The sequence below is a fragment of the Enterococcus rivorum genome (genome assembly GCF_001742285.1).
Classification (GTDB): domain Bacteria; phylum Bacillota; class Bacilli; order Lactobacillales; family Enterococcaceae; genus Enterococcus_L; species Enterococcus_L rivorum.
Map to the genome: position 1 here is coordinate 1 of NZ_MIEK01000021.1, position 48,470 is coordinate 48,470.

The 48,470-nt window shown below is 36.0% G+C and carries 38 protein-coding genes and 2 pseudogenes; 12 read left to right on the top strand and 28 right to left on the bottom strand.

Annotated elements, in window-relative coordinates:
* From BCR26_RS08190 to BCR26_RS08210, 5 genes and pseudogenes are all read right to left on the bottom strand, one after another.
* Positions 1–1,398 (bottom strand): annotated as a pseudogene (locus tag BCR26_RS08190) (hypothetical protein); the annotation flags it as partial.
* Positions 1,399–2,429: 1,031 nt separating this feature from the next.
* The gene (locus tag BCR26_RS08195) at positions 2,430–3,125 is read right to left on the bottom strand and encodes a hypothetical protein (protein WP_069698499.1); all 696 of its coding nucleotides are present in this window, start codon (positions 3,123–3,125) and stop codon (positions 2,430–2,432) included.
* A gap of 43 nt (positions 3,126–3,168) precedes the next feature.
* Positions 3,169–3,852 carry a winged helix-turn-helix domain-containing protein gene (locus BCR26_RS08200; RefSeq protein WP_069698500.1) on the bottom strand — a complete coding sequence of 228 codons (684 nt, stop codon included), beginning with the start codon at positions 3,850–3,852 and terminating at the stop codon, positions 3,169–3,171.
* 56 nt (positions 3,853–3,908) lie between these two features.
* A complete protein-coding gene (locus BCR26_RS08205) occupies positions 3,909–4,160 on the bottom strand; it encodes a hypothetical protein (RefSeq protein ID WP_211272293.1) in 252 nt (83 codons plus the stop codon).
* Between the two features lie 49 nt (positions 4,161–4,209).
* On the bottom strand, positions 4,210–5,685 hold the full coding sequence (locus BCR26_RS08210; protein WP_069698502.1) for a helix-turn-helix domain-containing protein: 1,476 nt from the start codon (positions 5,683–5,685) through the stop codon (positions 4,210–4,212).
* A gap of 349 nt (positions 5,686–6,034) precedes the next feature.
* On the opposite strand from BCR26_RS08210, the gene BCR26_RS08215 reads away from it, so the two are divergent.
* Complete coding sequence (locus BCR26_RS08215) at positions 6,035–7,546, top strand: helix-turn-helix domain-containing protein (protein ID WP_069698503.1); 1,512 nt, start codon at positions 6,035–6,037, stop codon at positions 7,544–7,546.
* Between the two features lie 147 nt (positions 7,547–7,693).
* On the opposite strand, the gene BCR26_RS08220 is transcribed toward BCR26_RS08215, so the two are convergent.
* The 3 genes from BCR26_RS08220 to BCR26_RS08230 form a co-directional block, all read right to left on the bottom strand.
* Complete coding sequence (locus BCR26_RS08220; protein WP_069698504.1) at positions 7,694–8,182, bottom strand: Dps family protein; 489 nt, start codon at positions 8,180–8,182, stop codon at positions 7,694–7,696.
* A gap of 223 nt (positions 8,183–8,405) precedes the next feature.
* On the bottom strand, positions 8,406–9,146 hold the full coding sequence (locus BCR26_RS08225; RefSeq protein WP_069698505.1) for a DUF5105 domain-containing protein: 741 nt from the start codon (positions 9,144–9,146) through the stop codon (positions 8,406–8,408).
* Between the two features lie 35 nt (positions 9,147–9,181).
* Positions 9,182–10,714, bottom strand: a complete 1,533-nt coding sequence (locus BCR26_RS08230; RefSeq protein WP_069698506.1) for a gluconokinase — start codon at positions 10,712–10,714, stop codon at positions 9,182–9,184.
* Between the two features lie 121 nt (positions 10,715–10,835).
* Between BCR26_RS08230 and BCR26_RS08235 the strand changes: the two genes are divergently transcribed.
* Positions 10,836–11,525 carry a prepilin peptidase gene (locus BCR26_RS08235; RefSeq protein WP_069698507.1) on the top strand — a complete coding sequence of 230 codons (690 nt, stop codon included), beginning with the start codon at positions 10,836–10,838 and terminating at the stop codon, positions 11,523–11,525.
* A gap of 22 nt (positions 11,526–11,547) precedes the next feature.
* On the opposite strand, the gene msrA is transcribed toward BCR26_RS08235, so the two are convergent.
* On the bottom strand, positions 11,548–12,078 hold the full coding sequence (gene msrA / locus BCR26_RS08240; RefSeq protein ID WP_069698508.1) for a peptide-methionine (S)-S-oxide reductase MsrA: 531 nt from the start codon (positions 12,076–12,078) through the stop codon (positions 11,548–11,550).
* Positions 12,079–12,184: 106 nt separating this feature from the next.
* Complete coding sequence (locus BCR26_RS19100; RefSeq protein WP_275950771.1) at positions 12,185–12,307, bottom strand: hypothetical protein; 123 nt, start codon at positions 12,305–12,307, stop codon at positions 12,185–12,187.
* A gap of 316 nt (positions 12,308–12,623) precedes the next feature.
* On the opposite strand from BCR26_RS19100, the gene BCR26_RS08245 reads away from it, so the two are divergent.
* On the top strand, positions 12,624–13,943 hold the full coding sequence (locus BCR26_RS08245; protein ID WP_069698509.1) for an ISL3 family transposase: 1,320 nt from the start codon (positions 12,624–12,626) through the stop codon (positions 13,941–13,943).
* 123 nt (positions 13,944–14,066) lie between these two features.
* On the opposite strand, the gene rpoC is transcribed toward BCR26_RS08245, so the two are convergent.
* The 3 genes from rpoC to BCR26_RS08260 form a co-directional block, all read right to left on the bottom strand.
* Positions 14,067–17,720 carry a DNA-directed RNA polymerase subunit beta' gene (gene rpoC, locus BCR26_RS08250; protein ID WP_069698510.1) on the bottom strand — a complete coding sequence of 1,218 codons (3,654 nt, stop codon included), beginning with the start codon at positions 17,718–17,720 and terminating at the stop codon, positions 14,067–14,069.
* A 229-nt stretch (positions 17,721–17,949) separates the two neighbouring features.
* A complete protein-coding gene (gene rpoB / locus BCR26_RS08255; protein ID WP_084387073.1) occupies positions 17,950–21,567 on the bottom strand; it encodes a DNA-directed RNA polymerase subunit beta in 3,618 nt (1,205 codons plus the stop codon).
* A gap of 460 nt (positions 21,568–22,027) precedes the next feature.
* Positions 22,028–22,663: a hypothetical protein gene (locus BCR26_RS08260; RefSeq protein ID WP_069698512.1), complete on the bottom strand. Its 636-nt coding sequence runs from the start codon at positions 22,661–22,663 to the stop codon at positions 22,028–22,030.
* A 464-nt stretch (positions 22,664–23,127) separates the two neighbouring features.
* Here BCR26_RS08260 and BCR26_RS08265 point away from each other — a divergent pair, with 464 nt between their 5' ends.
* From BCR26_RS08265 to BCR26_RS08275, 3 genes are all read left to right on the top strand, one after another.
* The gene (locus BCR26_RS08265; protein ID WP_069698513.1) at positions 23,128–24,114 is read left to right on the top strand and encodes an ABC transporter substrate-binding protein; all 987 of its coding nucleotides are present in this window, start codon (positions 23,128–23,130) and stop codon (positions 24,112–24,114) included.
* Positions 24,115–24,269: 155 nt separating this feature from the next.
* Complete coding sequence (locus BCR26_RS08270; protein WP_069698534.1) at positions 24,270–25,223, top strand: ABC transporter permease; 954 nt, start codon at positions 24,270–24,272, stop codon at positions 25,221–25,223.
* Positions 25,220–26,023 (top strand): ABC transporter ATP-binding protein, encoded by an 804-nt coding sequence (locus tag BCR26_RS08275; protein ID WP_069698514.1) that lies wholly within the window; start codon positions 25,220–25,222, stop codon positions 26,021–26,023. The genes BCR26_RS08270 and BCR26_RS08275 overlap by 4 nt, the downstream gene beginning before the upstream one ends.
* 123 nt (positions 26,024–26,146) lie before the next feature.
* Here BCR26_RS08275 and BCR26_RS08280 read toward each other — a convergent pair whose 3' ends face one another.
* Both BCR26_RS08280 and BCR26_RS18935 read right to left on the bottom strand, forming a co-directional pair.
* Positions 26,147–26,824, bottom strand: coding sequence for a phage tail tip lysozyme (locus BCR26_RS08280; protein WP_069698515.1), 678 nt, complete (start codon positions 26,822–26,824; stop codon positions 26,147–26,149).
* Between the two features lie 394 nt (positions 26,825–27,218).
* Positions 27,219–27,668, bottom strand: a pseudogene (locus BCR26_RS18935) (M23 family metallopeptidase); the annotation flags it as partial.
* 432 nt (positions 27,669–28,100) lie between these two features.
* Between BCR26_RS18935 and BCR26_RS08290 the strand changes: the two are divergent.
* Positions 28,101–29,363: an L-lactate MFS transporter gene (locus BCR26_RS08290; protein ID WP_069698516.1), complete on the top strand. Its 1,263-nt coding sequence runs from the start codon at positions 28,101–28,103 to the stop codon at positions 29,361–29,363.
* A gap of 50 nt (positions 29,364–29,413) precedes the next feature.
* Here the strand turns inward: BCR26_RS08290 and BCR26_RS08295 are convergent, their stop codons facing one another.
* Positions 29,414–29,626, bottom strand: a complete 213-nt coding sequence (locus BCR26_RS08295; RefSeq protein ID WP_069698517.1) for a zinc ribbon domain-containing protein — start codon at positions 29,624–29,626, stop codon at positions 29,414–29,416.
* Between the two features lie 224 nt (positions 29,627–29,850).
* Between BCR26_RS08295 and BCR26_RS08300 the strand changes: the two genes are divergently transcribed.
* Entirely contained in the window at positions 29,851–30,849 is a 999-nt protein-coding gene (locus BCR26_RS08300; RefSeq protein ID WP_069698518.1) for a biotin--[acetyl-CoA-carboxylase] ligase, read from the top strand.
* Positions 30,850–30,851: 2 nt separating this feature from the next.
* Here the strand turns inward: BCR26_RS08300 and menA are convergent, their stop codons facing one another.
* The 3 genes from menA to pplA all read right to left on the bottom strand — a co-directional run bounded on the left by menA (position 30,852) and on the right by pplA (position 34,696).
* The gene (gene menA / locus BCR26_RS08305; protein WP_069698519.1) at positions 30,852–31,811 is read right to left on the bottom strand and encodes a 1,4-dihydroxy-2-naphthoate polyprenyltransferase; all 960 of its coding nucleotides are present in this window, start codon (positions 31,809–31,811) and stop codon (positions 30,852–30,854) included.
* Positions 31,812–31,823: 12 nt separating this feature from the next.
* Positions 31,824–32,903, bottom strand: a complete 1,080-nt coding sequence (locus tag BCR26_RS08310; protein ID WP_069698520.1) for an FAD:protein FMN transferase — start codon at positions 32,901–32,903, stop codon at positions 31,824–31,826.
* An 860-nt stretch (positions 32,904–33,763) separates the two neighbouring features.
* Positions 33,764–34,696, bottom strand: coding sequence for an extracellular electron transfer flavoprotein PplA (gene pplA, locus BCR26_RS08315; RefSeq protein ID WP_069698521.1), 933 nt, complete (start codon positions 34,694–34,696; stop codon positions 33,764–33,766).
* Between the two features lie 266 nt (positions 34,697–34,962).
* On the opposite strand from pplA, the gene BCR26_RS08320 reads away from it, so the two are divergent.
* From BCR26_RS08320 to BCR26_RS08335, 4 genes are all read left to right on the top strand, one after another.
* Positions 34,963–36,864, top strand: a complete 1,902-nt coding sequence (locus BCR26_RS08320) for an NAD(P)/FAD-dependent oxidoreductase (RefSeq protein WP_069698522.1) — start codon at positions 34,963–34,965, stop codon at positions 36,862–36,864.
* 207 nt (positions 36,865–37,071) lie between these two features.
* The gene (locus BCR26_RS08325; RefSeq protein ID WP_069698523.1) at positions 37,072–37,488 is read left to right on the top strand and encodes a NusG domain II-containing protein; all 417 of its coding nucleotides are present in this window, start codon (positions 37,072–37,074) and stop codon (positions 37,486–37,488) included.
* A 16-nt stretch (positions 37,489–37,504) separates the two neighbouring features.
* On the top strand, positions 37,505–38,065 hold the full coding sequence (locus BCR26_RS08330) for a Gx transporter family protein (RefSeq protein WP_069698535.1): 561 nt from the start codon (positions 37,505–37,507) through the stop codon (positions 38,063–38,065).
* A gap of 32 nt (positions 38,066–38,097) precedes the next feature.
* Positions 38,098–39,084 (top strand): polyprenyl synthetase family protein, encoded by a 987-nt coding sequence (locus BCR26_RS08335; RefSeq protein WP_069698524.1) that lies wholly within the window; start codon positions 38,098–38,100, stop codon positions 39,082–39,084.
* A gap of 278 nt (positions 39,085–39,362) precedes the next feature.
* Here BCR26_RS08335 and BCR26_RS08340 read toward each other — a convergent pair whose 3' ends face one another.
* The 9 genes from BCR26_RS08340 to BCR26_RS08380 all read right to left on the bottom strand — a co-directional run bounded on the left by BCR26_RS08340 (position 39,363) and on the right by BCR26_RS08380 (position 48,025).
* Entirely contained in the window at positions 39,363–39,842 is a 480-nt protein-coding gene (locus BCR26_RS08340; RefSeq protein ID WP_069698525.1) for a hypothetical protein, read from the bottom strand.
* A 661-nt stretch (positions 39,843–40,503) separates the two neighbouring features.
* On the bottom strand, positions 40,504–41,856 hold the full coding sequence (gene gor / locus BCR26_RS08345) for a glutathione-disulfide reductase (RefSeq protein ID WP_069698526.1): 1,353 nt from the start codon (positions 41,854–41,856) through the stop codon (positions 40,504–40,506).
* 172 nt (positions 41,857–42,028) lie between these two features.
* Positions 42,029–43,270, bottom strand: a complete 1,242-nt coding sequence (locus BCR26_RS08350) for a peptidase U32 family protein (RefSeq protein WP_069698527.1) — start codon at positions 43,268–43,270, stop codon at positions 42,029–42,031.
* 14 nt (positions 43,271–43,284) lie between these two features.
* Positions 43,285–44,205, bottom strand: a complete 921-nt coding sequence (locus tag BCR26_RS08355) for a peptidase U32 family protein (protein ID WP_069698528.1) — start codon at positions 44,203–44,205, stop codon at positions 43,285–43,287.
* Between the two features lie 1,216 nt (positions 44,206–45,421).
* Complete coding sequence (locus tag BCR26_RS08360) at positions 45,422–45,676, bottom strand: hypothetical protein (protein ID WP_069698529.1); 255 nt, start codon at positions 45,674–45,676, stop codon at positions 45,422–45,424.
* 15 nt (positions 45,677–45,691) lie between these two features.
* Positions 45,692–46,012, bottom strand: a complete 321-nt coding sequence (locus tag BCR26_RS08365) for a hypothetical protein (protein ID WP_069698530.1) — start codon at positions 46,010–46,012, stop codon at positions 45,692–45,694.
* The gene (locus BCR26_RS08370) at positions 46,002–47,258 is read right to left on the bottom strand and encodes an alpha/beta hydrolase family protein (protein ID WP_069698531.1); all 1,257 of its coding nucleotides are present in this window, start codon (positions 47,256–47,258) and stop codon (positions 46,002–46,004) included. The genes BCR26_RS08365 and BCR26_RS08370 overlap by 11 nt, the downstream gene beginning before the upstream one ends.
* Positions 47,251–47,649 carry a DUF1310 family protein gene (locus BCR26_RS08375; protein ID WP_069698532.1) on the bottom strand — a complete coding sequence of 133 codons (399 nt, stop codon included), beginning with the start codon at positions 47,647–47,649 and terminating at the stop codon, positions 47,251–47,253. The genes BCR26_RS08370 and BCR26_RS08375 overlap by 8 nt, the downstream gene beginning before the upstream one ends.
* Before the next feature lie 82 nt (positions 47,650–47,731).
* Entirely contained in the window at positions 47,732–48,025 is a 294-nt protein-coding gene (locus BCR26_RS08380) for a WXG100 family type VII secretion target (protein ID WP_069698533.1), read from the bottom strand.
* Positions 48,026–48,470 lie beyond the last annotated feature (445 nt).

The following is a 48,470-nucleotide window of genomic DNA, read 5'->3' on the forward strand; positions in this document are numbered from 1 at the left end:
GAATTTCCCTTTATTATCGATACTTGCCGCACTTGTATTGTCAACACTCCACTGGATAGCTGTTTCTACGTCTTCTACTTTATTTGTTACACCAGATCTTCGTGTCAGGTTTACTGAGAAATTCGTTATTCCTTTAGAATCTAGCTCTGTATCTTTTGTACCTTCAGTAAATAAAAGCTCATAGGTATACGGCTTAAGCGTTACTTGGAACGTATTAGTGATGGGTGCTTTTGTTCCTGGATGTTCCACTTGTGCTGTTACTGTTACTATTGTTTTCTCAGTGACTGCATTTGCTTTGAAAGTTCCCTCACTGTTGATGGTTGCCGCATTTTCATTGTCAACACTCCACTGGATTGTTGTTTCTACTTCCTCTTGCACCCCTGTTAAATCGGATGTCCGCATCAACTTTGCTGAGAATTCTTTTGATGCTTGGGAATTTAGCTCTGTGTCTTTTGTATCTCCAGTGAACACAAGATCATAGCTAAAGGTTTCTTTTGAAACTATATTGTTAATCAATTCTTTTGCTTTATCAGTTGGAGCACCATAGTCTGACTCAGGAAACTTATCTTTATCTTCTACTGTCGTAAATTCTCCGATAACATCAATTCCATAGTACCAAGAATCCATACCTGACAACGCGTCAGTGTTGTAGCTTAGTTCATCCAATAATAGACTAGTTGTTTGATTCGGTGCCAATAGTTTTGCCCAATAAGCCCAACCATCTGTGTCCACTACCCAGTAATCCCCTTGTTGCTCTGCCTTGGGTAAATCACTCCAAGCATCCATGCTTATTGGCTCTTTTTCTTGACTTAACGTTTCTTTTGCAGTATGAATCTTATTCGAGTCATCAGGATGGGTATATTTTTCTCCAGCAGTAAAGAAATCTTCAGATCCATCATTTTTTATTCCGTCTTTATTCAATACTAAGTTGGTTGCACCATTCACGATAAAGTCAATCGCATCCCCTGCTGCGTCTGTTTCTAAATTTCCTTCATCAGTATTAAAGGTCGGCAAGAAAACCTTCTTTCCTCCTAATTTCCACGTCACTAAAGCTCTGTAAGGATCATTTTCTTTTTCTGTTAACTCGTAAGGTATCCATGTATTGCGAACTTCTTTTGATGTTCCATTTACCAATGGCTGACCATTCTTTTCAAAATATTCTGACAACTTAATGCGTACCAATAAATTCTTTTTCCCATAGTTTTCGGCATAGACATCTTTATTGCCACTTCCTTTGTTGTAATCATCATGAACACGTCCACCAGCGATGTTTTCGCCTTCATTGTCATTTAATGCTCGTTGGCTAAAAGATATCCAAGCAAATGTTCCGGCAATCATTATGATTAGTGCTAAAATACTTGTAATGAGGACGTTTCGTTTCTTACTTGTTTTTTCCACTTTGTACACTCCATTTCTTTTTTACCTACTAAACACAGCTTCTACTTAAAAGTAGTAACTCTTCCTAATATGCCTACTAATGTAATAACAGGCACTATTCCTGTAACTTTTTCAATACTTTCATTCCTCACCTTTCCATGAATCATTTCACATATATTTTAGCAGCCGTCCTATTAAGACCATCATGGCAATGAATAGAACTGCTGTTAAACCCTCATGTTCTTTAACAAAATAGTTATTTTTACTACTTCAAAGATAATAGTTATAAACTATTTCATTGCCTACTATCTTGTAATTTCTATATGTAAACTAAACAGGGTACTTAGTATATTGTAAATTGCATCATGAGTAAATTTGATTTTTTTCTATCAACGAGAAAAATTATGTTTGTGCAAACTCATTAGAAGCTTCTTCTTTATCTCCTTCAATATTAAGGAAAAGAACTTTTTCCACAAATTGTAAAATTAAGCTCTATCTTTCATTTGAAGTTAAAGCTAGCTTGATGAACAGGGTGCCCAAAACCATGTATTCTTCAAACAAGAACTTATGTAAAATTAAACTTAGCAATTCTATTTTTTCATCCATTGAAAAAATCATTGTCTCCATCTTATTCAACAGAAATATCTAATTTTTATAATTTGTTACTATCTTATAAAATATCTATAGCGGCGCTCTTTTTTGTACTAGGTAAAGAGAACTAAGGTCATGTAAAAGACACCCTTAATGAAATTCTTAATCAAGGTAAGGTCCGGTGGGGTAGATTACCTATACTGATATAACGTCCGATCGCACATTTTTAGCCCTTCCGTGCACCAATTAAAATAAAAGAATTATTTAGAGGGGATTACCCTTTGACTAATTCTTTTTTCTTCAACTCCAAAAATAATAAGGTTGAACAGACCATCCTCATCACTTCAAAAAAATTCCTATTCAACAATAACTATTTTAGAATTACATAAAGTAGTCTATATTAAGTTCAATCAATATTATTTATTTTTAAAGGAACGCTGCTGTAATATATTTTTCTACTGTTATTTCATCTGTGTATCTTCAAAAGTAATTTCAGACAAAAAACTTTTCATCTCTTCAAAAATTTTGTCTGCCTCTGTCCTTAATTCTTCAACTAAACTAAAAGAACTCAAATAATCCATTTTCACTTTTTCTAGTTGTTCCAAGCGCTCTACTTGTTGTTTTTTTGTTTCTTCAATCTGCTGTTGAGCGCTATTTTCTGCAGTCAAAATAATCTCTCTTGCTTGCATTTTTGCCTCAATTAGTACTTCTCCAATGTCCTCTTGAGAAATATCTGTTTCAGTATTTTGCTGTAGTTGTTTTTTTACTAATTCTAATTCCTTAGACACTTTACAAAACTCGTTAAATAAACCTTCTTTTGTCCAACCAACCTCTGCTAACGAATGACATTCATACTCAGCAATTTCTTGTTCTAAATATTTCACTTTCTTTTTAAACAAATTAACTTCTTCTTGTTTAGAATTCATTTCTTCTAGATGAAGTGTTTGGTCTTTTTTTAAGCTTTCATATCTATCTTCTGTTCTAATTAGCTTTAATATAAGATTGCTAGCTTCTTCACTTAATTGTTTATTCTCTTCTTTCAAGCTAATCATTTCTTGATAAAATTTATCAATTTCTACTTTGTCATGGTTCAATTCTTTTTCTCCTGTTTTTAACAACTTTTTTCGAGTATTAATTTTATTATGAATATTAGACACAAGTTCCCTCCCATTAAATTATTTATCTTTATTAGTGGTAGTATCATTTTGAAAGCAGCTGATACCCTGTCGAACGAATTGTTTTGATTGTAATTTCTTCGATTCCTTCTTCTTTTAACTTACTTCTTATCCTAAAAATTAAGTTAGCTAGATTTAATAAACTAGTCTCGGATACTTCTTCCCATAAATGTTCTGCTAGTTCTTCATAAGAACAAACAGAAGCATTATTTTCCATAAGTTTGTGGACTAATTTAAATTCTGTTTTAGTTAACTCGACAGCTAACTGCTCCCTTAATGAAATTATTTTCCGGGAAAATGGATCCAGTTCATGATTTTCTATCGCATTAGAATGAAGGTTCGTATTTTCCACTTTATTTTTGCCTACTGTTTGATTCCTATATAATGTATTTCTTATATGCAATACAGTGGTTAACCATTGACTTTGATTAAAGACACCATCTGCTCCTAATTCTAAATATAATTGGCTTGTCGTTTCTGAAGGCTCTTTTAATAGCACCCAAATAAAAGCATCTGTATCATTTCTTAGTTGCAAGAACCGTAAACAAGAAAAGTTTATCGCTTTTTCTGCATTTTCTTCAAATACTATTCCATCATATAGCTCAACCTTGTCATTCCTCATTAACTCCAAACAACAACCAGCCTCTCGGAATGCTTCCACTACCTCACTACTTATCCCTTTATCTGTTTCTACACCTATATTAAACATCTGTTTCACAACCTTCTAATTTATTTATGTTTCTAAACTACATCCAGTGAGTCACTTTACTCTTTCAAAAAAAGTACATCGTCATTAAATAAATCTACGTATTCAATGGAGATCACATTGTGAAATTTGGTTTTAACAATTTCAATCACTTCTTCCTCAGTAATTCCCTCTCTAACAACAATCTGCTTAACTATCTTGTAAATTCCATCTTTACAAGAGGGGTTACATACTGAAAAACTTACAAAATAGAGAGAACAATCTAACCAATGTTTCTCGATTTCTCCTTGCATTAAAATAGCTCCTTTCATTCTCAAAATTATCTTTTCATAACTGCTTAATTTTTCACATGAATTATTTTTACACAACACTATTTTTTTCGTTTGAACTTTTTGTCTTTTTTATATCCAAAACAGTTTGTTTTAATAACTGCCACTGATTTTCTTTTGGTGGATTCTGAAAAACAATCTGTTTGCATAAAAGTTTATTGTTCGTATGATCCGATAAATAAATATCTGTTTTGTTATCGATTTTATGTTGAATTTGAATCCCATGACGCTTTAAATGATTTAGTTTTTCAAAGACGTATTCTGCATATATCTCTCCAGCAGAAAAATCAACACAAACATAGATTGGACTTTCTAAATAATTTTGAGGCATGCTAACAATAAGCGATACCATATAGTCATAATAAAGTGCTGATTTATCAATAAAAAAATTTTTACACTCCATAAAATTATCAAAAATAGACATAAAGCGAGTGGCTATTCTATGAAACTCAGGATACATTTCTTCAAAATCACCGTTTCTATACCAATAGTTAAAAGCATACTTAGGTAAAATAAAACACAATAATCGTCGATGAATCGTTTGAAAGTTCCTTTTTAATTTTTCTAGAATCACCTTTTTATCTGGCACAGAGCAACCTTTTAATACTGTGAGCTCAAAATCAACAATCTCGAGAAAAAGAGTCGTCAATTGCGTTTCTTTTTTTTCATGAAAACTCACTTGCCTTCTCATAGAACTCAAGAAAATATTCTCAACAGTCATAAAAGCCAATAGAAAATCAAGTTCAAAATCAACTGTGTTTGACCTGTTTTCTATTGGAAATGTTACTTGTTTTAAAATATGGTCCCTCATACTTTTATACTGAAAAGAGTCAAATAATTCTAAATTAAGAACAGACTCTGTTAAAAAATATTGCCACTTAATTCTTAAGAAACAAACACCAATAAATAGTTCCAACTGCTTCATTTTTGTCGGTCTATGATCACACTCAAAAATGCTGATTAGAGAATTTTTTGTTTTTTCAACATTTATTTTTACATTAGAAGGAAAAGGAAATTCCAAACCATTAAAATAATAGTAATAAACTTCAAAAATAAACTTTCTAATCGCCTTTTCCTCTCCAATTAATTTCTGCATCTCCAATGTTATACCTACTTCGTTAAGTAAACTTTCAAGCTTTTTTCTCAAATTAAAAACTTTTGTTCTACTAAAAAAATAGCGCTTCTCAAACTCCGACGATGAAATATCTGAAACTACTATCGCATCAAAAAGAAGAAACATTCCAGATTTTTTTGCATAAAATAACCTTAAGTTATCAATCAATGCCGCTGTAACGTGTAATGTATCAACTTTTTGAGCAGACGCTTCAATTAAGACTTTAAAATTTCCAAATTCTTTTAAATCTTCTTCAAGACAAAGGAATGTATATTTTAGTTTGGACTTAGACACTTTAAGATACTTTTCGATAGTCTCCCTTGAAATATATCTATCTGTTTGTTCTTCTAAAAAAGATAATAATTTTAATCTGAATTGATACTTCTCATCCAAAAATCGATTTAAATTAATTTATTCTCACCTCCTGTTTTGTTCCAACAAGAATTACTACTACTTTTTTAAATAACTCTAACCAGCATTTAGAGCCCTTCACTTCTTTAAAATTGAACAAGTAAATTGATGACCAAACACTTTTTTATTTAAAATTAGTAAATTAAATGAACAAAATTCAAATTCATTCTATATTTTTCTACCCTATAAAAATATATAATAAACAAATAATTCAACGTTTTTCATTATAGACGAGATATTTTTATAACAAAAATCATTTTTTTCTCCTCTATAAGAAAACAAATATATTTTTCTTATTTGAAATTAGTAGTTGAGAAGGTGATAGGATATAATGAATATACAAATATTGAATGGAACAGGTGGTTATTTTAAGATGAATGAATTAGGATATAAACTCATTGTAGATAAACAAGTAAAAAGACGAATTGATATCATTAATGCCTTACTATATAGTCAGAAGCCTATAAAAATCAGAAATTTAGCCAAGATTTGCAACGCTTCTTCAAAAACTATTTCTTCTGAGCTTGAAAAAATGAATGCTATTTTACCAAAAAGTAGTGAAATTTGCTATAAAGAACTTGAAGGGGTTCAATTAATATCGGAAAATCCTTTTCTTATTTCCGAATTTATTAATGAGCAGTTAGATGGAAATCCACTTTACTTTGTAGTTGAGAGCATTTTTAATAATGTAAAGCTCACCCTCGAAGATTATGCTTTTGAAATGTATATTTCTAATTCCACAATGAATAATTATTTAGCCATATTAAAAAAGATTTTAAAAGAAGACTTTGCGTTGAACTTACAGACCTCTCCGTACATTGACATCGTTGGCGGCGAGACGAATATCCGCTTTTTCTTCTTTCAATATTTTAGACATGCTCATGATAATGCAGCTATCAGCCCTAGGGACGACCAATATGCTGCTGTTTACAACGTCATTCTTCATGCCGATATGCAGTATGATTTACATCTGAATGTTGATTATTATCGTCTGTCTCAATGGGCAATAATTTTTGAACAACGAGTTCGTTTCGGACACTTTGTGACTATCGATGACTCTGTTTTAGAAAAACATATCGGAACTAATTCTTATAAGCGTCTCAGAGATTCCTTCAAAGAATCATTTAAAACAAATCCGATCTTAAACGACATTCCTGAAAAAGAATTTCTCTATGTGTACCTTACAAAATTAGATGGAGTTATTTATGAAAAAGGAGAGGCTATCTACTCAAAAGATTACCTTCCTTTATTATCTACTTTCGAAACAATTAGTAACTCTTTTTTCCAAGAGAAGCATCTTGATCTTTTTAAACATGGTGACCTAAAACTTATTACACAAGCTTTTTTGGCCAATAATATGTTGCTGAGCGATGCATCTATCTTATTTCAAAAAGCAAATTCACCTTTAAAAGACTATGCCAGAAAATATTATCCCCAGTTTCTAAATTCTTGGATAAGTATTTTAGATAACCAATTAAAAAAAGTCTTTCCTAAAGCTCATTTTATTGAAGACATCGCAACGAACTTGACGCTTATCTGTATTGGCTATTTAAGATTACATGAACTAGAACACAAAAATATCCTGTTTTCATTAACGGGAACCCCAGCATCTTTGATCTATTATAAAGCGATGTTGCTTAATATCATTCCAAATGGAATCACTCCGTACTTTATCTTTAATAAACCCTTAACCGATTCCTTACTGGACGCCTTAGACATAGATTTATGTATTTACAATTACAAATTAGATATAAAATTAAACAAAGCTGAGTGCATACGACTTTCAAATGTTCCTACAGAAGCTGAATGGATTCAATTACTACCGAAGCTATTATCACTATAAAACACAATTGAAAGTCTCCTAGAGACACACCATAAAATTGCTTTATCCGCTAATATTCATCGAAAGATATTTGGCATTAAAAAAGCAGATTGCTATGAAAATAAATACTTTCATAGCAATCTGCCTAAATTTTATTCTTATTTTAGATTAACGAACTTTCGCACGCGCTCCAGCATCAATGCCTGGTGCCTGACCTAATTTCGCTTGTAGCATCCAAATATTCTTTTCAATGTCACCCTTAAAGCCAATAAAGATATCTTCTGTTACATTCTCGCCTTCTGCTCCAGCAGCTTCAATTCCTTTTTCATAAATGCCTGCTAAATAGCGATAGCCTTCAACTAATTTTTCCATTCGTTCTGGAATCGTCCGGTCGTAAGTACCAATTTCATCTGCTATTCCTGTATGATCTGCAAATTCTTGTAAGGTTGAGTATGGCGCGCCATCTAATGTGATTAAACGTTCAGAAATAACATCTAGTTGGTCATTAATTTGATCCATAAACTCATCCATTTTAGGATGTAGCGTTAAAAATTCTGGTCCACGCATATACCAATGGGTTTGGTGAATCACTACTGAAAACTGACTTAAATCGGCTACCAATTGGTTCAATACTTCTTTTGTTTGTTCAAATTTCATTCTCTATCATCCTCCTAAAATTTTTAGAGTCATCTAGGAAACTCCACTCCGTTGACATCACTACTTTTCAATTCACCCAGTGGATTATGAAACAAGAAAAATAACTGATTGTAAAAAAACAGCGAAGCGGATAGAGTTTCCTAGTTCTCTTTTTTACTACAAAAAATGTAGGTAAACATAAATTAAAATAAATTCTATCTAATAATTATTATAAACTAAAGGATTAGTTTTTACCAGTATTTGGCTCATCATCTAAATTCCCTGAGACTTCTTCTATCACTCGATTCAAGCCATCAGCTAATTCTTTATTCATTTCTTTCATGTCCTTTGTTCCAGAAATGAAGGCCATATATAGATTTGAAACAGCCTCTTTTTGGTCAGCGGGAATCAGCCACTGCCCCTTTTCTTTTTCAAGTTTCAGTTTCAACTCAACTGGGTCACTACTAATCTTAATCGTTTTGACTTTATCTTCCAAAATGGATAACGTAGCATCCAACGTTTTTTGTTCACTCTGAGCAATTTCAGGATTATCTAGTGCATCCTTTATTAACTGTCGCGTCATATCCAGCATGGTATTGACTAAATCTAGACCCGTCACGTAATAAGTAATGGTCGCACCATTTTTCGTTTCATCAATTGTCACAACTTTATACTCTGCTTTTTCTTTGACTTGCTTTAATAGTTCATTCGTCAAAGCATTGGCTTGCTTTTTGGAGATTTCAACACCTGTAGACGAGAGACTGTTAACAAAGTTTGTTTCAAAATCTTCACCGATTTTATCAAGTTCACTGGCAACTTTTTCTCCATCACGGAAACTTTTAACAAACTTCTCGTTGTCCTTTTTATACACTAAGCGATTCACAAATAGTTCCGCTACTTCTTCAGCCGGAATTGCTTTGGCTCCGCAGCTAGATAAAAAGAAGGTCAAAAAGACAAGTAACATCAGTCCTAGCTTTTTTTTCATCTACTTCCCTCCATTCTTTTAAGCCTCTTTAAAATTTATCCTTCTACGTCTGCACGCAATTTAGCTAACTGATGATAGCTTGCTGATAATTGTTGTTGCGTAGATAAAAATACTGGATACAGTCGTTGGTAGGCTTGTTGCGCGGACTCTAGTGGCTTTGTTTGTTTATGAATGACTGCATAATCTTCCGCTTCTTCAAAAGAGTTGATTTTCCCGATACTTTGCCAACCAATCAATACCGCTCCTAAAGCAGAAGCTTCAACACTTTCTGTAAAAGATAGCGAGTGTCCTAAAACATCTGTCATAATTTGGCAAAACACTTCCGAATCTGCAAAACCACCTGTTGCACGAACTTCTTTGACGGGTCCCCCTAATTCCTCTAGTTCTGTCAAAATTCGTTTAAAGTTTAAAGAAATCCCTTCAATCACAGCTCTCATCATCATTTCATCTGTATGGTTTCGTTTCAAACCAATGAAACTTCCTGTCGCTTCCGCATCCCACAAGGGTGCACGTTCGCCTAATAAATAAGGGTGAAAAAGTAGTCCCTCTGACCCTGCCGGAACGTTCTTAACAATTTTCATTACTGCATCATAAGGATTTTCTCCTTGTTCTCGCGCTTGTTTTTGTACCTCTTTCAAGAAATTCCCACAAGCCCAATCAAAAATACCGGCACCGTTACTTGTTGCTCCACCTATCACCCAATGAGAATCATCCAACACACAGCAGAATGTTTCCCCTTGAGGATGAGTATACGGCTTATCAACAATATAACGCAAAGCTCCACTAGTTCCAACAGTCAATGTCGCTGTTCCTTGTTCTAACGCACCTAATCCTAAGTTAGATAATGGGCCATCTGCGCCACCTAGGATAAATACAGTTGAGTCACTTAGTCCTAACTTTTCGCGCCACCCATCCCGCATTTCTTTCATTTGATACGTTGGTAAAACTAATTTCGGCAACTGATCTTCTGTAATTGCTAATTTTTCTAACGCTGCTTGATCCCATTTCAATTCATGAATATTTAAAAATCCCGTCCCAGAAGCCGTACTGACATCTGTCACATACTCTCCAAAAAACTGGTAAAAAATGTATTCTTTTATGCCAATAAATTTTGCAGCTTGCTGATAAATCGCTGGTTTTTCTGCTTGCATCCAGCGTATTTTTTGAAACGGGGTCATCGGATGCATAGGTAGTCCTGCCGCTTGATATAAAGCTTGTCCTTCAGCCGTTCCTTTCAGTTCTTCTGCAAATTTTTCTGCTCGATTATCCGCCCAAGTAATAGATCTTGTCAGGGGGTAATTGTTCTTGTCCATCACAACCAAACTATGCATTGCCGTAGAGAAAGAAATCAAAGAAATCTCAGCTGGTTTAACCTCTTCTGCTACTTTTGAAATACAAGTCACAACTGCTTCAAAAATTTCGTGAATATCTTGTTCTGCCATTCCTTCTTCTTCTTGAATTAAAGGATATCTTACATAAAAAGAAGCCTGAACTGTCCCATCTTCTTTAAATGCTACCGCTTTCGTTTGTGTCGTTCCCATATCTACGCCAATTGCAAATTTTTCCATCTTTCTGCCCCATTTCCATTCACTTCTCTCTTCTATTATTCCCAAAAGAAAAACAAATGTCCAGTTGAAATAAAAAATATTTTTCATTCCTGCGTATTTTATTTACAAGGGGGTCTTAGCCATGTACTTTGTTTATTTTATTTCTGGTTGCATTTGGGGATCATTTCTGTGCTTAGCGGCAGAAAGAGTCCCTAAACGACAATCTATTATTCAGCCACGCTCTCATTGTATTTTTTGCAAGAAAAAATTAGGCTTTTTGGAATTAATTCCCTTGTTTTCAATTATATTATTGCGTTTTCGGTGTCTGCACTGTCAAACAAAGCTTCCTATTATTTATTTTGGAAGTGAATTGGTCAGTGGACTGCTATTTACAGCAGTCTTACCAAAAGAGCTATCTTTACAGACCTTCTATCAATTGGTACTTTTTCTTATGATGTTTCTTTTATCCTTAACAGACATCTACTATCTTCAAGTTGAACCAAAGTTTTTTTATCCACTTTTTTCAATTCTTTGCTTGATTCATTTTTATCTGGGCAAACCGTTTTACCTACTCCCTGCATTTCTTGTATTTATAACACTCATTTTGTTCAACAATATTTTACGGGATTCAATCGGTGGCGGCGATATTTTACTAATCAGTGCTTTGAGCCTACTTTTAGAAAGTGAACTAATTCTTCGCTTATTGCTTTTCGCTAGTAGTAGTGGTTTACTCTATTTACTATTCTCTACGTTTGTATTAAAGAAAAAAATTCTTCCACTTCCTTTTGTACCTTTTCTAGGTCTTGGCTTATTTTTTGTTCTTTTTTTCTGACCTCACAGCTGAAAGGGGATCACTAATTTTTCCAATGATGACGGATAAATCCAGCTCGTCCTGAACCTTCACGGTAAAGTTTATAGTGCATACGATTCTTTTTATAGTAGTTTTGATGATACTCTTCTGCTGGATAGAAAGGCTGGGCAGGTTTGATTTGTGTGACTATCGGCTTGTCAAAACGACCACTTTCTTGTAAGGCTGCCTTTGACTTTTCGGCAATATCCTTTTGATCCTCATTAAAATAGAAGATAACTGGCCTATATGAATCCCCTCGGTCTGCAAATTGTCCTAGCGCATCTGTCGGATCTGTTTGTTGCCAATAAATTTCTACTAATTTCTCATAGGGCATAATGGTTGGGTCATAAGTAATTTCTACAGCTTCCGTATGTCCTGTCATCCCTGTCGTTACTTGCTCATAAGTCGGATTTTTGACATGTCCACCTGTATAACCTGAGACAACTGAAATAATGCCTGGTTGTGTGTCAAAGGGCTTTACCATACACCAAAAACAGCCACCAGCGAAAATTGCTTTCTCAACTTGTTTCTCCATTGCTAAACTCTCCTCTCACTTCTTCTAGAGCCATCTAGGAAACTCCACTCCGTTGTCATCACTACTTTTTCAAGGCTCTTGGGAAATATTTTCCGCCACTTTTTAATCACTCATTTTCCACTTCATCAAATGGTTTATGAAGCAAGAAAAACAACTGATTGTATTCAAAAATAGCGGAACTACTAGCTGTTGGTGCCAATAACCGTGTCAGAAAGCCAATGTGAATCACTTGGGTTTACTACTTATTTTTAGCCCAAGTTTGAAGCTTGGAAACTCTGAGACCTAACCTTTTGGCCCAGAGCGGTTCCACGATTTTCCACTGAGCCAACTGCTAGCAATAAAGCGACTATCGTTTCCTAATTCTTCCTTTATAATAAAAGGTTTCCGCCATTATTAAAACTATTTACACTTATATGCTAAAACGGCTCTATAATATCTAGTGTTGGTGACAGATGTCGCCAGCACTTTTTTGTATAAAAAAAGACAGACACCTTCAAATCCTGTAGAATAAAGTCGACGAAAACCAATCTAAAGGAGTAATGAAGATGTCTCTCTCAAATCTTATCAAAGAAACCCTCGATATTCTAGACCTAAACCTTATTTTTACTGAAAATTGTTTGACCCATGAGAAAATAGGCAATCATATTTGTAAAGTGTATAGCGGTACTCTGACGTATTTTCCTGAAAAATGTCTCCATTGCCAACAAGAAAATGACCAAACAATTATTAAATACGGATGGAAAAAGGTCATGGTCTTGGTCAATGATGTCAGTGAATACAAGACCTATGTCCGCATCAAGAAACAAAAATTCCTATGTAAAAGCTGTAATAGAAGCTTCCTTGCGGAATCAACCTTGACCGAACGCCATTGTACGATTGCGCGTCGTGTCAAGCTCTCCATTGCAGAGAAACTGAAAGAAAATACTTCTATGACAGGGATTGCTCGTGCCAAACATGTCTCTACAACCACTATTTATCGGGTGTTAAAGAACTTCTATACCCCTCTTTCTCAGAAGAAAAAGACCTTACCGACCGTTCTTTGTTTTGATGAATTTAAGTCTGTGAAAGAAAGTTCTGGGGCGATGAGCTTTGTTTTTATGGATGGACAAACCAAAGAATTACTGGACATTGTAGAGAATCGAAAACTAAACTCTTTGAAAAAATACTTTTATTCCTATGCTTATAAAACAAGAGCCGCCGTTCAATATATTGTCATTGACATGTACAAGCCTTACGTCACTCTTGTAAAAAAGCTTTTTCCCAATGCAAAATTGATCATTGATCGTTTCCATATTGTTCAACATATCGGACGTACCTTTCTGACGCACCGAATCCAACAGATGAATCAGCTGAATCGAAAAAATTATCAAGAAGAGCAACAATACAAGCATTTAAAGAAGTATTGGAAATTGCTTCAGAAAAATGCTTGGCATTTAGAGCATAAAAAACAGGTTTGGCATCCTAGTTTTAGGGCGCATTTGACTGAATCAGAAGTCGTTGACCGCTTGCTTTCCTATAGCCCAGAACTCAAGCAAGGATATGGTGTCTACCAAGATTTTCTAGCAGCGGTTCGGATGAAAGATTCTCACTGGTTTCAAGAGCTTTTAAAACAAAACTATTCTCATCTACCAGAGAAATATGCGACAACCATTCAGACATTTAAACAGTATCAAGAAGGCATTTTAAACGCACTTGAACAGCCATATTCTAACGGTTCCTTAGAGTGTTTGAACAACCACATTAAAGTATTGAAACGAAATGCGTATGGCTTTAGAAGCTTCTATAACTTCAAACTGAGAATTCTATTAACCCTAGGAACCACCCTTTTCAATCCCATGAAAAAGAACAAGCCTGCAGAAAAATAATCTCTTCTGCATACTTGTTCTTCCTTGACACTATTCTATTGATTTTTCTTTACCAACACTAGTTGACAATGAGCCGCTAAAACCCACCTAAGCTTTATAGGCTCAGGTGGGTTTCTAAAAAATTTATTTATTCAATTCATTTAATGCATCTTCAGCGGCCATTTGAGCTTCAATGTCAGAAATACTATAAACATTTTCGCTTGCTACGCCAACTTCTTTTGGTTCCATGTTACGGTAACGAGCCATACCCGTTCCAGCAGGAATAATCTTACCGATGATAACATTTTCTTTCAATCCAAGTAATGGATCTTTCTTACCGCGAATCGCAGCATCTGTTAACACACGAGTGGTTTCCTGGAAGGAAGCAGCAGACAAGAAACTGTTTGTTTCTAGTGAAGCTTTTGTAATACCTAACAATACTGGACGGCTTGTAGCAGGTGTTCCACCAGCAACTAATGTATCATAGTTACGATCTGAGAATTCTGCAATATCAAGCAATGTACCTGGTAAAATTTCGCTATCACCTGGGTCCATAACACGAACTTTACGAAGCATTTGGCGAACCATTACTTCAATATGCTTATCACCAATTTCTACCCCTTGCATACGGTAAACGCGTTGTACTTCACGTAACAAGTAGTTCTCTACAGAAAGAACATCACGTACTTGTAGCAACTGTTTTGGATCAATTGATCCTTCTGTTAAAGGTGCACCACGATGAATCGTGTCTCCCTCAGCAACTTTCATACGAGCTGTATAAGGAACTGTGTAAGTACGAGTATCAGTTTTCCCTTTAATCGTTACTTCTTTTTGACGTGTCGCAGGATCTTCAGAGATATCAATGACTTCACCTGTTACTTCCGTAATAACTGCTTGTCCTTTCGGATTACGTGCCTCAAAAATTTCTTGGACACGGGGTAGACCTTGAGTAATATCATCTCCGGCAACCCCACCCGTATGGAAAGTACGCATCGTCAACTGTGTTCCTGGCTCTCCGATTGATTGAGCGGCAATTGTTCCAACTGCTTCCCCAACCTCAACGCCAGATCCGGTTGCTAAGTTACGTCCATAACAATGTTTACATACGCCATGTTTCGTATTACATGTGAATACGGAACGAATGGTTACTGTTTCAATACCCGCATCAATGATTTCTTTCGCAATATCTTCAGAAATTAATTGATCGTCACCAATAATCATTGCTCCTGTTTCAGGATGGATGACTGATTTTCTTGTGTAACGGCCAATTAAACGCTCTTCAAGAGGTTCGATAATTTCATTTCCTTCACGAATTGATTGGATTTCTAAACCACGATCCGTTCCACAATCGTCTTCACGAATGATCACATCTTGGGCAACGTCAACTAAACGACGAGTCAAGTATCCTGAATCGGCTGTCTTCAAGGCTGTATCGGTCATTCCTTTACGAGCTCCATGGGTAGAGATAAACATCTCTAAGACAGATAGTCCTTCACGGAAGTTAGAAATGATTGGTAACTCCATGATACGTCCGTTCGGAGCAGCCATCAATCCACGCATTCCAGCAAGCTGAGTAAAGTTGGAAATATTACCACGGGCTCCTGAATCTGACATCATGAAGATTGGATTTTTGGCATCCATACTTTCAATCAGTTTTTGTTGGATATCATCTTTCGCTGCATTCCAAACTGCAATAACACGTTCATAACGTTCGTCGTCTGTAATCAAACCACGACGGAATTGTTTCGTAATATTTTCTACTTGTTTGTGGGCTTCATCAATGATTTCTTGTTTTTCATGTAAAACCATGATATCCGCAATCCCTACTGTCATACCTGCATGAGTAGAATGCTTATAACCTAAGTCTTTCATCCGGTCAAGCATTTTAGACGTTTCTGTAATCTTGAATCGTTTAAATACTTCCGCAATGATATTTCCTAAGTTTTTCTTCTTGAATGGTAGGACTAATTCTTGCTCTTTAATATGAGCCGGAATGTCTGTACCAGCTTCAACAAAATATTGATCTGGTGTTTGCACCGTCAAGTTATAGTCTGTTGGTTCATTCAAATATGGGAACTCAATCGGCATGATTTCATTAAAGATAATCTTACCAACAGTCGTAATTAAAATACGTTCTTTTTGCCAATCTGTAAATGGTTTGTCTCCAAGTAAGGTTGTTTGGACACCGATACGAGAATGTAAATGCACATAGCCATTACGCCATGCCAATACAGCTTCATTCATATCGCGGAAAATCATTCCTTCGCCTTCACGACCCTCTTCTTCCATCGTTAAGTAATAGTTTCCTAAGACCATATCCTGAGAAGGAGTAACAACTGGTTTACCATCTTTTGGATTCAAAATGTTTTGAGCCGCAAGCATTAACATACGTGCTTCTGCTTGAGCTTCTTCATTCAACGGTACATGGACCGCCATTTGGTCTCCATCGAAATCGGCATTGTAGGCTTCACAAACTAATGGGTGAAGACGAATCGCACGACCTTCAACTAATACAGGCTCAAACGCTTGAATCCCTAATCTATGCAATGTCGGTGCTCTATTCAATAGAACTGGATGCTCTTGAATCACTTCTTCTAAAATATCCCAAACTTCGTCTTCGCCACGTTCAATTTTACGTTTCGCATTTTTAATGTTTGTTGCGATTTCACGTTGAACCAGTTCACGCATAACGAATGGTTTAAATAATTCAATGGCCATTTCTTTCGGAAGTCCACATTGGAACATCTTCAAGTTTGGTCCTACTACGATAACCGAACGACCAGAATAGTCAACACGTTTACCGAGTAAGTTTTGACGGAAACGACCTTGTTTCCCTTTTAACATATGAGAAAGAGATTTCAACGGACGGTTACCTGGTCCAGTAACTGGACGGCCACGACGACCATTATCAATCAACGCATCAACAGCTTCTTGCAACATACGTTTTTCATTCTGAACAATAATATTTGGCGCATTTAAATCTAATAAACGTTTCAAACGATTGTTACGGTTGATTACTCGACGATACAAGTCATTTAAATCACTTGTCGCAAAACGTCCACCCTCTAATTGAACCATTGGGCGTAAATCTGGTGGAATAACAGGAATAACATCCATAACCATCCAGCTTGGTTGGTTTCCAGAAGCACGGAAGGCTTCTAAAATATCCAAACGACGGATTGCTCTGGTTCTTTTTTGTCCTTGTGCTGTTTTTAAATCTTCTTTTAAGCCAGCAACTTCGCCATCTAAATCAACATTATCTAACAATTGTTTCACCGCTTCTGCACCCATAGCTGCAGTAAATCCTTGACCATATTGGTCGCGTTTTTCACGGTATTCACGTTCTGTTAATAATTGTTTCTTTTCTAACGACGTGTCCCCTGCTTCAATCACAACATAAGAAGCAAAGTAGATAATTTCTTCCAGTGCACGAGGACTCATGTCTAAAACAAGTCCCATACGTGATGGAATGCCTTTGAAGTACCAGATATGTGATACAGGAGCTGCTAACTCGATATGTCCCATGCGTTCACGACGAACTTTAGAACGAGTCACTTCCACCCCACAACGGTCACAAACAATGCCTTTATAACGGATACGTTTGTATTTTCCACAAGCACATTCCCAGTCTTTTGTTGGGCCAAAAATGCGTTCACAGAACAAACCTTCACGTTCAGGTTTTAACGTACGATAGTTAATCGTTTCGGGTTTTTTCACTTCACCGTAAGACCAACTTCTGATCTTTTCTGGAGAAGCTAAACCTATTTGCATACTTTCGAATTTATTTACATCGATCAAAAGGGATTCCCTCCATTTCTTGATAAGAAAAGCTACGTAGGATCAACTACAAAGCTAGACAACTTCTACTGAGATTGATGCTATTAAATGACTAAGCTTTCAAGCCAAATTGAGGGAAGAAAGAATTTGTCTGTTTAGACAAATAACTTTCTAACCTAATTTAAAATCTGAAACTTTTTCAAAAAACTGCCAATTCTCTGGTAGAGCTAATGAACTTCTATTTAAACAATTAGTCTTTCGTATCTTCAGCTGTTTCAATATTTTGAAGAAGATTTGCATCCGCAGCATCTTTTGCATCAGCCGCTTCTTTTTCTAATTGTTTTGCTGATTGTTGTTCTGCAAATTTGGTTAGGGCATCAACAGTGATCAAGTCATCATCATCGTCATCCATATCACGTAATTCGATTTCTTGTTCTTCAATGTCCAATACACGCATGTCTAAGCCAAGTGATTGTAATTCTTTCACTAATACGCGGAATGATTCCGGTACACCTGGTTTTGGAATTGGTTCACCCTTAACGATTGCTTCGTAAGTTTTCACACGACCAACAACATCATCTGATTTGTACGTTAAAATTTCTTGTAATGTATACGCAGCACCGTAAGCTTCCAGTGCCCATACTTCCATTTCCCCAAAACGCTGTCCACCAAATTGAGCTTTACCTCCAAGTGGTTGTTGGGTAACAAGTGAGTATGGTCCAATCGAACGGGCATGTAATTTATCATCAACCATGTGGGCAAGTTTAATCATGTACATAACCCCAACAGAAATGCGGTTATCAAATGGTTCCCCTGTACGACCGTCATATAAAACAGTCTTCGCATCACTAGCCATACCAGCTTCACGAACAGTTTCCCAAACATCATCATCATTCGCGCCATCGAAGACTGGTGTTGCAATATGAATGCCTAACTGACGAGCAGCCATTCCTAAGTGCAATTCCAATACTTGTCCGATGTTCATACGAGACGGTACCCCTAGAGGATTTAACATGATATCAATCGGTGTTCCATCTGGTAAGAACGGCATATCTTCTTCAGGCATAATACGGGATACAACCCCTTTATTTCCGTGACGACCGGCCATCTTATCCCCTTCGTTGATTTTACGTTTTTGAACAATATACACACGAACCAACATATTTACACCAGGAGATAATTCATCTCCAGCTTCACGGGTAAAGATTTTCACATCATGGACAATACCACCACCACCATGAGGTACACGTAATGAAGTATCACGTACTTCACGAGCTTTTTCGCCAAAGATAGCATGTAACAAACGCTCTTCAGCAGATAACTCAGTTACGCCCTTAGGTGTGACTTTCCCTACTAGTAGGTCGCCATCTTTCACTTCAGCACCAATACGGATAATGCCCATTTCATCTAGATCTTTTAAGGCATCTTCTCCGACGTTTGGAATTTCACGAGTGATTTCTTCAGGTCCTAATTTTGTATCACGAGCTTCTGATTCATATTCTTCAATATGGATAGAAGTGTAAACATCATCTTTCACTAAACGACGACTCATAATAATCGCATCTTCATAGTTGTAACCTTCCCAAGTCATGAAGCCGACAAGAACGTTTTGTCCTAAAGCCATTTCCCCTTCTTCCATAGAAGGTCCATCCGCCAATGTATCACCTTTTTCAACTTTTTCGCCTAAAAAGACAATTGGACGTTGGTTATAACTTGTTCCAGAATTTGAACGACGGAATTTTGTTACCATATATTTATCTAATGCACCATTGTCGCGACGAACGCGAACTTCTGAAGCATCAACATACTCAACCACACCATCATGTTTACATAAAAGAGCGGCCCCTGAGTCATGGGCAGATTTATATTCCATCCCAGTTCCCACAAGCGGAGAACGAGGTTGAATCAACGGAACTGCTTGACGCTGCATGTTGGCACCCATCAAGGCACGGTTGGAGTCATCGTTTTCCAAGAACGGAATACACGCTGTAGCGACTGCAACTACCTGTTTAGGAGATACATCCATATAATCGACTTTATCAATCGTCACTTCAAGGTTTTCACTTTGCAAACGAGCCATTACTAATTCTTCCGCAAACGTACCGTCTTCGTTTAATAAAGAGTTCGCTTGGGCTACGATGTAATGGTCTTCCGTGTCAGCAGTTAGATAATCTACTTGATCTGTTACTCGACCGGTTGCACGATCGACACGACGATACGGTGTTTCAATAAAACCAAATTTATTTACTTTAGCATAACTAGATAAGCTGTTAATCAATCCAATATTCGGACCCTCAGGCGTTTCAATCGGACACATACGACCATAATGGGAATAGTGAACGTCTCGAACTTCATAGCCGGCACGGTCACGAGTCAAACCACCAGGCCCTAAGGCAGATAGACGACGTTTGTGCGTTAACTCACCTAATGGGTTTGTTTGATCCATGAACTGTGATAACTGAGAAGAACCAAAGAACTCTTTAATACTTGCCACAACTGGACGAATATTAATCAATTGTTGTGGTGTTAAGGTCTCAGTGTCTTGAATAGACATTCTTTCACGAACCACACGCTCCATACGTGCTAAACCGATACGGAATTGATTTTGCAGTAATTCACCCACTGAACGAATCCGACGATTTCCTAAGTGATCGATATCATCTACATTGCCGATATCTTCCATTAAGTTAAAGAAATAACTCATTGAAGCAATAATATCAGCTGGACGAACTGTTTTCACACTTGTATCAGGATAGCCATTACCAATCACATTCACGATACGTTCAGGATCTTTTGGAGAAAGCACCTTAATGGTTTGAATCGTCATTGGCTCTGTTACTACGCCATCTTCTGTAGGATAAAAAGTAATGCTGTTCAAGCCATTATCAATATGTTCTCCTAAAGTTTCCATTACTTGATGTGATAAAACTGTTCCTTTTTCAGCAAGGATTTCGCCTGTTTCAGCATCAATTAATGTTTCACCTAATGTTAAGTTCAATAGACGTGTTTTTAAATCCAATTTTTTATTAACTTTATAGCGACCAACATTGGCTAAGTCATAACGTTTTGGATCAAAGAAACGAGCATTTAACAAGTTACGTGAACTGTCTGCTGTTTTTGGTTCGCCAGGTCGAAGACGCTCATAGATGTCTTTTAACCCTTCCTCTGTACGAGAATCCGTTGCATTTTTGTGTAAGTCTTTTTCAATTGTATTGCGTAGACCTTCACTTTCACCAAAAATCTCAAAGATTGTATCATCCGAGCCAAAACCTAACGCACGAACAAGAACGGTCAAAGGAATTTTACGTGTGCGGTCAATTCTTACATAAGAAATATCTTTCGCATCAGTTTCCATTTCTAGCCATGCACCACGGTTAGGAATTACAGTAGAACCAAAACCTTCTTTACCGTTTTTATCAACTTTACCATGGAAATAAACTCCTGGTGAACGGACTAACTGAGATACGATAACACGTTCAGCCCCGTTGATAACAAAAGTACCCATTTCAGTCATTAGAGGGAAATCGCCAAAGAATACTTCTTGTGCTTTGATTTCTCCCGTTTCACGGTTTGTTAATCGTAAAGTTACATGTAATGGTGCAGAATAATTCGCATCATGTGCACGTGCTTCTTCAACTGTATACTTCGGTTCTTTTAGTTCGTAATCTACAAATTCCAAAGAAAGATTCCCTTGGAAATCATCGATTGGTAAAATATCTTCAAACATCTCTCTTAGACCTTCGTCCAAGAACCACTGATAAGAATCTGTTTGAATTTCAATCAAATTTGGTAATTCCAATACTTCACTGATACGTGCGAAACTTCTACGTTCGCGGTGTTTTCCGTATTTTACTACGTGTCCAGCCAAGCTCTTCACTCCTCTAACTTAAAAGTCTATCAAAACACTAACCGAATTTTTCAATACTGTTACAAATATTAAATTACTGTAACAGCGAGCATTTTATGCAGTTTTTAGGCAAAAAAAAACCAAAAATAGAATGTGCTCTTGAAAATTTCTCGTGCGTTTCTACTTTTGTTTCCCTATAAAAAACCGGAACGGACAATATTTCGCTCCTGCTTCATCATTTTTTTCAGATAGTTTTTGCATCTATTAATTTTACTCTCTTCTATAGTAGAAGTCAAGGATTAGTATAAATTACTTTTATATTATTAATATGTAAGTATAGGCTTCTCAGAAAAAATCGAACGAACAAAATATAATACAAAAAATTCTGCCCCTCCGATTGTTTTCTACTAATTTCTATTTGTTCCACAAATCACTTCTAACATCAAAATATATCTTAATTAGACAACATTGACAGATACCTTTAATCTATCGGTTTAAAAGTCATTGCAATTTGCTTCATCTGTTCCTCATGATCTTTAAACATACTTTTAGAAACCCATGTTAACAACTGAATATAATTGTCTTTACTTTCTAAATAATATACAACGTAGTGTATATTAGCTCCCTCTATCTCCGCCTCAAAACTTGCTACAGAGCCTTTCATTCCATTTAATTCTATTGGAGTCGTTAAAATTTCTTCACCTGCACGCAACGCCATCTGCTCAACCATCATATTTTCAAATGCTGCAAAATCAACTATATCTTCCTTACTATCGATAATAGCTCCCATAAAAGTTTTATAGTTCGTAATAACAAAACTCGCTACTGGATTAATTGATTCGAACTCTGGATACTCTCGCCAGCCCTTCAACAAGCCGTATTGAAATTTTTCGCCATTTGGCGCTACACATTCTACCTCTTCTTTTATTTCTTCTTCATCGGTAGTAGAAGATGTTTGTGTTTGCAATTCATCATCTTTATCTTGTTTTTCCAGTTTTCTCTTTTCTTTCTGAATGGATTTACTAGTAGAATCTACTTGACCCTTACCTGGTACACAACCGCTGATCCCCAATATTAAGAAGCTAATCCCTAACATTAGCGCTATGCTTTTTTTCATTTCTCTATCTCCCCCTTATTAATTCCCAACATATTTATAAATAAACCAATATAATCATAAATATCCCACACCATAATAGAAAAAGCAATCACCTTAAATGGAATTTCAAAAATAGTCAGACAATTTCACTGAATCGGTTGACAGTCCTTTAGTTTTTCCTTTATACTATAAGCAATTCATTTTGCGGAGGAGACTATTTATGAACGTACTAATCCACCCACAATCGAATAATCTTTACTTTAGCTATTTTGGATAGGTTTGTATTCATGAGTTGTGGATACAAACAAGCAGAAACCTGTTTTGTATCTATGATGGCTGAAGAATTTTGTATGGAGCAAAAGCCGCGTAGACAATTTCTAAGTGGCGTATGAAGAAGTTTTCTTACTTTATGACTTTTATCATCCATTTAGGCATATTGTCTAAATGGATTTTTTGTTTCACTAAAACAAATTGGAGGAATTAGGATGAAAAAGAAATTGTTAGGACTAGGAATTTTGTCGGCTGTTGCATTGTTAACACTGGGCGCTTGCGGAAGTAATACTAAAGACAAAACAGATGGTAGCTCAGACAAAGAAATGAAAACGGTCGGTGTGCTTCAATTAGTTGAACACGGCTCATTAGATGCTGCTTATGAAGGATTTAAAGAAGGCTTAGCTGAAAATGGCTTTAAAGAAGGAGAAAACCTAAAAATTAACTACTTGAATGCTCAAAACGATCAAGCACAGTTAAAAAGTATGAGTGAAAAATTGGTAAAAGAAAAACCGGACTTGATGCTTGGTATTGCTACGCCAGCTGCTCAATCTCTTTTAAATGAAACTACAACTATTCCAATCGTTGTCACAGCTGTCACTGATTTAGAAGAAGCAAAATTAGTAAAATCAAATGAAAAACCAGGTGGAAATGTCACAGGTACAACTGACTTAGTAGATATTGATAAGCAAATCGAGTTATTACTAAGTATCGTTCCAGATGCAAAGACGATTGGCATCATGTATAATGCTGGCGAAACAAATTCTAAAATTCAAGCTGATATTGCCGAAAAAGCGTTGACTAAAGCTGGCGTAAAAGTAAAAGTTTTAACAGCAAATTCAACGAATGATGTACAACAAGTAACAACTAGCTTGGCCAAAGATACTGACGGAATCTACATTCCAACAGACAACACATTTGCTTCTGCCTCTGCGGTTATTGGAGAAGTTGCAAAAGAATACAAAATCCCAATTGTTCCCGCTTCAATTGAACAAGTAACTGAAGGTGGTATCGCGACTATCGGAATCGACTATAAAGCATTAGGAAAACAAACGGGTGAAATGGCTGCTAAAATTCTAAAAGGTGAAGCAGAACCTGCGACAATGCCTGTGGAAACAGCTAAAAACTTAGATTTATCTATTAATAAGGAAATGGCCAAAGCAATAGGAATTGATCCAGATAGTATCAAAATACCAAAATAAAATTGAAGGAATACTTCCTATTTTATATGATCAATTCCCACCGCTGTCTATTGCCTAAGTAAGACTATTGAGATAAACTGATAAAACGGATTTATCTCAATAGTTTATACATAACTACAAATTTTTATTGAAAGAAGCTGATTTTTTTGTCAAATATACTCAATATTTTTCTCTCTTCCACTTCGCAAGGACTTTTATGGTCTTTGTTAGCAATTGGTGTTTTTCTAACCTATCGCATCCTAGATATTGCTGATTTAACTACTGAAGGAAGCTTTCCTTTGGGTGGAGCTGTGGCAGCAATTATTCTAACAAAAGATCCAACGACTTGGCCGGCCCCTTTACAAGCCTTAATGGAACTCAATCCTATCATGACACCACTTATTGCGGTATTGATTGCCTTTGTCGCGGGAACGCTTGCGGGATTGGTTTCGGGATTACTACACACTAAGTTAAAAATCCCAGCATTACTAGCAGGAATCATTACCATGACAGGACTTTACAGTATAAATTCTCGGATTATGGGCGCTCCAAACATTCCTTTACTAGGAACAGACACTATTTTTTCGCCAGCACAAACATTAGGTTTAACTAAAATCAATAGCGTTATTCTGATTGGCTTATTGATTGTTGCTGTGGTGATTGTACTCCTTGTTTTATTCTTTAAAACTGAAATTGGTTTGGCAACTCGTGCCACTGGGGATAACATCGAAATGAGTGAAGCCAACGGGATTAAAACTGATAACATGAAAATTATCGGTTATATGCTTTCAAATGGCTGTATTGCTTTAGCAGGTGCTTTATTAGCACAAAATAATAGTTTTGCTGATTTAAATTCAGGAATCGGGACAATCGTTATCGGTCTTGCTTCCATTATCATTGCAGAGGTGCTGTTCAGAAACAAATCATTACCAGTCAGACTAATTACCATTGTTATCGGTGCTATTCTTTATCGATTTATCCTAGCTTGCGTGTTGGAATTAAACGTTGATCCAGCCGATTTGAAATTATTCTCTGCTATTATATTAGTTATTTGCTTGTCTTCACCATTAATTCAGAAAAAATTAGGTTTTTCTAAAAAGAATACAAAAAAAGGAGGACAGGCCAAATGAAATCAGTCTTAACTATCAAAAATTTACACCAATGCTTTGAACGTGGGACGGTAAATGAAAACCATGTTCTCAAAGGAATCAACTTAACCATTAATCAAGGTGAATTCATTACCATTATTGGTGGAAACGGTGCTGGAAAGTCTACTTTACTCAACAGCATTGCCGGAACTTTACCCATTGAAGAAGGTCAGCTATTTCTAAATGAAGTGGATGTTACTAAACAAAAAGTCGTAGCACGTTCCAAACAAATCAGTCGTGTGTTTCAAGATCCTAAAATGGGCACTGCCGTCCGTTTGACAGTGGAAGAAAATATGGCATTAGCCATGAAACGCGGTAAAAAAAGAGGATTAGGAAACGGTGTTAGAAAAAAAGAGCGTCAATTTTTCAAAGAACAATTAGCAAGCTTGGGTCTAGGGTTAGAAAACCGTTTAGCTACCGAAATCGGATTGCTATCTGGTGGACAAAGACAAGCGATTACTTTATTAATGGCTACGCTAATTCGTCCAGAACTTATTTTATTAGACGAACACACAGCGGCTCTTGATCCTAAAACTTCAATTACAGTAATGGAGCTAACCGATCGCTTAATCAAAGAGCACAATCTGACTGCCTTTATGGTTACCCATGATATGGAGGATGCCATTCGTTATGGGAATCGCTTAATTATGCTTCATCAAGGACAAGTCGTTGTAGACGTTCCAGCTGAAAAGAAAAAAGATCTAACCGTCAATGAACTGATGGATATGTTCCATAAAAACAGTGGTACTGAATTGAAAGATGACCAGTTGTTGCTGGTTTAAGACTAACTATTATTTATATTAGAAGTAAAAGCCCCCTCCTGTAATGCTTAAGGAAGGGGCTTAATTTAACAAAATTGAACCAGTCAAATTTTAATATAGACTAGTTAAGTATGTCTAGAAACGTTATCCAGCTAAATTATTTTTTAAAGCTGTTAATAATAAATCCGACGTAGGATTAGTTCCACTCCAATCATAAACAGGCATGTCTTTACCATTATTATCACGATAAATCGTTTTTAAAATAGTTACCTGTGCTGGATCTGTTAAAATTTTAACTTTATCTCCTGTAAAATAATACATTGCTTTTCCTTTTGAGTAAATACATTGCATAGTAACCTCTCCTTTATTTTGTATTGTTTTGAGTAAATTGAACCAATACCTGGCTTGCGTTTGTCGAATAGGCTGGTTCGGGTTAGCTGGACGTTCGTAATATCGAATAAAAATATCTGCCAAAAATTCTGGCATTTGTTTACTTTGAGAAAATTGTTTAAATGTCATAGATGGATGTTGAAACTGTTGATTATTTTCAACTTCCCATTCTAAACGTTTGCATTGACTGATTACATCTTGATAAACCAATCCATTCGTTTTCGCCCAGTTAATATATTTTGTTGCTGGTGTCCATTGAACTAGCCCATACCCGCCAGACATATTGCCAATGATGTCCGATTCCCAACAATCAGGAATAATACCACTTTCTGATTGCATATTGCCTAATAATGCCGCTACAGATTCTTGGCTCCATCCTTTACTGCTTAAATAGTTCCAAATCTGTTTGGCAGTTTCTAGTTGTGTAGTCATCTTGTTCCTCCCTACTTTTTATTCATTACTTAATATTTTGCATTGACAACTTGATTAGGTTCCACTAAAGATACTGTTGATGTCTCCTTTAAAATATTAATATTTATCTTTATAGATTAATTAAGCCTAGCTACCAATATTATCCAGCCAGATTGTTTTTTAAGACTGTTAGTAATAAATCTGATGTAGGGTTAGTTCCACTCCAGTCATAAACAGGCATGTCTTTACCATTATTATCACGATAAATCGTCTTTAAAATATTTACCTGTGCTGGATCTGTTAAAATTTTAACTTTATCTCCTGTAAAATAATACATTGCTTTTCCTTTTGAGTAAATACATTGCATAGTTGTCTCTCCTTTATTTTGTGTTGGTGTTTCTCCACCTGATGTTCCCGATGTTAAAATAGGTAGTGGATCTAGCCACGTTCCGTTATCAGTAAATGCATACTGCTGTGCTTGACGCCAATCCATACGAGTCATTCCTAAATGCAAATGCTCTGTATTTCTAATTCCAATTACTTGTCCTAATGTAACAGTATCGCCAGTCTTCACTCTTGCATTAGCAGTACTTGAAGCAAATTCTTGATACACAATATTGATTCCAGCACTTTGAATAACGATTACTAGTGCACCTAATCCAGCAATTCCCGGATTCCCTGCAAAAGTTACAGTTCCACTGTGAACAGCCCTAAGATCGTTACCTGGATGGTCTATAGAACCAAAGTCTAACCCATTATGGAAACCATTTGGACGAAATTCGCCACCTGGATGTTTACCAAACAATTGGCCGCCAGAAAAAGAATTACGTGCCAGACTTGTTCCAGAAAAAGGGCTTCCCCATTCATTTGCCATTTACTACACTCCTTTATTTTTATTTGATTAGGCCTAACCACAACAATATAATACCACCTAGCATAACTTTGAAACTTTCATATTCCTTCTATTTCACTGTCAAAATTCTATAACTATTTAAAATTGTTCTAGTTACTGATAATAAATTCATCAAAATGATATTTAATCCTACAAGACCTTTGAATTCGTTTTCAATTATGCTATCATGTAATTTAACATTTAAAGAGCAATTTCTTCTTTTTATTGTGGTGATGTCTTCATTCATGTGAAAAAATTCTCAATTACGGTTTTCCCTTTTTACTATCAGTAATCGTTGGTTAAATTTTGTATTTTTTGTCTGTTGGTAAATTATTTTTTACATGCCCGTATGATGTCCAACAAGCGTTCAAAAAGAGAAGTTGTCTCTCAATTAGGAGGATAAACATGGCCAAAGAAACAAAAGTCAAAAACAGATGGCTGATTGCTTTAGCAGGAATCGCTGTCCATCTTTCTATTGGGTCTGCTTATGCATGGAGTATTTATACCAAACCCATTGCTCAGCAAACTGGTTGGGAGGAAGCGCCTATCTCATTTGCTTTCAGTATTGCGATTTTCTGTTTAGGAATTTCAGCAGCATTTATGGGGAAATTTGTAGAAAAATTTGGGCCACGAAAAACCGGAACAGTTGCTTCTATTCTCTTTGGTTCAGGTATTGCTCTAACAGGATTAGCAGTCAGTATGGAGTCGCTCCCTCTTCTCTATATCTCTTATGGAATTATCGGAGGAATTGGACTAGGTTCTGGTTATGTGACACCAGTTTCTACAATGATTCGCTGGTTCCCAGATCATCGAGGGCTGGCTACAGGGATGGCTATTATGGGCTTTGGTTTCGCCTCATTAATTACAGGACCGATTGCTCAAAAATTAATGGGCAGCGTGGGGATTTCTAAAACCTTTTTCATTTTAGGTGCAGCGTATTTTCTTGTGATGTTCGTTGCTTCCCAGTATTTAGAAAAACCACCTGTTGGATGGGTTCCTAAAGGCTATGAGCAAACGGAATCTGATAATGAAAAAGCAAAACCAAAAATTAAAGAAGACTTTTCACAATTGACAGCTAATGAAGCGATTAAAACTCGTCGTTTCTGGATATTATGGCTGATGTTGTTTATCAATATTACTTGCGGAATTGCCTTAGTCTCTGCTGCTTCACCAATGGCTCAAGAAGTAACAGGTATGACTGCTGCTGTAGCGGCGACAATGGTTGGCATTATGGGGTTATTTAACGGGGGTGGACGCCTTTTCTGGGCAACACTATCTGACTATATTGGACGTCCTAATGTTTTCACTACGATTTTTGTTATTGATATTCTTGCACTCACAGCACTTTATTTTCTGAAATCACCAATTATCTTTGTAGTGCTAATCTGTATCATTATGACTTGTTACGGCGCTGGTTTTTCAGTCATCCCAGCTTACATTGGCGATGTCTTTGGTACAAAAGAACTGGGTGCTATTCATGGATATATTTTGACTGCATGGGCAGTAGCTGGTATGGTTGGTCCTTTATTACTCTCATTTATTCACGAAACCACAAAAACGTATAGTTCAACCTTAATTATTTTTGTTATCCTATGTTTTGTGGCCTTATTCCTATCATTACTTATTCGAGTAGACTTAAAGAAATTGAAAGAAAAAAGTAGTCAATAAATAAAAAAGTGTTCAAACAACTAAAAAATTGTCTGAACACTTTTATTTTGTTAATTACCAATCAAGAAATCGAGTACGTTCCAACCATCGGACGTTTGGCCACGATATAGCTCTGTAAACCCACATTGCGTACAGCTAACCGTGATAAATTTTTTATTTTGAACATCAAAAATCTTTGCAAAGTTCCCACCCGTTGCTTGAAATTGATCGGATACATAATGCATATTCCCACATTTATCACATACATATTGCTTTCTTTCCATTTTTTATTCTCTCCTATCTGTGTCGTAAGCCAAAAATTAACCAGTAACGTTTCCCTAACAGTTGGCTACGACTTATCAATAAACTAATTATAACCATATTCTAAATAAAATACATACGCCTTTGGATGGATTTTACTCTGCAACCTTTTTCTTAAAGAGATTGACGACAACAAGGTTTTTCACTATAGTAAAGGAAAAGGATTCGAAACAACTGGAGGGGCAATATGTCTACAAAAAGTGCAGTTTTAACATTACTAATGCAACACCCTGCTGATTTTTTATCGGGAGAAGAAATGGCACAACAACTTTCAGTCTCTCGGACAGCGATTTGGAAAGCGATTAATGAGCTAAAAAAAGAAGGGCATTCCATTTCTAGCAGTCCAAATAAAGGTTATCATTACAAAAAAAATGATGTTTTATCTGTGGAAGGAATTCAATTGGCTTTGAATCAACAGACACCTAAGCTTCATATCAGTCTTTTAAATAGTTCTGATTCTACAATAAAAAATGCCAAGTTAGCAGCTATAAATGGCGAGCCTGAAAACACATTGATTGTTGCCGATATGCAGGAAGCACCAAAAGGGCGCTTTGGACGAGCTTTTTTTTCAAAGGCTGGCTGCGGAATTTATATGAGTATGCTTTTACGACCGAATCAAAATTTTGAAGAAATGGCACAATATACCGTAATTATGGCTGTGGCTGTCTCAAAAGCAATGGATCGTCTGACAAATGTAACGACTGAAATCAAATGGGTCAACGACATTTATTTAAATGGAAAAAAGGTTTGTGGTATTCTGTCCGAAGCCATGAGTGATGTAGAATCTGGTCAAATTTCCAACGTTATCATTGGCATGGGGATTAACTTTTCCATTAAACAAGAAGAATTTCCTGAAGAAATTCACCAAACAGCTACTTCTCTATTTTCCAACCAAGAACCGACGATTTCCCGTAATGAACTTATCGCTGAAATTTGGAATCAATTTTATGCTATTTTATCCGAATTACCAAAAGAACAATTTTTAGAAGACTATCGTTCAAAATCCTTTGTTCTAGGAAAAGAAGTAACTTTTTCACAAGCGGGGAAAAATTATCAAGGAATCGCAAAAACAATCAATCAGCAAGGAGAACTCATTGTTACTCTAGCTGATGGTACCGAAAAAATTTTATCCTCTGGTGAAATCAGTTTAAGCACGATTGCTGGAAAAAAAAATCCAAGGCTGTAAAATCAGCCTTGGATTTTTTCTATAATTATCGTCAAAAGCAACCCTAATGCATAGCTGCCGTTAAACGCTAGTAAATTTTTAATTGAATGTCTAAAGCTTTTCGGTTGAGGTAATTCCTCTTTAAAGGTCTTTAAGTTTTTCAAAACTACTGGTAGAGATAGAAAGACAAGTAGAATCGGCCAACGATACACCCCAAAAGGCCAACCAACCAAAATTACTGCATAGGAAGCCAGCATTAATAATTGGAACAAAACCACGCCATGAGGACGACCAATATAATACACCAATGTATATCTATGGTTCTCAATATCTGTATCTAAATCCCTTAAATTATTGGCTAACATAATATTCGCGATAGTAAAAACAATCGGTAACGATGCCCAAACAATCGCCATAACAGCCCATAAATTTCCTGTTAAAGCAAATGTTCCTTTAGCAAAATCTAACGCTAAATAAAACGGTCTGTTAGTCAACACATTTAAATAAATGGTCATAGCAAAAATACCTAACCCCATAGTAAATCCGCTAAAGACTTCCCCTAAAGGCATCCTTGATAACGGAATTGGTCCAAAAGTGTAAAAAATACCAATAAAACAGCAAATTCCACCCATTACTAAAAATAGCCAACCTGTTTTTAAGGACAAGAAGATGCCTACAACAGCAGAAAAAGCAATCATTGCAAAAATCATTTTACGAACTAATGCAGGGGAAACACCTGATTGACCAATAATATTTTCTTCAAACTTATAGGTTTCTGATTTTGCTTTTTGGAAATCCATGTAATTATTAATAGCTGTAGTAGCCATATCAAAAACCAACATTCCAATAAAAAACAACACAGTATAACCTAAATGAAACTGATGAAAATAAGCAACTGAAAACAATATCCCTAAAATAAATGGAAATAGACTTGCCAATTTCGTTTGAATTTCTACCACTTTCAAAAACACATTTAACGACATTATTTTTACCCCTTATTTCAATTCTTGTCGATCTCCCATTGTATATCCAGAATCTTTCCCTAACTCAAACGTCTTTTCAATATCCTTACTAACATAAACTTTATCTTCTTTAGTGACAAAAATAGTATCTACATTTTTTAAACTTTCAGCGTATTCTAATCCTTTTTTTACCCCCATTGCAAAAACCGCTGTTGACAATCCATCGCCATCAATCGATTTCTCTGTAATAATAGTGACTCCTGCAATGTCGTTGTCAAAAGGATAACCTGTCTTCGGATCAAACAAATGATGATACGTTTTTCCGTCCGCTTTTAAGTAGCGTTCATAAATTCCTGAAGTCACTAATGTCTTGTTGCTTTCTTTAATGGTTCCTATTACTGTATTACGAGCCTTATTAGGGTCTTGAATCCCCACATTCCAGTCTTCTTTTTCGCCTCTTGGACTATGACCTAAAACGAACACATTGCCACCTAAATCAACAATTGCCGTTGTTACGCCATTATCTTGCAACACTTTTACCACTTCATCCGTGATAAATCCTTTAGCGATCGCACCTAAATCTAGCTGCATCCCTTTTTCTTCAAGATAAACGGTTTTATCTTTATCATTCAATTTCACTTTTTTGTAATCAACTAATTTTAACGCTTGATCGATCTCTTCTTGTGACGGCTTACGGGCATCATCAAAACCGATATGCCACAATTGCGTGATTGGTCCAATCGCCATATCAAAGCCACCTTGAGAGTCTTCACTATACTCATACGCACGTTTCAATAGAGGATAGATATCGTCGGATACTTTGACTGGTTTAATTCCAGCTTGTTGATTGACTTCATCAATTTCAGAACCTTTTTGGTTTACAGTAATTTTATCTCCTAGTTCTTTCACTCGGTCAAAAGCTTTGTCTAAAACCGCTTCTTTTCCATCATCATAAATTCGAACTTGTACATAGGTTCCTAATAAAAACTGTTCATCAGAGTATGGTGTATCATTGATTTTAGGTGCATCTGCTTTTTCCGTTTTTCCACAAGCAGCTATAAACAGGACTAGCGTTACCAATAAGGCTGCTGTCAGTGATTTTCTTTTATTCATCGTATCCCTCCACTAAAAATTATCTTCCTAATAGTAGCGCGTTTTTGCTAGATTGAAAAGAAATTTCTACCTATTTTATTACAAAAAATGAAGTCTTACTATTTTAAGACTAGCCTAAACTACAGCAATATATAGACAATTAAGTAATTTTGACCCCAAGAGGATAGGAAAAAAACTAAAATCAATTTTGTTTCATCCTCTAAACCCGAATAAACAGTGGTAAAAAGCCTGGGTCTTCGGAAATTTCCCGAAAATCACTCAATACATAAAGCGTATTGTACGCTTTTCGGTCCGATATCTCGCCCCAAAAGGACTTCTGTCTCAACCTCATCTATAATAAAAGATTCGTTCACTCGTATTACATAAACAAAAGGGCTGATTCCAAAGAAAAAGCGGAACTACTAGCAGTTGGTGCCAGTAACTATGGTCCGAATCCAATATGAATTACTTAGGCTTACCATTTATTTAGCCCAATTTTAAAGCTTGGAAGCTCTGAAACCTGAACTTTGGGCTCAGAGTAGCTCCACGGTTTTTCACTGGCAATAACTGCTGATAGCGGAGCCTAGTTGCCCTTTTTTTAAATTGAAAGACCAGAATAGTCTAATCTTATTTATACACAACACTTTTTTATATGTGGCTTAGTACAGTAAAGTGAGCTTGTTTATGTATTCTTCTTCTGCAGTAAATTGCTTTTATATGCACCCTACTCTATGTTTATCTCTTTATTCCTTTTAAGATTTAAACAAAAGAACCTTTGACTAGCTATAAAAGACAATTGCCGCCTTCCATAGGTCCTAGTCAAAGGGTAATCTCTTGTTACGTATTCTGTGTTGCTTATTTTGTTATTTCAAAAAGTGAAATTAGTTTTTCAATACAATGTTATCAACAACGATTTCGTTTGTATCGCCTTTTTCAGCTGCATTGATTAATTGTTCCGCATAGATCACAAATGAATGGAAGCTATGAGTCGCTCCTGTTACTACATCCATGTTGCCAACGCCTGGTTTTTCATCATTCATTGCTTTTACGAATTCTTCATTAAATGTCGCAATGTATTCTTTTGGTCCGATGCCAGCTTTGTCTTTCATGTTTTTGTTGTAGTCAGCATCATCTGCTTTTGATTTGCCTTCATCATTTACATTGTCATATTTAGATTCTGTAATTTTACCATCTTTTACAACGATTGAAAATTGTGTATGGTAACCATTAGAATTATTTTTTTCTTTCAATGAGTAAGTACCGTCTTTAAGATCTGCCCCATTGTCGATTTCGATTGTTTTTGTGTCACCAGCTTGTGCAGCTTGGATCAATTGTTGTGCATAGTTTTGGAATGATTGACTTGAGTTAGTTGCCCCTGTAACTACTTCGACACCACTAGCACTTTGAGCCTTAACCAATGAAGCATTTAACTCTTTGATGTATTCAGCAGGACCAACGCCAGATTTTTCTTTCATGCTTTTTTCGTAATCAGCATCATCTTTTTTAGATTTTCCATCAGCGTTTATGTTGTCATATTTAGACTCTGTGATTTTACCATCTTTTACTGTCATTTCAAAAACAGCACGGTAACCATTCGCTTCATTTTTTTCTTCTAATTTATAAGTACCATCTTTAAGATCTCCGCCTGCTTCTTTTTCAGCAACTGCTTCAGAAGAATCAGAAGATTTCTCTACTGCTGAGCTTTCAGCACTTTTCTTTGTATCGTCTGCTTTTTTGTCTGATCCACAAGCTGCCAAAACAAGAGTAGCAAGAGCGACAACTGTGAAACCTTTTACAAGTTTAGTCATTTTCATATTTATCCACCTTTTCCTTTTGTTAATCTACACAAACTAAAGTTTGTGATTCACTTTACATTCTATAACATAAAAGCCAATTGTCAAACAAACTTTTAAATAAAAGCAAAATTTTAGCTTTTTTTCACGTATTTCTAATCAAAAAAATTTTATTTCCTTTAATTAAGAATTGCTATTAGACAAATAGGTATCAAGGCTATATAATAAAGGACGATTGTGTTATTATTTTCACTTTTCATTCTATTTATTTAAGGAGCGGATTATCAATGACAAAGCAAAACATTGTCGTTGTCGGTGCTGGTTATGCTGGAGTTTCAGCGACCAAATTTTTAGCAAAAAAATTGAAAAAAAATAGTGACGTTGAGATTACATTAATCGATCGTCATTCTTACCACACCATGATGACAGAGCTACATGAAGTAGCCGGCGGACGTGTTGAACCTTCAGCGATTCAATACGATTTACAACGTTTGTTCTCACGTAAAAAGAACGTAAATCTTGTAACAGACACTGTTACAGGAATCGATAAGGACAACAAAGTCGTTAAAACAGAACAAGGCTCTTATCCTTTTGACCAATTGATTATTGGAATGGGTGGCGAACCAAATGACTTTGGTACTCCTGGTGTCAAAGAGAACGGATTTACTTTATGGTCATTTGATGACGCATTAAAAATCCGCGAACACATTTTAAAAACTGTTGAAAAAGCAGCAATTGAACCTGATGCAGAAGTTCGTAAAGCAATGCTAACTTTTGTTGTTTGTGGTTCTGGTTTTACAGGAATCGAAATGATTGGGGAGTTAATCGATTGGAAAGATCGTTTAGCCCAAGAATTTAAACTTGATCCTGCAGAATTCACTTTATCTGTTGTTGAAGCAATGCCAACTATCTTAAACATGTTGTCACGCAATGATGCAGCAAAAGCTGAACGCTATCTTGAAAAGAAAAATGTTCAGCTACTTAAAAATGCACCGATCGTTGAAGTTGCCGCAGACCACATTACTTTAAAAGACGGTTCTAAAGTGCCGACTCACACATTAATCTGGACTGCTGGTGTAAAAGCAACCTCTGATGCAGCTGATTTTGGCTTAGAATCTGCTCGCGGCAATCGTTTAATTGCAAACGAATATATGCAAGCAAAAGGATATGAAGACAAAAACATCTATATTATCGGCGACTTAGTTTACTACGAAGAATTCCCTGATACACCAACACCACAAATCGTTCAAGCGGCTGAACAAACAGGTCACACAGCGGCAGCAAACGTGGTGGCATCAATTAATGGTGGCGAAAAACATAAATTCAAAGGGAATTACCAAGGATTCATGGTTTCTGTTGGCTCTAAATGGGGCGTTGCTAACTTGTTTGATAAAATTCATTTAAGTGGTTTCTTAGCTATCATCATGAAACACATTGTTAACTTGAAATACTTCTTTGATATTCGTTCTGGTTATTATATGTTCCAATATATGATGCATGAATTTTTCCATATTAAAGATGATCGTAATGTCACTAGAGGTCACTCTTCTCGCTATGGTAACGTGCTATGGAGCGTACCGTTGCGTATATTCTACGGTACCGTTTGGCTAGTCGAGTCAATGAAAAAAATCGTTGGTACTGGTGACTACTTGAAACCAGGAACTTGGTTTGGTGAAGGATCATGGTTTACCGATAAAGTTGCCTTCCCGTTTCCTTGGCTACAAGAACAAGTAACTACTGGCGCTTCTGCTGCTGAAGGAGCAACTGACACAGCAACTCAAACGGCTCATTTTGGCTTAAGCTATGCATATGGCGAGCAACCGATGCAAGTTTTTGAAAAGATGCCTAAATGGTTTGAAAGTGTAATGAAATTTATGATGCCAAATCAAGATGTTGCCTTGTTTATGCAAAAATTCATGACCATTGTCGAAGTATTGATTGCTCTAGCATTAATCGCTGGTCTATTCACATGGCTATCAAGTGCAGCTACAATTGGACTAACAATTGCTTTCTGCTTATCTGGTATGTTCTACTGGGTAAATATCTGGTTCATCTTCGTTGCCTTTGCTTTAATGAACGGTTCTGGACGTGCAGTGGGATTAGACCGCTGGGTTATTCCATGGATTCAACGTACCTTAGGTAAATGGTGGTACGGAACCCCTAAAGCTAGATACGGAAGTAAAAACTAATCACAACTTGGCTTTTATTGACTAAAAAACAACATTATTATAGAACGGTTTGGGACAGAAGTATTTAGCTTTCAACATTTCGGCTTATTCCGAAAAAGCTGCTTCTGTCCTAGCTACTTCTATCTATGAGATTGGAACAGAAGTGTTGCTTCTACTCCCACCGTTTATTCGGACTCATTCAAGAAAACTGCAAAGGAGAGGGAAGAGTTGAAACTTAAAGAATTTATCAAAAAAAGTTACTTGCGTCCCTGGGATGTCATTATTATTGCCCTATTAACGCTCAGTTCTTTCTTGCCCCTTGTAGTTTTTAGTATGCAAAATGTAGAAGCTGTCACGACCCAAGCGGTTTTAAAAGTAGACAGTAAAGTGGTAAAAGTTTTTGAACTGAAAAAAGATGACCCCACCTATACATATAAATATGAAGATCCAGATGGTGACTATAATTTAATCAAAGTAGAAGGTGACCGGATTTGTATTATAGAAGCAAATTGTGGCGATCTTGCTTGCGTGAGACGCGGATGGATCTCTAAACCAGGAGAAACTCCTATCGCCTGTCTCCCTCATAATTTGTTTATTACAGTGGAAGCTTCTGATGGGAGTGAGGATGGCAGCTTAATTTATTAACAAGTTGTCGATGCGTATGAGTAAATTACAAAGAAATATTTTCATCTCAATGTTGGTTGCCCAAGGTGTTATCATCGGTCTAATTGAAAACATGATTCCTTACCCTTTTGCTTTTGCTCCAGGAGCTAAATTAGGTTTAGCTAATCTGATTACTATTATTGCTATTTTTACGATGCGCAAAAGAGAAAGCTTTTTCTTGGTTTGTCTTCGCTTAATTCTTACAACCTTGCTAGGGGGCACAATTTCTACCTTCTTTTACAGCGCAAGTGGTGCGTTACTTAGTTATCTAGGGATGCTATTAGTGAAACGATTAGGACCAAAACGAGTAAGTATTATCGGGATTAGTGCTACTGGCGGCTTTTTGCATAACGTTGGTCAGCTACTAACAACCTCCTTTTTTGCTCAGTCGTGGGTGCCGATGCTCTATTTACCTTTTCTTTCAATTATCGGTCTCTTGTCAGGAATTGCTATTGGGATTGCAGCGAATTATCTATTAAAACATGTTCAAACCTTACGTCGGTTCCAATTAGACTATGAGCAGACCACGAAACATAAATGGAGTCAAATTTTTCAATAATTTCTAACATCGAATATCGAAGGAGTCATTTTATGAACATTCATCCAATGTGGGAGAATTATCCTGAACTAGCAACTGAACTAGCCACCACATTACACTTAATGGAAAAAAGGATTCTCCTAAAAAATAAAGACATCGAAACCGCAATTTTATCAATGATTCATTCTGGGGGAAAATTATTACGTCCAGCGTATCAATTATTGTTCTCCCAATTTGGAAAAAATCGCAATGTCGAAAAAGCTACAGCCTTAGCTGCATCTATTGAAATGCTCCACACAGCAACGTTGATTCATGATGACATTGTTGATGAAGCTGATATTCGTAGAGGATTACCAACTATTCGTTCCACTTTTGGTAATAATACCGCCGTTTATGCCGGCGACTACTTATTTGTTTGCTGTTTCAAAATGCTATCCAATTACTCCTCTTCATTAAAAAGCATTCAGCTAAATTCAAGAAGTATGGAGAAAATTTTAACTGGAGAACTGGGCCAAATGGATAGCCGTTATAATTTGGATATGACAGTAAAAGAATATATCGAGAATGTTTCCGGAAAAACAGCAGAACTTTTTGCATTAAGTTGTTTCGTTGGAGCATACGAAAGTGGAACTTCTGAACGATTTGCCAAAAATTGTGGCGAAATCGGTTCAAATATTGGGATTGCTTTCCAAATTATTGACGACATATTAGACTATACGCAAAGTTCTAAAACACTAGGGAAACCAGTTTTAGAAGATGTTCGCCAAGGAATTTACTCTTTGCCGCTGATCTATGCTTTACAAGAAAACCCCAAAGAACTCCATCCTTTATTAGAAAAAAGAGAGAGTTTAACAGATGACGATATCGCTGAGATTTATACTCTCGTTCATTCTTCAGGTGGGGTTATAAAAGCACAGAATTTAGCCGCAGATTACACCAACAAAGCATTGAATGCTATTGAAAAATTACCGAAAACCAAAGAGAATACGAAACAGATTCTTTTGGATATTACTCAAACGATTTTAACTCGAACAAATTAGACCGGTTTTATGTCATTGGAAAAACGAGTTGGGGATCATTGATCTCAGCTCGTTTTTTTGTCATCTATAAAAAACAATCCATCAATCATATCTCTTAGAATAGATGAAGCTATTTTTTTATGATATTTTGACATTCCGCCTAGTAAAATTCTTATCTTAAAAAAATTTTATTGAACAAATGAAAAGGCGCTGTAAACAAAATATCCAATTCGTTTAGCTTATTCATTTGTTTCAAAAATCATTGTAAATAAAAACGTCAACCCAGTGAGTTCAATTTTCTATTTGTCCATTTTTTTTATAGTTAAATACGCTACACGAGCATTTTTTGACTCTTCTTTCATCGTTGGATATGATTTTTTTATGTCATTGGCAGTAATAAAAAAGAAAATGATTGCTATAATTTCAATAGGATAGATAGTTAAGCCCATTAGTCCTAAATAAATATCTCCAGTTCCACCATTTGAAATTTCAGAAAGCATCAAGACTACAAGTATAAATCCAATTGCTTCTGCAACATACATTAATATTGGGGCTACATACTTTCTTTTAGAGACCAGTTTTAATTTACTTACTCCAACATGAGCAATAATCGTAAAGGCAAAGATAATCGTCCCTGTATTTCTTATATTTATTCCTAAAATAGATAATATGAATAAAGCTATAATAACCACTGGAATTGCAAAATAGTAACCATAGATTTGATAAGGTCTAACCTTATTTTTCATTTCTTGTTTTGTAACCTTTAATTTTTCTTTCATACTTTAATATCCTCCTTAATTTCCAACTTTCCCATTTAATCATATATGTAATACAATTGTCAATAACATATGAAATATTTTTCTGGAAATTTTCTACTTAAGTGAATACCAAGCTGAGATTTATTGAGATTTTTTCACTTTCAAATCATTATAACTCCGGATAATTTCTTTATATTAATTAGAAATACACCAAAAATCAGCTATATATGAGTTATTTTTCTCATTATATACTCTGTTTATCCTTTAAATTCAAAAAAAAAAATAATCACTCGTATACTTATGATGTCAGTAGCAACACACAAAACAGATTATTATTAGAGGCTTTAATCAGTATATAAACAATAATTACTATGCACGATTAAGAATATATAGTTTTTTATCCCTATGTTAACCTCCTCCCTGATAACTCCTATATAACTAATTTTTTTCCAATTTATTTAATTTCACCACGGTGTCAACCAACTTCACAGATTTGTGATAAATACGCTGCAAACCACTTTCATTCCCAACGTTTTATTATATTCTACCCATTTTAAGACTTAAATACGAAAAATGGTAAGCAACATTTCTTTCTACAAGTAAACTTGTTAGATAAGAGTTACCTACCATTTTCATCTAAAGTTATTGCGTTTTCACGACTCACAACTGGTTTTGCATCTATTTACCTCATAGTAACAAACTCTTCTGATCCCGTTGGATGAATTGCTACAGTATTGTCAAAATCTTTTTTGGTTGCACCCATTTTTAACGCCACAGCGAATCCTTGTAGCATTTCATCAACACCAAGTCCAACACCATGTAACCCAACAATCTTCTCTTCTTTTCCTGCACAAACTAATTTCATAACACATTTTGGTCTGTGTTCACCTAATGCATAGTACATCGGTGTAAAAGTGGATTGGTAGATTTTTGTGTCTGCTTCTCCATATTTAGCCAGCGCTGCCTTTTCTGACAAGCCAACAGTCGCAACTGGTGGATGCGTAAAGACAACGGTTGGAACTAAATCATAGTCAAGATGTTCATCTGTCTTACCATTAAATAAACGTTCAGATAAACGACGGCCCGCTGCAATCGCAACTGGTGTTAAGTCAATTTTACCAATAACATCCCCAACAGCATAAACACCTTCTTGTGTTGTATTTTGGAATTTATCGACTTTTATATAGCCAGATTCTGTTCGCTCTATGGTTGTATTTTCCAACCCTAGCTTATCTGTATTTGGACGACGACCTGTTCCAAAAACAATAGCATCCGTAGTAATTTGCTCGCCACTATTGAAGGTTATTCGCAATTCTCCAGAATCAAGCTTTCTAATCACTTTAGGAATCGAATTAGGATGAATACTCATTCCGGCTTGGCGATAATTTTCCACTACTTTGTCTGAAAGCATTTCATCAAAATCACGCATTGGACGCTCGTTACGAAAAGCCCAATAAGTAGCTGAACCCATACCACAAACTGTTCCGGCCAATTCAGCGGCTATATAGCCAGCACCAATAAATACAACTCGCTTAGGCAATTCTTCCAACGCAAAAAAACCATCTGAATCTATCGCATATTCTTCCCCAGGAATCCCTAATTTTTTAGGACGCCCTCCTGTTGCAATTAAAATATGTGGCGCTGTATATGTCTCTGTCCCTGCTTTTATTGTATGATTGTCGACAAACGTTGCATACTCAGACAGAACCTCCACATTATTGCTATCCAACCCTCTTTGATAAGCTGTATGCAAAAAATCAATGTATGCTTGACGGTTGTGAACTAATTGTTTAAAATCAAAAGATTTCACTTCTACATCAAACCCATAGCCCTTCACATCCGTTTTCATCATTTCCATAAATGAACTTGCCTGCCACATCACTTTTTTGGGGACACAGCCTTCATTGACACAAGTTCCTCCGATGGCACTAGCCTCAATTAACAAAACTTTAGCTCCATGCATCCCAGCTCTATTAGCAGAAGCAATCCCACCACTGCCACCACCTATTACAATATAATCGAATTGTTTTACCATCATAATTCCTCCAAATTTAAAATGCAAAATAGAAACTGCTCTTATACTTATTAGCTACTCTCTTCTCTTTATAACAAAAGTAACTCTATTTAGCAATTCATTCTTCTCCAAAAATAAAAAAGGAAAGAAAAATGCTTTTGACCAAACATTTCTTTCCTTAAATCGCTTTAATTTATTTCTTTTTACGAATCATATCTCCAACGGCAACAGGCTGCTCAACAGGCATCGTCAAAATCATCATTGGATTCGGCGCTCGATCAATGGATTCACCGTCTTCGTTGTACATTACTTCAACGGTTTGGTCAAAATGATGAAAACCTGGTCCATAAAATTCGATTTCATCGCCAACACTAAAATGATTTCGCTGGCGAATCGTCGCAACTTTTTCTATCTCATCATAAGCCATTACTTCACCAATAAATTTATATTCTGGAATTTTTCGTCTAGCACCAAATAACTGTTCTTCCTCTGTTGGTGTATGGTAATAAAAACCGGTAGAAAGTTCTCTTTGGGCTACTTTCCATAACTCATCAATCCATTCTTGCTTGCACTCATAGTTATCCGGGTCCTCCATATAAGTATCTACTGCTTTTTTATAAACATTCGCTACCGTAGAGACGTAATGAATGGACTTCATGCGACCTTCAATTTTAAAGCTATCAACACCGTTTTCTATCAACTCTGGAATGTGTTCAATCATGGACATGTCTACCGCACTCATGGAAAACTCTTCTTCCACTTCCCCTTTATCCGTTAGACTTTTCCGCTCCCCGCCGAAAGGCATATCGTACAACTCGTACTTCCAACGACAAGATTGTGAACAACCGCCTCGATTGGCATCACGCATTGACATATGATTAGAAAGAGTACATCTACCAGAATAAGAAATACACATTGCTCCATGAATGAAGGCTTCAATTTCAACATCCGTATTTTTACGAATCGCTGCGACTTCTTCCATCGAAACTTCACGAGCTAAAACAACCCGTTCCAACCCTTCGTTTTTCCAAAATTCTAACGTTTCATAATTAGTAGCGGAGGCTTGAGTAGATAAATGAATCGGTAATCCTGGTGCTTCCGTTGCGCAAATTTCAATTAAGGCTGGGTCAGAAACAATTACCGCCGAAATTCCTACATCTCTTAACTCACGGAAAAATTCCCCCGCGCCTTCTTGATTTCCTTCATGAGTGACCATATTCGCAGCAACATAGACTTTCGCATGATGTTCTTTAGCGAACGCAATCCCCTCTGCCATTTCTTCATAAGAAAAATTGCCCGCTCTACTACGCAAACCGTAAGCATTCCCGCCGATATAAACAGCGTCTGCCCCATAGTGAATAGCTGTTTTTAGTTTTTCTAGCGTCCCGGCTGGTGCTAAGACCTCGGGACGCTTTAGTGTTCGTTTATTCGTCATTTCATTTGTTCCCCTTATTTAATTTCGTCTGGGTCTAAATTAAAGAACCCGATGTCTAAGCCTCTATTTTCCGGATGCAACAACTGAATTTTTTCAGTCGCTTGTTTTGCTTGCTCATCCGTCCAAGTACCATTTTCTATCTGTGTCTTAGCATTTACAAATAATTTTGCTACCTCAACGAAGTTATCCCCAGGTGCATAAATGCCATCTAATTTCCATTTTATATAATTCGCTTGCTTTAATTTATCTAGCTCTTCCATTAAGTTAACATCATTGTCCGCAAAAATATGGGTTCCATGACTATCCTCATAAATTGAATAGTGGGTTTCTTCCTTTTTATGCTCTGACAAAAACAATCCTCGCTCTTTGCTGACTGACTCATTATTTTTTGTGTAGCGATAATAATTCTGCAACAACGGTCGTTTTGATTGATGAATACATGTCGCTCCATAAACCAAGACCTCAGCTGGCACTAACAAATTATCCTTGATTGCTACCATTTCTTCATAAGGAACTTCTCGAGCCAATACCGCTCCTACAGCCCCACGTTTCGCCCAAAAATTAATTTGTCTGGAACTCGTAACCAATGTTTCGCCATCATAAATGTAAGGAATAGAGATATTATCTCGTTGTAGTACAAAAACAACACCGGGATCTCCCACAGTTATGTAATCTACTCCTATCTCATTTAAAAACAGTAAATAATCAGGAATTTTTTCCATTTTTTCAGGATGCATAATCCCATTTACCGCAACGTTTACTTTTTTACCAACTTGATGAGCCATCTCCGTTATTTGCTGCAACTCTTTTTTAGAAAATGATGTAGGTAAACGTAAGCCAAACATCTCTTCTCCAATATATAAAGTATCTACTCCTGCATCTAGCAATTTTTCTGCCTGTTCTATTGATTCCGCAGTCGCTATAAGTTCAATCATCTTTTTACCTCCTTGTTAACGACTGTATTATAGTATCACAAATACTACACGTAAAAAACCCTATTTAAAAGCTTTTAACGATTTTCTCGTGAATTTCTGAGCTATTTTTTAAATCTCTATGTAATAGTAAACATTCTTTGCCTTCAAAACAAATAATAACAATTATTTTAAGAATGAAATACTGAGATTCAAGATTTTACAAAAGAAAAAAAACTGACGACTGGTTATTTCCAAGTCGTCAAGGTAAGCATAAACCGATTAAAATCAATATAATTTATCAGTCGTTCAACTGTTAAATCGAAACGACCTAGGTACTCAAACTGTCCGAAAAATTTTTGGCTATCGTTATTATCGTAACACGAAGGACATTGCGACACTTATGGAAATCTTCAATCATGCGTCACAACAGATTACAAAGCGATACATCGGCATTCGTGAGGAAGAAATCATTGAGACACTTAAAAATTTCAAGATAGGATAACAAGTTGGGGAGATATTTAACAGACTTTGAAAGTCACTAGTCAGGAAACCTCTATCTAAGTTGTACAATGCAAAAAAACATTCTATACTAGGTATTATGTTTGGAATGGCGACTCGTCCATGATTCAGAAAGGAGTTTTAGCTATGTCCACATACGAAACAGTAATGGTGCTTTTGGCAGTCACTAAGCTTTTTTGAGACCACAAAAAAGAAAAATAAAAAAACTCTTATCTATTACCGGCAAAAGTAAAATTAAGAGTTTAAAAAAGAAAATAGTGAGTTTAGTCCAAACCCAACTTTTTTTATTTACAATCTGTAAACAAATGTAACCCATTTGCGACTATCTATAGATAAGCATAAAGTAAATAAATTTAAATTTCAATAATTCCATTTTTTTGGTGATGCAAACAGCAACAATTTTAGGTGTTTTTTTCAGACCATTTTAGAGACGATTTTTTCTCTTTTTTTACACATAATAATGGAATTTTTAAATTCACTTTTTATAAAATCTATGAGATCACTTACCTTTTTTCTAACCATTTTTTAAAGCTAAGTTTGTTTTATTTTTTGATAGTAATAAATGATAGCATGTAAACATTAGTGTATTTAATCCGTTTAAAAAAAGCAATTCCTATAAGTTTTGAGAGCAAAAAAAGACTGCTTCTTATCAAAAAGAAACAATCCTATATTTAGCTTTTTTGAGAATTAATAACTGTCTATTCGCTTCGAGCATTTTCTAAAAATTAGCTAATGTCGTCCCTTGCTGCTTGATTATTTCTTTTGCTTGTTTCCCAAATTGTCCTTTGACAGAATTACCTACTGACGTTCCTACTTGGTCTATACTTGTTTTGGCCACCTGTAGTTGCGTTGCTTCCGCCTTTTCTCCTTTACTTTGAAGCGAATAGCTCATCCCATCAATCGACATCGACATGGAACGGACAAGGGATTTTTCGGCTTCCTTCATTAATTTTTCTATTAGTTTTTCTAACATTTAACATGTATCCTTTCATTCAGAAGAGTCTGTTTCTAATTGACGAAGACCTTGATAATAATTTTCTTCCGTCTCTTCTAACTGACGTTCTATGCTCCTTCTTTCATGTTGAACGGTATCAATTAGCTCTTCCTTAATCATAGAAACTGCCATGATTCCTTTCTGCAATTCATAATCATCTGCAAAGTCACCAAAATAGTAACGCGCTTTGTCCACCATGTCATCCAGTTCAGAAAGTCCACGATCTCGTTGTCTAAGAAGGGTCTCTTCTTGTTCTTCCAACACTCTTTTTTCACTCTGATATTCTTCTCTTAAAGAATCTTCCTTATGGTGCATTCACGCTACCTCCAATCTGCATCGCTAATTGTTGGTCGGCTACTTTCAGTTTTTCAATCCCAGCCACTATTTCTTGACTCAATTGATCAAAGGCATCTCCTTGTTGCTTTGCTTTAGCGATTTTCTCTTCTAACTTGGCACAAGGTATATCAACACATTTTTCTTTTGTTGTTCCTGTTTTAGCAAACTCCGCCATCACTTCCTCATAGCTCAAACGAGAAACGAATTTTAACACACGCTGCAAGCCCTCTTCCCAATTTTCTTCTAATGCTTTCATAATATCTCGGTAGATTTTAATTAATTCATCCATATTTTCTTTTACGACACGTCCACCTGATTGAACCGCTAATAACGCTTCACTATCCTCTAAATAAATGGCTTCATTGGCGGAAAGTTTCCCACCACTTGCTTTAAGTTTTTTTCGCAATAAACCTAGTGCCAATAATTCTCCTTTAATCTGAGCTTCAATTATTTTAGCTGCTTTTTCGGCCATTTTCTTTGAAGAAGTGAGGATTTCCCCTTTATGATTGAACTGATATCCAGCAAACATATGTTGGTCAAGAGGCGAATAAAAGGCTGATTTTATCGAGATTAATTGTCCCACCGTTTGATTATTTGATGTATTCCCTACTACACCAATCAAATCTTTCCGGTCAATATAATTGAAAATACGGTCTTGTAACGTATTGGCTGTTTTCTTTTGCTTGTCTGTCAAAAAAAGATAAATATTTGGCCCATTGTATACATAACCCCCTCGAATCCGATCAGGATCAAGCGCATTCACTAAAGCATATTGTCCATTCATAGACCCCAGGGAGTGGCCATACACATTGAACATGGCATATGGATAGTCTTTCATGGCAGTATTCAATGTTTTTGAAGCAGATTCTAGCTGTGGTGGTGCAGCTTGAATGGTAAATTTAGGATTTAAAACGTTCGCTGCTGCTGGGAGATCGTTCATAAACCAGTCGTTCATCCAATCATCCCCACCATAAGGAGCGGTAGAGCCACGATAAAGAACAGTCACCTCTGAAACAGCATTTTTCTGTGCTGGGGAAGGATTAGACGGTAAAGGAATGTCTGTTATGATAAAAGATTGTTCGCCTGTGGACTCATTATCAATAACACCTGAAACATAACCAATACTTACTGTGTCGTTGTTAACAAGTATTTCTTGACCTAATTTCAAATTTTTGTACTCTTGTTTTGCTATTTCTAAATGTTCCATTTCTGAATAGTTACTCATGGTCTTTATTCTCCTTTGCAAGTAAATCCAGTAACTCTTTTGTCGTTGTGGACGATCCATTGTAAAGAGATTTATTACCATCCTTCGATAAGATTAGTCCAATCACTAGCTTAGGATTGTCATTTATGATTAAATCTACCATAACACCTCCCATCGGATTTAATTCAATGGAATTTTCGTCTATTTTATAACTTTTTATTGTCCCATCTTTTTCTAAAGCCCTATCATCTCTATGTTTTATTGCACCTTCATAAATTCGTTTTGCCTCATCACTATGAACAATACGAATCATTTCTTTTTCCGCTTGCTGATCCATAAATACTTTTCCTCCTACTACTGCTACAATAACTACAGCTACTATCAATGTATACTTAACCCATTTTTTTTTCATGGTATCCGCTCCAATTAATCATCTGTTTTTCTAAAAATAGACGAAGATTTTTCTGCTCTTCGTCTATACGTTCACTCAACAACTAACGATTGTTAATCGCTTGTGAAATATCGTTATCGGTATCACGCATAATTTGTGCGACTGAACGTAATTGTTGGTTAATTTGTTCTAACAACTCGCCAAACTCACGAATTTTTGGTTGTAACTCAACGAATTGATTGTCAAAGCTTTCAAAGCCACTACCTTCCCAATTGGAACGAATCGTCTCTTGTTCTCTTTCAAGATTCGATAAAACAGTTAAAATTTCTTCAGACCCTTGCGTGTATTTTGTTGCTGAAGTTTCTAATTCTTCTGGTGATAATTTGATTTGTGCCATTTTAAGTACCCTCCTGTAAAGAACAGCAGTACCATTCTTTTAATATGTAACAAATAAATTATACCAATGATTATACCAATGATTATACCCTGCGACAACCTTGTCTTTTTCCATTAGTTTACAATAGATACACTCTATCTTTTTATTCTTTTTTAATTTATTTCTTCAACGAATTTATGACAAATTCATCATAGTTTATTCACAATTCTTTTGTATGATTAATTTAACAACAAAACAACCCTAACAAACACTTTTTCATTTTTAACTCCTTTTCCCACCTTTACCCAGAGGTGGGATTTTTTTGATTGCTGAACTATAAAAAAAACAGTCTACAAAAGAGTAGACTGTTGTAGTGCGCCCCCTAAGTTAGACCAAAAAATCTAGCTTAGGGGGCTTTTTATAGTGGCTAAATATGATTATGACTTAAAAAAATTAGTTGTTGAAG

Bases quoted from the DNA above. Each gene is read 5' to 3' on its own strand.
- BCR26_RS08235 (WP_069698507.1), top strand. From the start codon at position 10,836: ATGTACTTTGTTTATTTTATTTCTGGTTGCATTTGGGGATCATTTCTG.
- BCR26_RS08230 (WP_069698506.1), bottom strand. From the start codon at position 10,714: ATGGAAAAATTTGCAATTGGCGTAGATATGGGAACGACACAAACGAAA.
- BCR26_RS08335 (WP_069698524.1), top strand. From the start codon at position 38,098: ATGAACATTCATCCAATGTGGGAGAATTATCCTGAACTAGCAACTGAA.
- BCR26_RS08200 (WP_069698500.1), bottom strand. From the start codon at position 3,852: ATGTTTAATATAGGTGTAGAAACAGATAAAGGGATAAGTAGTGAGGTA.
- BCR26_RS08375 (WP_069698532.1), bottom strand. From the start codon at position 47,649: ATGAAAAAAAAATGGGTTAAGTATACATTGATAGTAGCTGTAGTTATT.
- BCR26_RS08360 (WP_069698529.1), bottom strand. From the start codon at position 45,676: ATGTTAGAAAAACTAATAGAAAAATTAATGAAGGAAGCCGAAAAATCC.
- BCR26_RS08275 (WP_069698514.1), top strand. From the start codon at position 25,220: ATGAAATCAGTCTTAACTATCAAAAATTTACACCAATGCTTTGAACGT.
- BCR26_RS08370 (WP_069698531.1), bottom strand. From the start codon at position 47,258: ATGAGTAACTATTCAGAAATGGAACATTTAGAAATAGCAAAACAAGAG.
- BCR26_RS08300 (WP_069698518.1), top strand. From the start codon at position 29,851: ATGTCTACAAAAAGTGCAGTTTTAACATTACTAATGCAACACCCTGCT.
- BCR26_RS08355 (WP_069698528.1), bottom strand. From the start codon at position 44,205: ATGATTGAACTTATAGCGACTGCGGAATCAATAGAACAGGCAGAAAAA.
- pplA (WP_069698521.1), bottom strand. From the start codon at position 34,696: ATGAAAATGACTAAACTTGTAAAAGGTTTCACAGTTGTCGCTCTTGCT.
- BCR26_RS08215 (WP_069698503.1), top strand. From the start codon at position 6,035: ATGAATATACAAATATTGAATGGAACAGGTGGTTATTTTAAGATGAAT.
- BCR26_RS08260 (WP_069698512.1), bottom strand. From the start codon at position 22,663: ATGAAAAAAAGCATAGCGCTAATGTTAGGGATTAGCTTCTTAATATTG.
- BCR26_RS08330 (WP_069698535.1), top strand. From the start codon at position 37,505: ATGAGTAAATTACAAAGAAATATTTTCATCTCAATGTTGGTTGCCCAA.
- msrA (WP_069698508.1), bottom strand. From the start codon at position 12,078: ATGGAGAAACAAGTTGAGAAAGCAATTTTCGCTGGTGGCTGTTTTTGG.
- BCR26_RS08205 (WP_211272293.1), bottom strand. From the start codon at position 4,160: ATGAAAGGAGCTATTTTAATGCAAGGAGAAATCGAGAAACATTGGTTA.
- BCR26_RS08310 (WP_069698520.1), bottom strand. From the start codon at position 32,903: ATGAATAAAAGAAAATCACTGACAGCAGCCTTATTGGTAACGCTAGTC.
- menA (WP_069698519.1), bottom strand. From the start codon at position 31,811: ATGTCGTTAAATGTGTTTTTGAAAGTGGTAGAAATTCAAACGAAATTG.
- BCR26_RS08350 (WP_069698527.1), bottom strand. From the start codon at position 43,270: ATGACGAATAAACGAACACTAAAGCGTCCCGAGGTCTTAGCACCAGCC.
- BCR26_RS08380 (WP_069698533.1), bottom strand. From the start codon at position 48,025: ATGGCACAAATCAAATTATCACCAGAAGAATTAGAAACTTCAGCAACA.
- BCR26_RS08340 (WP_069698525.1), bottom strand. From the start codon at position 39,842: ATGAAAGAAAAATTAAAGGTTACAAAACAAGAAATGAAAAATAAGGTT.
- BCR26_RS08290 (WP_069698516.1), top strand. From the start codon at position 28,101: ATGGCCAAAGAAACAAAAGTCAAAAACAGATGGCTGATTGCTTTAGCA.
- BCR26_RS08320 (WP_069698522.1), top strand. From the start codon at position 34,963: ATGACAAAGCAAAACATTGTCGTTGTCGGTGCTGGTTATGCTGGAGTT.
- BCR26_RS08265 (WP_069698513.1), top strand. From the start codon at position 23,128: ATGAAAAAGAAATTGTTAGGACTAGGAATTTTGTCGGCTGTTGCATTG.
- BCR26_RS08365 (WP_069698530.1), bottom strand. From the start codon at position 46,012: ATGCACCATAAGGAAGATTCTTTAAGAGAAGAATATCAGAGTGAAAAA.
- BCR26_RS08225 (WP_069698505.1), bottom strand. From the start codon at position 9,146: ATGAAAAAAAAGCTAGGACTGATGTTACTTGTCTTTTTGACCTTCTTT.
- BCR26_RS08280 (WP_069698515.1), bottom strand. From the start codon at position 26,824: ATGACTACACAACTAGAAACTGCCAAACAGATTTGGAACTATTTAAGC.
- BCR26_RS08220 (WP_069698504.1), bottom strand. From the start codon at position 8,182: ATGAAATTTGAACAAACAAAAGAAGTATTGAACCAATTGGTAGCCGAT.
- gor (WP_069698526.1), bottom strand. From the start codon at position 41,856: ATGGTAAAACAATTCGATTATATTGTAATAGGTGGTGGCAGTGGTGGG.
- BCR26_RS08295 (WP_069698517.1), bottom strand. From the start codon at position 29,626: ATGGAAAGAAAGCAATATGTATGTGATAAATGTGGGAATATGCATTAT.
- BCR26_RS08245 (WP_069698509.1), top strand. From the start codon at position 12,624: ATGTCTCTCTCAAATCTTATCAAAGAAACCCTCGATATTCTAGACCTA.